This is a genomic window from Streptomyces sp. NBC_00440, assembly GCF_036014215.1.
In the GTDB taxonomy this organism is placed as follows: Bacteria; Actinomycetota; Actinomycetes; order Streptomycetales; family Streptomycetaceae; genus Streptomyces.
Genome location: NZ_CP107921.1, coordinates 7692155 through 7748134, shown reverse-complemented (window position 1 = coordinate 7748134; position 55980 = coordinate 7692155). Strand labels below are relative to the sequence as shown.

Genomic DNA, 55980 nt, shown 5'->3' with positions numbered 1-55980 from the left:
TAGCCGGGCCGCAACCGCACCAGCCAGGAACCGGCGTCGGGGCACGCGGGCACCGTCTGCCGGACCGGGACGGCCGTGGCCGGCGGGGTGTAGTCCGGGTCGGCGCCCACGGCCTCGTCGGCGGGAGCCGATGGGGTGTCGTTGGCGCAGTCGTGCACGTACGGCGCCTGGGCCGGGGGCAACTGGGTCTGTGACACGGCACTGGAGCAGTCGCCGACGGCGGACACGTCGCCGGACACCTTCATCGAGGCGCCGGCGCCGGTGGTGATGTCCGAGTGGGAGAACACGCTGCCCTGCACGCGCAGACCGTGCGTGGTCACGTTGATGCCGTCCTTCGCCGTCCGGCCCATGCTGCGCAGCGCGTCCTGCGGTTGGGTCGCGCGCGCGGTTGCGGGAGACGCGTTGAGGGGGTCGCAGTGGACGATCATCTGCCGGCCGTTGATCGGCGGGCCGGTGTAGTCGGCGCACGGGTTGCCCTGCGAGAAGTTCTTGATCGCGAGCTGCGTGGCACCGTCCGCGCTGTAGCTCCGCTTGCCCTGGTCGACGTACACGCTCGCGGCTTTCAGTCCCGTGCCGGCGAAGGACAGGACCGACACGGTGACCAGGCTGAAGACGACGACGAAGGCCAGCGCGAGGATCAGTGTCGCGCCCTGTTCGTCGTCGCGCGGGCGGCGCGGATTCAGGCGGCCGGTCATGACGAGCTCGCTCGTCGGACGGCGGTGAGGGCCGTCGCGGGCGCGGCGGGGTCGCTCTGCACGGTCAGCGTTACCTCCATGGGCGGGGTGCACGAGGTCTCGGCACCGCAGCTCAGAACCACCGGATGGGTCGATGCGGGGTTGTCGATCCGGCCCAGCAACGTGGTGACGACACCTCCGTCGGTGCACTTCACCCGGTCGAGGGCGCCGGTCGGCCGGCCGTAGGTGTAGACGACGTCGGTGCCGGGCCGGCTCAGGTGCACGATCACGTCGGTGACGCCGCACGCCGGGTCGGTCGTGACGGTGTCCGCGCTCTGCACGTCGCCGTAGAAGTAGCGGTTGAGGGTGCCCAGCGCGCTGGTGGCTGCCACCCGCTTCTCGGTGCCCGCGGTGAACCGCAGTCCGAGGATGATCGCCTTGGGCAGCAGTGTCCCGATGATGCCCAGGATGACGATCGTGACCAGCAATTCGGTCAGGGTGAACCCCGACTCCGAGCGCACAGTCGGCTGTTGTGTCGTCATGACAGCATCGACTCCCGCTTGACCACTTCGAGCGTCGCGTCCCGGACGGGGTGCGGGCCGGTCGAGTGCACGGTGAGCGATACCTTCTGCACTCCGGTATCGGCCGTCGGGCAGGGCCGGCCGAACGAACCCACCCCGTCCCAGTACTCGATCGTGACGGTCACGGTGTACCCGGACGGCGGCGCCGGAGTCTCGTAACTACGGGCGCAGGACATGTACGGGTCGCTGACGACCTTCTCTGCGGCGCTGCGGATGACGGAATCGGCACTGGTCACCTTGTGCTGCGTCACCGAGCTGATGATCGCGGTGCCCATGCCCCCGAGGATCGCCACGAAGGCAACACCCATTAGCACCACGGCGACGAGAACCTCGACCAGAGTCTCGCCCTCTTCGCCGCGGCGGCGTGAGTGGTGTGGGCGGCGTGGGCGGCGTGCCAGGCCGGTCACTGGACGTTGACCTGGTTGTAGACGCCGTAGATCGCCGAGATGAGGGCGACGGCCACGAACCCCACGACGACCCCGATCATGATCACGACGGTCGGTTCGAACAGGCTGGTCAGCCGCTTGAGTTTGTGCTGGAGTTCCTTCTCGTAGAATTCCGACACGTTCTCAAGCTGGTCGTCGAGGGTCCCGGTCTCTTCCCCCACGCGCATCATCTGGGTGACCGCCCCGGGGAACAGCTTGGTGCGGGCGATCGGCCGGGAGATGCCGCCGCCTTCGAGCATCTCCACCTGGGCCGTCCCGATGGACCGTTCGTACACCCGGTTGTTGGCGCCCGAGCCGGCCAGGCTGAGCGCCTCCGTGATGGGCACGCCCGCCTTGATCATCGAGGTCAGGATGCGGCAGAACCGTTCGATGACCATGAAGCGGACCACGTCGCCGACCACCGGCGTCGCCAGCAGGAAACGGTCACGCAGTACGCGCCCCCGCTCGGTCCGCAGACCGGCGAGCACTGCCGCGACGAGAGCGACGAGCACGCCGATGATGACCGGATACCAGGCCGTGACGAAGTCGGTGAAGCCCAGCAGGATCCGCGTCGGCAGCGGCAGTTCCGCGTGGAAGGACGCGAAGAACACCTTGAAGCGGGGCAGGACGAAGATGACGAGGATGAGGACGACCACGACGGCCAGACCCATGACCAGGATCGGATAGGTCAGGGCGGAGCGGATACTGCGCCGGCCCTCGACGTCGCGCTCGATGTAGCGGGCCAACTGGGCCATCACCACGTCGAGTTCACCGGTCGCCTCTGCCGAGCGGAGGACGGAGATGTAGAACGGGGGGAGCGCCGCGGTGTGGGCGGCCATCGCGGCGGCGAAGCTTTCGCCGAATCGCAGCGAGTCCATGACATCGATGAGCACCTTGCCCAGCTTCTTGTCCTTGGTCTCGGCGCGGATGATCTCCAGGGCGTCCAGGATGGGCACTCCGGCCTTGATGAAGGCGCCCATCTGGCGGGAGAAGTTGCTCAGCTCGACCAGGTTGATCTTCGCCGCGGTGAGTTCGAGCCGTAGCAGGTTACGGCTCGCGGCGGTGACCGACTGCACGTCGTAGCCCTGCCGGGTCAGGCTGTCGGTCACGCCGTCGACGCTGGAGCCCGTGAGCACGCCGGTGGCCCGCTTCCCGTCCGGGCCGACCGCGACGTACTTGAAGGTGGCCATGCCGGTGCCTCCTGGTTTCCAGTGTCAGAGCTTCGCGTCGTCAGTGTTCGGGTTCGGCATCCAGCCGACCGGACAGGACCTAGACCACGTACACGCTGGACATGATCTCGGCGATGGTCGTGGTCCCCTCCTCCACCAGACGGACGCCTCCGTCCAGGAGACTGTCCATGTGCTGCTCGCGGGCGGCCCTGCGCAAGCTGTCGACCGGCGCTTGCTCGACGAGCAGCCGCTTGACCGCGTCGCTCATCACGAGCAGTTCGAAGACGCCGATCCGCTCCTGGTAGCCGGTCCGGGAGCAGAAGTTGCAGCCCCGGCCCTGCCAGAACCCGGCGTCGGTCGACCCGCCGGCCTTTGCGAAGAAGGCCAGTTCGTCCACGCCCGGCTGGTAGGGCTCGCGGCACTGATCGCAGATCCGCCGCACCAGTCGCTGGCTGACCACGCCGGCCACCGTGGAGGTGATCAGGAACGGTTCGATACCCATGTCGGCGAACCGGTGCAGCGCGGAGCAGGCGTCGGCGGCGTGGATGGACGACAGGACGAAGTGACCGGTGAGAGCGGACTCGACCGCGATCCGCGCCGTCTCGGCGTCCCGGATCTCGCCGACCAGGATCACGTCGGGGTCCTGACGGAGGATCGAGCGCAGCCCGGTCGCGAACGAGACACCCGCCTGGTCGTTGATCTGGATCTGGTTGACCGACGGGACCACGTACTCCACCGGGTCTTCGATGGTGGTGATGTTGCGCTCGCTCTGGTTCAGCTCACCGAGCGTGGCGTACAGGGTGGTCGTCTTGCCGCTGCCGGTCGGTCCGCCGCAGGCGACCATGCCGTAGGGGGAGCGCAGCAGGGACGAGAACCGTTCGTAGGTCGCGGCGGGCATCCCGAGCTCGGCCAGCCGCAGCAGTGTGCGGTTGCTGTCGAGCAGTCGCAGTACCGCCTTCTCGCCCCAGATGGTGGGGGTGGTCGCGACCCGGATGTCGACCGACCTGCCGTCGATCTCGGTGGCGATCTGCCCGTCCTGCGGGCGCCGCCGGTCGACGATGTTCATGTTGGCCATGATCTTGATCCGGCTGACCAGGGACGGGCCCATGTTCTCCGGCAGGCTCAGCACGTCATGCAGCGCGCCGTCGATGCGGTACCGGACCCGGACCCGGTCTGCGTGCGGTTCGACGTGGATGTCCGAGGCCCGGTCGCGCAGGCCCTGGGTCAGCATGAGGTTGACCAGGTGCACGACCGGCGCGTCCTCGCTCACCACCCTGGCCCCGGAGTTGGCGTTGCGGCCGGTCTCGGTCGCCTCGAAGGCCTCGACCAGGCTGCTGACACCGGTCAGCGCCCGGTAGGTGCTGTCGATCGAGCGCCGGATGTCCGAGGGAGCCGCGATCGCCAACTGCACCCGATCCGGCGCGACGGCCCGGCTGACCTCGTCGAGCACGCGCGGGTCACCCGGGTCGCCCGCCGCGATCAGCAGCGTGCCATCGGCCCGCCGCACCGCGACGACGCCCAACGAGCGTGCCAGCGCCTCCGGCACCCGGGCGGCCGCCTCGGGATCAGGTTCGCTCTGATGCAAGTCGGCTACGGGTACGTCGAGTTGAACCGACAGCGCCTCGATCAATGACCGCTCGTCGACCATGCCGAGTTCGACCAGCAACGTGCCGAGCCGCTTGCCCGACGTCGACTGCTGCAGGAGCGCCTCGTCCACCTGCGCCGGGGTGAGCAGCCCGCGCTGCACCAGCAGTTCCCCAATGCGGGGCCGCTGCTGCCCTGCGGGCGACGACTGAGCCGTGCCGGACGCCGCGTCCTCGACCGGTTCGCCCGCCGGGACCGGAGACGGCGCCGAGCCGCGCGCCCCATCGGGCAGGGTGCCGTCCTCGCCCGCAGGGCTTGTCGTCTCCGCGCGGCGCCGGAGAAGCCGACGATTCGCCAAGGCACCCACCCCTTTCGTGCATCCGGAACAACGGCCGAGCATGCGCCGCGAGTGCGCCCCGCAGTACTGTCAGCCGCTGATTAGTCAGCCGGATGCTACAGCACACCACTGCGCTGTCATCCGCGTCGCCTCTGCGACTACCGCCGGATTCGCCCCTTGTAAGTCCACTGTCCGGTAAGTAGTCTGCCGCTGATTAATCAGGCTGTTACTATCGCCCGGCTTTGCTTGCACCGGTCGCCGTAGAGGGAGAAAGATGTACACATACCTGCAAGGCAGGTTGCGCCAGCGAATGCGTGCACTGAACGAGACCGCGGAAGCCGGCTTCACGCTGATCGAGCTTCTCGTGGTCATCGTGATCCTCGGCATCCTGGCCGCCGTCGTCGTCTTCTCCGTCCGTGGCATCAACGACAAGGGCCAGGGCGCGGCGTGCAAGACCGACCAGTCCACGGTCCAGACTGCTGAAGAGGCGTACTTCGCCAACAACAGTAAGTACGGCAGCATGGACGCTCTGGTGAGCGGTGGGTTCCTGTCCACGGCTTCCCAGTGGTACGAAGTCACGCTGAAAAACAATGAAACCGACCTTGCCGTCACGGCGATACCCGGCAAGCCCTGCGCCTCCTGATCAGGGGAGTCCTCGCCGACGCCGCCGACCGGAGGTCCTCAGCCGGCCGTGCTTCGCCGGGTGGCAGCGCAAGCGCCACTTGGTGAACCGCGGCCGGTGGCCGGCGGCTTCGCCGGAACTGCCCTATGCCTGAACCACCTTGCGGATGCAGGGGTCGGTCGCGGGGCGGGTCGCAGAGGCCTGGAATCCCGGTCCGGACCACCCGCTGGGTGCCGGTAGCGACCAGCACGCACGGTACGGCACCATTGCGCCCATGCCATACACATTTGTCATGATTATTGGCCTGCTGGGGCTCGCGGTGGGGTCGTTCCTCAACGTCGCCGTCTCCCGGGTGCCGGCCGGCCGCTCGGTCGTGCGGCCCCGCTCCGCCTGTCCGCGATGCGCCACGCCGATCGCGGCCCGGGACAACATCCCCGTCCTCTCCTGGCTCCTGCTGGGCCGGCGCTGCCGCGCCTGCCGGGTTCCGATCCCCGCGCGCTATCCGCTCATCGAAGCGCTTACCGCGATCCTGTTCATCGCCGAGGCGCTGCGCTTCGGCCGGTCGGAAGTCCTACCGGCCCAACTGGTCTTCACCGCAGGGCTGTTGGCCCTGGCCGCCTGTGACGCCGAACAGTTCCTGCTCCCTCGGCGGCTGATATACCCGACTCTCGGGCTCACCGCCGCCTGCCTGCTCGCGGCAGCGGCGGTCACCGGCCAGTGGCATCGGCTCGGCGTGACCGCGGCATGCGGAGTGGGCGCATTCGCTGTCTTCTTCGCCCTGCACTGGGTGCGGCCGGCCTGGCTCGGGTTCGGTGACGTGCGGCTGGCCGGCTTGCTCGGCACCGGGCTCGGCTGGCTCGGTCCGTGGTATCTCGTCTTCGCGCTGCTGGCCGGCAGCGTCGTCGGGTTGCTGGTGGGTATCGCGCTCATGGCGGCGGGCCGAGCGACCCGCCATACCCGCCTCCCCTTCGGTGTGTTCCTCACCGCCGGCGCCATCGCCGCGATTCTCGTCGGCGCCCCTGTCGTCCACTGGTACGAGAGGGTGAGCGACCTGTACGCGATGGGTGCGCCGCACCCCACGGTCCGCCACCGGCCATAACCACCCGGGCCGGACGTCAGCCGCGGGCCGGTTTGCCGGTTGCCGCTACCGGCGGACCCGCACGCCGCTTAGGGTGACTACAGCGCCCCGAGCTGCCTGGGTACCGCAGCGAACACCGTCGGCGACCGCATACCCTGGTGCCCATGGGACAACCTGATCTGCCACTCGCCGAGTGGATCGTGCTCGCACTCATGGCTGAACGGCCCAGCCACGGCTTCGCCATCGCAGCCCTCACCGCGGAGGGCGCGGAAATCGGTGAGTTCTGGTACATCTCAAGACCCATGGTCTACCGGTCGATCACGCGACTGGTCGAGCGCGGACTGATCACGCCGGTCGGCACCGAGGAAAGCGATCGCGGACCGCAGCGCATGATCTACGCCACCACCCGCTCGGCGAAGATGGCGGTCAGCCGGTGGCTCAGCGAACCCGTGGTCAAACTGTTCGACATCCGCGCCGAGCTCACGAGCAAGCTTCTGCTGCTCCAGCGTCGCGCCAGCAGCCCGGCTCGCCTGGTCGAGCGCCAACGGGACGTCATCGACGAGATCGAGGAGTCGCTGCGCGCCAAGGAGCACGCCGGCGACTACCTCGTCCGTGCGATCTATGCCTGGCGGCTGGAACACGTCCGCGCCGCGCGCCGGTTCCTCGACGCCGTCGACGTCGACTCGGCGCAGCCGACGGTCAAGACCGGCTGACGTCGCGCTCGTGGCATCCTCGCCCAGGTGTCCACGTCACCGCTGCGCGTGGACGGACCGGCGAGACGGCTCGGCGATCACCATCGCAATCGCCGAGCCAGCCTTCGCGCCGTGCGCGAGCAAGCGGATCTTCTGAACAGGGGATGAACCGGGGGTCGACGTCGCCGCGGGATGCGCACGTCGGCGATCCTGCCGCCGATCGGCAGGGGGACCGCCGACGGGGATCAGCGAGCCGGGAGCGTCGGCGGGCGATGTTCGCGCCTGGCCGACGGTCCGTTGCCCAGTGCTCCGGACTGCCTAGTAGCCGTAGGCGGCGAGGGTCGTCTGGATGTCGGTGTTGCTGTCCCACGTGGCGTTGAACAGGTTGTCCCAAGCGGCCGCTGCGCCCGCGTTGCCGCCGTTCAGGGCGACGCCGTACTGCTCGATGTTTCCGTAGACGGAGTACGCGCTCGGATCGACATCGGTCCACGTGTTGGGGTCATTACCCGTGGTGCCGTTCAGCGAACTCGACGTCCAGCTCACGTGCATGACGTTCGACTTCGCGACAAGACCCAGCTGGGTGTTTCCCCCGGCGTTGGCCGTCACCGCGCCACGTACCTGGCTGATCCCTGATTCCAGACGCACCTTGCACGCCGTACCCGCGCTGTCGCACGCGCTTCCGGTGAACACGTTCTGACCCGCCCCGCTGGTGACCCACGAGAACCCGTTCTGGATCAACGCCTGCTTGGACGCCGCACCGAACGGCGCGGAAGCCGGGTCGGCGACCGCGATCCGGTGCCCACTCGTCGCGAGCCAGCTCACCACCCCCGGTATCGTCGTGGGCGCGCCGCCGGAGACCGGCGATGCGTCACACCGGGGCGACTGGGCCTTGCCGTTACCGCTGCCATTGGCGTCCGCGCCGGACGCCAGCGGCGGAGTCCCGGCGTTGGACGGGTCATCACCGTGAGTCGAGCCCGCCCAGCTGCCGCTGCAGCTGTAGATCGCCAGGTGCCCGATGGCCACAGCATGCTTGCTTGAGATCGTGCCGTTGCACTCGACGCTCCCGCTCGCCGTGCACGTCCCACCATCCGCGGTCGGGATCACCGCGTCCGCGTTGGTTTCGTCCGCCGACAGGAACGCGTCAATGTGCAAAGGCCCATTGACGCAGTTGTTCGACGACGACGGATCGCACGTGGTGTAGGGGCCGGCGCTCTTCAGCTGCTGACGCAGGCTGCCCGACGTGATCCCCCGCATCGTCGACGTATCGATCGTCGGCTTGTTCCAGAACCCGCCGACCTGCGATGCACCATTCGCCGTGAACGCCGTGAACGACCCACCCGACTCGATCGCACTCTTCATGTCCGTCACTGCGGGGTACATGTTGTTCGCGATACCGACTTGCGAATCCGTCGAGGCGAACACGGTTGGTGCCGTGGCGCCGATGAGGGCTGTCGCGAGGGCACCCACAGCGAAAGCGTTCCGTACCCGCCGCATCGCGGTGAAGCCGGAGTTCGGGCCACTCCGAGTGTGTCTGGGTCTTAGTTGCATCTGCTACTCCTCGTTGATCCGGTTGGCGGCGACTGCCGCACGGGCACCCTCCTGGCAGGAGTGGGCAGATGTCCGAGAACTCCTGGGCATCTGCGTGGTTCCCCGACATGACGGTGCCTCACACGCCTAGATGGTGCTCACCTGACGACCCAGTAGTCAATGATTGACAACCAGGTCCGCTGTGTATGTAATGCACCTATCCAGCCTGCGGCGGGCCGGCGGCCGCGTGCCGTCGGCCCGCCGCAGGACGCATGGGAGGGGCTGGCGGCACGATGGGCAGAGGCGTCTAATGGCACTGTTGAGCAGACTTTCGCGCTCGCGCACGATCAGGTGGGGCGGGCTGGGTCTCGCGGTGGTTGCGGTAGCGCTCGTCGTTGTGGCGTTTGTGCGCGGTGGGTCGGACGGGACCGCCTCAGCCCAGAAACCCGACCCCGAGTGGTGCACGCCGGGCACCCAGCGCAGCGCGCTCTGCCCGCACAGCAAGGTGTTCGCCCCCAAGGAATACGCCATCCACGGCAACGCCTTCGCGTGCATCAGTTTCGCCAGTCAGGCGGATGCCCAGGCGGTGCTGCGGGCCAACCCGAGCGATCCGAATCACCTCGATGACGGAGGCGGCGTCGCGTGCCGTGGACTGCCCGAACCGCGCGACACCAAACCGGTTCCTCGCATCGCACAGCACTTCGCGTGCCGTCCTGGCGACACTCGCAGCGCGCTCTGCCCGCAGCGGAAGCGGCCCTTCGACGCCCGCTACTTCCTGCGCTACGGCGATGACGCCTACGACTGCTCGGACTTCGCCAGCCAAGCGGACGCGCAGGCCGTCCTGCGTTTCGCACCGGCCGACCCGAATCACCTTGACGGCGACGGCAAGGGCATCGCCTGCCGGGACCTGCCGGGACCCAAGGACGTCAAGCCCGTGCGACGGGGAACACCGTGACGCGGCAAGGGCTCGCGCGTGTGCTCGGGCTGGACGTGACCCATCGATTGAAGGAAGCCCCGACTGCCATGACATCGGACCATCGCCGGTTCTCATTGCGCGCCAGAAGCCAGGACGGCTTCACACTCATCGAGTTGCTCGTGGTCATCGTGATCCTCGGCGTTCTCGCCGCCATCGTGGTGTTCTCCGTCAGGGGCATCGGCGACAAGGGCCACAAGAGCGCGGTCTCCGCGGAGGCGACCACGCTGCGCACAGCGGAAGAGTCCTACTGCGCGAAGTACGGACACTACGGGACAGCCGATGATCTGAAAGATGACGGGCTGCTCTCCGGTGTTCCCGGCTACAACATGGTGGTGGTCGGTGAGGAGAACAAGTGCGGTCGAGGCGAAAAATCGTCGTTCGCGCTGAATGATGTCTCCGCACCGACGGAGGGCGGGGCGGACGCCATCAAGGCGGGCACGAATCCGACCGACCTCACCGTCGACGAGAAGGCCAATCGCGTGTACGTCGTGGCTCAAGGCAGCAACGACGTGACCGTGATCGACGGCAAGACCGACGCCGCGATCGGTGAACCGATTGATGTTTCCAAGGCTGTTTCGAGCCCAACCCGCATCGCGGTCGACTCCGGCACGGGCCGGGTCTACGTCGGGGGTACGGGCGGCGTCGCGATCATCGACACGAAGAACGCCAATCAAGTGACCCACGTCAACGGCTATACGACGACCGTCATTGGCCTGGCCGTCTCGCCCGAGAACGGCGATGTCTATGTCGGCGGCGGTGCCGCAAGCACCTCGGCGGTCGCCTACATCGCGTCCGGCAGCTCGTCGGCGACGGGGATCCCACTGCCCGCTGCGGGAGTCGTGGGCGCAAACAGCAGCATGGACTTTTCCTTTGACTCCGAGCGCCACGCGGTGTATCTCGCAAAGGCGGCTGTCGGCAGCGGCACGAGCCTCGCTGGCAGCATCGGCCTCTTCGCCATCTCGTCGCAGACCCACGATGCCAGGATGGCAGCGCAGTTCGAGACGACGACGCAATTCTGCGGCACCAACGCCGGGAACGTCCTTGTTACAAACTCCGTTCGTGGCATGACCGCTGTCGATCCCGGCCGCAACCGGGTCTACCTCCTTGCCAGGAGATGCGTTCCGAGTCCCTCGGGCGGGTTGAGTATCGTCGCGACAACGATCGCCATCAACCCCAGCGACGGCAGTTCAACAGCGATCGACGACCCGGTGGGGACGCCCTACACTCCCCAATCCGTGGTGTACAACCCCGCGGCAGGGTCGGCTTACGTCTACTTGAGCGGTGGCACGAACTGCGGCGGACTTGGGGGCCGCATCGACCGAATCGTCGGGACGAAGGTCACGGGGCAGGCACCAGTCTGCGGAGTGTCAGGTGCCTTCGGGAACCAAGGACACAAGCTCACCGTGCTGAGAGACTTCAACAGGATCTTCGTCGCACAGCAAAACAGTACAGCGCCGGGCGGCCTCGGGGTGGCCGACGGCGGCACGCTGCTGGGTCAGGCTCCGCTCGGCAAGGGCAGGAACTTCGGGGCGTTGGCCACGAACAACACCACGGGGAAGGTGTATGCGGTCGATCCGGCGAACGGAACAGTCGCGGTGTTTCGGACAGGATCGGCCTAGAACCATGGCAGACCAGCCACGCACCATCCACCAGGGCCCGGACCGCCGGCTACGACCGGGGCGTCGTACCTCCATCGTGGCGGTCAGCGTGATCGCGGCGATCACGCTGACCGCGTGCGGTGACAACGGACCCCCGAAGCATGCGTTCGACGTCGCTCCGTATGTGCACAAGGGGCACGTGGTCGACTGCGACGCGTTCAAGACCCAGGCCGACGCGCAAGCGGTGTTGCGAGCGGACGCACTCGACCCGAACGCGCTCGACCGGGACGGCGACGGCATCGCGTGCCCGAACCTGCCCGAGCCGACGGACAAGAAGCCGGTCCACCGCGACTTCATGACCGACAAGGACGGTGCGCCGATCATCGAGCCGCTCACGCCGCGGCCGACGTAGCAACAGGGGATGCTCACCGAACCGGAGCGGAGACCACAAGTGCGAACGAGTGCCCGGCGGGATCGGAGTACATGCGGACGTCGTGTCGGCCGCCGTTGTTCTTGGTGTCGAGGGGCCGCGCACCGAGGCCGATCGCCTCACGTTCGGCCTCGTCCATATCGCCCTGGGACACCAGGATGCGAAGGTGCGCCTGGGAGGCGTCATCGGGCCGCGGCCAGCTCGGCGGAGCGTAACCGTGGTCCTTGCGGACCGCCAGATGGACGCCGTCGTTCCCGATGACCTCCATGACGTCGGGGTCGGCCCCCATACGTGCTTCCGCTCCGAGCAACTGGGCGTAGAAATCGGCCAGTTCTGCCTGCTCCGAACAGTCGAGTACAAGCACAGTCGTTTTCGGAACTCCCATGGTCCTCCTGCTTTCGGTCTGTGGCGCATCCCTGTTCGCTGGAGAGCCGCCTACCCCGTCCGGCCGCGCACACGCCGGGTCCCGCCCGCTCCACCCGTTCGCCGGGCGCTACGGCGCGGCAACCTACGGGGAGCCGGGCGTCCCAGCCACGACGAAGCCGTACCGAGGCGAGGGGCGGGCCGCCCGCAGGCCAGAAACGGGATAAGAACATCCGTTCCTTACGTAGTGTACTTTTGTTCTTATGCCGGAGAAGGAAGTACCCGCAGAGCAACCACCAGCGGGCGGCGCGGGGCGACGCACACGCCGACACGATCCGCGACGCAGGGAGCGCGTGCTCGATGCCGCGCTGACGGTGCTCGTCGAGGACGGGGTCGCCGGGATCACCCACCGCAAGGTCGCCGCCGGTGCGGACGTGCCGCTGGGCTCCGTCACCTACCACTTCGCGAGCCTGACCGAACTGTGCACGCAGGCGTTCGGCAGGTACGTCGAGCAACAGACCGCCGGGTACGAGGCACTCTTCGCCGAGGTGACCTCGCGCGAGGACCTGATCGACGTCCTGGTGGAGCTGGTCCGGGGAGGGCCGTCCCGGCACCGCAGCTCGGTCCTCGGCTTCGAACTGCACCTGGCCGCGTTGCGCGATCCCGCACTGCGCGCGCTGACCCAGCAGTGGACCAGATCCAGCCGGGCGGTGCTGGCCCGCTTCACCGGGCCGGAGGGCGCCGCCCGTCTCGACGCCCTGCTGGAAGGAATGATCATGCACGCGCTGCTCTCCACGGACCGGGAACCGCACGAGGAGACCCGGGCAGCCATCGTGCAGGTGCTCGGCCCGGCCGCCGGATCGGATACGTGCCTCGCCAACACCGTACGCACCACTCCACAGGCCACGCGCGAGGAGGCGGCCGACGCCGCCCCTGCCACGCCCGCACCCTGAGCACAGAAACCAAGGAGAACGCCGTGCCGATTGCCGCCCCGGTCATCGAGGTCAGTGACGCCGACCTGGAGGACCTCCGCGCCCGGCTGCGCGCCACCCGGTGGCCCGAGCCCTGGCCGGTCGACAGCTGGGAGGCGGGTACCGACGCCGCCGAACTCCGCCGCCTCGTCACGCTCTGGGCCACCGACTACACCTGGCGAACCCACGAAGCCGCCGTCAACGCCCTGCCCTCCCACTTCGCCGACATCGACGGCACACCGGTGCACTACCTCCGTTACGACGCCGAGCACCCGGACGCCCTGCCGATCGTGCTCACCCACGGCTGGCCGAGCACCGTCCTGGAACTCACGACCCTCGCCGAACGGCTGGCCGCCCCCTCCCGCCACGGCGGCGACGCCCGGGACGCCTTCACCGTCATCGTCCCCTCACTGCCCGGCTTCGCCTTCTCCCCCCAGCGGCCCGCCCTCACCGGTGCCGAGCAGACCCACGAGCTCTGGCACCGGCTCATGCGTGGCCACCTCGGCTTCCACCGCTACGCGGCCCACGGCGGAGATCTCGGCGCCGGCATCACCTCACGGCTCGCCGAAGCGCACCCCGAGTCCGTCGTGGGCATCCACCTGCTCGCCGCCGCGGCCCCGGCCGACCACGACCCGGCCTCGTTGACACCCGAGGAGGAGAAGCACCTCGCCTCCACCGCGGCTTGGCAGGCGGAGGAGGGCGGCTACATGTACCAGCAGAACACCCGCCCCCTCACCCTCGCCCCGGCCCTGAGCGACTCCCCCGCCGGACTGCTCTCCTGGATCCTGGAGAAGTACCGGGCGTGGAGCGACTGCGGAGGCGACCTGTCCACACGATTCAGCGACGACTTCCTCCTCACCCAGGCGTCTCTCTACTGGTTCACCGGCACGATCTCCACATCCTTCCGGCCGTACTACGAATACGCGCACCACCTGACCCGACGGGTTCGGCGGGTGGAGATCCCGACCGCCCTCGCGCTGTTCCCCGCGGACCTCGCTCAACCGCCACGAAGCTGGGCCGAGCGCACCTACCACCTCACGCGTTACACGCACATGCCCCGCGGCGGACACTTCGCAGCCCACGAGGAACCCGCCCTGCTCGCCGACGACATCACTGCGTTCTTCCGCGAACTCCGCCCCCACCACCCGCGGGCCTCACGGCCGGGCTTGTAAGCCGACGGAACGGCCGGGGGGGGAACGGACCGTTGAGGAACGCGCCGCCATCGCCGGCGGAACCGGCCTGCCTCACCCAAGCCGGACGCTCGTGCCCGGGGCCAATCGGCGGTAGCGGGCCGGGACTCCGGGGCCGCGCTCGCCGAGGAAGCCCTCGACCATCGCGGTGCCGACGTCGTTGAGGGCGCCGTCATGCACGGCGTAAGCATCGCGGGGAGCGACCTCGCGCAGATAGTCGATCAGATCGCCGACAGTGGACCAGGGAGCGTGCACCGGCAGTAGTAGCGTGCCGACCGGAGTACCGGGGACGGTCAGGGCGTCGCCGGGGTGGAACAGGGCCTCGTCCACCAGGAATCCGATGTTGGGAATGCGCGGGACATCCGGGTGGATGACCGCGTGCCAGGCGCCGTGAACCCGGATGTCGAAGCCCGCGACGCTGAAGGCGTCCCCGTCCCCGGTGGCGGTGACCTGCGTGCCGATGCCGTCCAGCCGCTTCGCGACGGAGGAGTTGGTCCAGATACGCAGATCCGGACGGGCCGCGGCCGCCCGGCGCAGCACGTCCTCCGAGAAGTGGTCGAAGTGCTCGTGCGTCACGAGCACGGCGTCGGCGCCTTCCAGCGCCCCGGGGTCGGTCAGACCGCCCGGGTCGATGACCAGGCGGCGCCCGTCCTTCTCCAGCCGCACACACGCATGACCGAACTTGGTGAGTTCCATGATCGCTATGTCCTTCCACCTTCGCCGCAACCATTTACACAACCAAACTGTACAACCAGACTGTACAACTGAGTTCCGAAGCTTCGGCTAAGATGACCCCATGGACGAAGACGCGCTGGCCGAGGAGTTGCGGCGGTCACTCGGTGAGCTGGTCCGGGCGGTACGAGCCGTGGACACCATGCCTCCCGGCGAGGCCGCCATTCTCGGATTCCTCGACCGCGGCGGCCCCTTGACCACGGCCGACCTGGCCCGCCTGCGCGGCGTCACACACCAGTCGGCCGCCAAGTCGGTCAAAGAACTCTCCGCCGGCGGCTTGGTCCACGTCGAGCAGCACCCCGACGACGGCCGGAAGCTCCTGCTGCACCTCACCGACGCCGGCCGCTCCCGACTCCAGCGGGAACGCACTCTCCGCGCGGGTGCCCTGGGCGCCGCCATCCGCGAGACCTTCGACCCCGACGAAAAGCTGCGGCTCAGCGAGTCCGTCGCCCTGCTGTCCCGCCTGACGGCTCGCCTTACCGGACAGCACTGAGGTGCACCGACGAAAGTCGGTGATCAGCGACTATGCCGACGGGACAGTGCTGCGCGAGGAGCGCCAAGGTGAACCTCAGTCCGTTGGCCGGTAGTGACATGATCTCGCCGTGACATTGACAGAGGAGTTGGCACAACTGGCGGCGGTTGGGGCACTGGGAGTGCTACGGCCCGAGGCCCGACTGGCCGACATCGCCGCTGAATACGGGGAGCCGGAGGACCTCGGGCCGGTCAGCCAGAGGCGCCGGTGGCCACGCCGCTTCGGGGTGGGATCGGTTGAGTTGCTCGTCTGTGAGTGCCGCACACTTCGATCGTTGACTCTGTCTCTGGCGTCGGACGAGGTGACGTTGCCCGGCCCCGGGTATGGACAGTTGCGCCGATTCGGCTCGCACGTCACCGAGTCAGCACTGGTCTCCGCCATGCACAGCATGTGCTGCCACGGGAAGAGCAGGGAGTACGACTTCGGCCAGCTCGACCTCGAAACAGCCCCTGCCGAGCACGTTCGGGTGTGTTTCGCTTTCGTGGACCGGGAAACCTACGACGGTCCGCCGTTGGAGGAGTGGATCCTGGCGAAGGCCGGCTTTTGGACCTTGGGTCATGGAGAGTGTTCCGGACCGGGTGCGGGCGACGGCACCGGCCAGGGGTAGTTGAGCGTTCCGCGCTCGTGTCAGCGTTTCTCTCTGGATGCACTGCCGGTAGGTGCTGTTCCAGCGGAGAGTGCGAGGGGCGGACGTCGAGCACCGTGCCGTCGCCACACTCGGCAGGCCCATCATCTACGTCGAGCAGGAGACCGACTGCCCATTCGACAGCTTCGACAGCGGGCGTGCCGACGGACCGGAATGTGCCGGGGCCTCCGCTGATAAACTGGGGGCACGCTTCACAACCGTTGGGGCCCGTACCGAGGGGTGCGGGCCCCGGCGCGTTCCGGGCGCCAGACCGAGGAAGGTTCCCCCATGAACGCGAAGCCGCCGTCCCCGAAGGGCGACCTCACAACGCCGCAGACGGCTGCCCGTGGCCTACCGCCGGTCGAGTCCTTCGACGCACTCGGGCTGCCGCCGGAGCTGACGGCGGCGATGACCGGCCTCGGCGTGACAGAGCCCTTCCCGATCCAGGCGGCGACCCTGCCCAATGCGCTGGCCGGCCGTGATGTCCTCGGCCGCGCCCGGACCGGCTCCGGCAAGACGCTTGCCTTCGGGCTTGCGCTGCTGGCGCGGACGGCAGGTATGCGAGCGGAGTCGAAGCAGCCGCTCGCACTGGTCCTGGTGCCGACCCGGGAGCTCGCGCAGCAGGTGAGCGACGCGCTGAGGCCATATGCGCAGGCGCTGAACGTACGGCTGGCGACGGTGGTGGGCGGGCTGGCGATCAACCGGCAGGCGGCGCTGCTGCGGACCGGCGCCGAAGTGGTCGTCGCGACGCCGGGGCGGCTCGCCGACCTCGTATCGCGCCGGTCCTGTGATCTGCAGCAGGTGCGGATCACGGTGCTGGACGAGGCGGACCAGATGTGCGACCTGGGGTTCCTGCCGCAGGTCTCGGAAATCCTCGACCAGGTCCGCCCCGACGGACAGCGGCTGCTGTTCTCGGCCACGCTCGACCGCAATGTCGACCGGTTGGTGCAGGACTATCTGCATGAGCCGGTAGTAGCCTCGCTCGACCGTGTGGCGGGCTCGGTCACCACGATGGAACACCATGTGCTGAACGTCCATCCCGCCGACAAGTACGCGACCGCGACCGAAATCGCCGCGCGGGACGGCCAGGTCCTGATGTTCCTGGACACCAAGGCCGGCGTGGACCAGTTCACCCGGCACCTGCGGGCCAGCGGCGTACGGGCTGCCGCCCTGCACAGCGGGAAGTCGCAGCCCCAGCGCACACACACGCTCGCGCAGTTCAAGGACGGCGAGATCACCGTGCTGGTGGCCACCAATGTCGCGGCGCGAGGCATTCACATCGAGGCGCTCGACCTCGTCGTCAACGTCGACCCGCCCGCCGACGCGAAGGACTACCTGCACCGTGGTGGGCGTACGGCTCGCGCCGGGGAATCCGGGATCGTGGTCACGCTGGTCACCCCGAACCAACGGCGAGACGTGAACCAGATCATGACCGACGCCCGGATCCGGCCGACTGTCACCCAGGTGCGCTCCGGCGAGGAGAGGCTGACCGCCATCACCGGGGCGAAGCGCCCGCCGATCGAAGAGAAGAGCAGCGGCAACGCCCCCTTCCGTGGCATGGGTACTCGTCCGGGCCGCCCCAAGGAGTCCCGCAGAACGGCCGACGCCCGCAAGACGGCGGAAGCACGAGCAGCGGCCCGGGTACGCAAGAGCCGCTGACCCGGACGGACTTACCGGCCGCCGACCGAACACAGAAGGCCCGACGACCGCACGCCGGCCAGCTGGTTCCGCGACGGGGCTCGGTCGCGGACGGGCCCTCCGCTGCAGCTTCTACGCCGGCGTTGCTGCCACCTGCTCACGCAGTGCCAGCCATTCCTGAAGCTCAATCAGATTCCCTTCCGGATCCTCCAGGTACGCGACCCGCATCCGGTCCCCCATCGGTCCCGGGTCCCTGGTGAACTCCGCTCCCCGCGAGGTGAGTTCGGCGTGGGCGGCGTCCAAGTCCTCCACCCGGAGCACCACCAGCGCACGATATCCCTCCGGCTCCGCCCCCAACCGCCCCAGCACATCGGCCATCTGCGCCCGGTCCTGGAGCGCAATCGCGGAGTGTCCGGTGTCGGGACTGAGCTTCGCGTACGGGCCGCTCTCCGCCTCGAACTGCGGCTTGAGCCCGAGCACGTCCCGGTAGAAGCGGTAGACGGCGGGGAAGTCGGATACCAGCAGGCGTATCTGGGTGAGTTCCATACCGTCCTTTCTAGCCCAGTTCCGGATCCGGCTCGATCGCGATCTCTGAGCGAGCCCTCTTAAGCCCTTGAGCGGAAGGCCCTCGTGTCTCGCCGTGAGGCACTATTCCCGCTCGCCCTACAGGTCCAGAACCAGGCGTGGCGAGAGTGCGCGGGACACGCACGGGTACATCCGGCCCTCGGGTGCCCCGATGTCGTCGCGGTGTTCGGGCTCCCCTTCCAGGACCGTGAGTTCGCAGCTGCCGCACACACCTTCGCGGCAGCCTGACGGGACCGGCCGCCCGGCGTGGCTCAGGGCGTCCAGCAACGACTTCCCGGCATCGACCTGGATCGTCCGTCCACTTCGGGCGCACACCACATCGAACCCTGTGTCCGATGCGAACTTCCGCGCAGTGGGCCGGAACCTCTCGGCACGCAGCCGTCCGACGGGAAACGCCGCCTCGACCGCGGCGAGCATCGGCGCGGGCCCACAGCAGTAGACCAGTGCACGGGAGCCCGAACCGGCTGCCATTGCTGCGAAGTCAGGCCTGCCCTGTTCTTCGGTCGCGACGATGGCCACCCTGTCTCCGTATGCGGTGCGCAGCTCGTCGGCGAAAGGCATGGAGGCGCGCGATCGGCCCACGTACACCAGTTTCGCCTGAGCGCCCCCTTCGATCGCCGAACGCAGCATCGGCCGGATGGGCGTGATGCCGATCCCGCCGGCCACGAAGAGATACTCCGGCGCGGGTTCCAGCGGGAAGTGGTTGCGTGGCAAGGAGATTTCGAGTGTCCGACCAGGCTTCAGGAAGCGGTGCACGTACTCCGAGCCGCCCCGGCTGAGCCGTTCGAAGCGGACCGCGATGCGATACCACCCGCGCTCCGCGGGGTCACCGCACAACGAGTACTGCCGCGTCAGCCAGTTCGGCAGGGTGAGGTCGATATGCGCTCCCGGCCGCCACGGCGCCAGCGGCCCCCCGGCACCGCGCAGGGCCACCGAGACCACGTCTTCGGCGATCTCTTCGATCCGGTCGATAACCGTCTGCTGCATGGAAATCCCCCCCCGTCAGTACAGCTCGCGGTAGCCGGCTTCGAGCCCCGCTTCGAGCATCGCAGGATCGATGTCAACGCCGAACTGGGCAGCCGCGACCTCACCCACCGACGGAAGCTCGTCGGCCAGCGCCTGGCTTGAGGGATCCCACAGACGGGACCGGATCAGCGCCCGACCACAGTGGAAGTACGCCTCCGCCACCTCGACAACGATGGCCAGGACAGGTTCGCGCGCCTCGGTCTGCATCCGGGCGAGCACATCGGGCTCGTCGGTGGGATAGCCGCGCCCGTTGACCCGCAACGTTTCCCGGGCGCCGGGGATCAGGAAGAGCAGCCCGACCCCGTCGTGTTCGGCGAGGTTGGTGAAGGAATCGGCGATCTTGTTGCCGGGCCGGTCGGGAATCGCGAGCGTGTGCTCGTCGAGCACCTTCACGAAGCCCGGGTAGTCGCCCCGGGGTGAGCAGTCCAGGTGTCCGTCCGCGCTGGAGGTGGCCAGCGCCAGGAAGGGGGAATGCGCGATGAAGCGGCGGGAGAACTCGTCGATGTGGTTCTGCTTCTTCTCCTTCAGCATTGCCTCGGGCTCGCCCAGCCGGGCACGGACCTCGGCCGGTGCCACCCGGCGCGGCCGGACGCGGGTATGCGTCATAACAGACTCCTTTCGGTTTCGTCTTCCGGTTCCGTCTGGGTGAGGTGCGCGGGGACGCACAGTCAGCGCGGTGGGGAAACTCTGCTCAACAGCAGGTCATGGCACAATTATGAGCAATTATTCAGTTCATGCGCTACTCGCTTTGGCGGCGCTTCGAAGGGGGTTCCATGACGTCGGAGAAACGACGGCTTCAGCCACGTAAGGAGCCACGCCAGGCCCGCGCGGAGCTCACCCGGCAGCGCATCCTCACTGCGGCTGCTCACGTTTTCGCCGAGCAGGGCTACGCCGCGGGCACCACCAACCGGATCGCTGAACGGGCCCGGGTCTCGATCGGTTCGCTGTACCAGTACTACCCGAACAAGGACGCGATCCTGGCCGAACTGGTGACCCGGCACCTCGACGCCGGAGCCGCGGCCATGAGCCGCCGCCGCAGCGGCGCGCTGCCGGAGTCGTTGGAAGAGATCATCCGCTTGTTCGTGCGGACGTCGATCGAGAACCACCTCGGGGATCCGCACCTGCTGCGCGTCATGATGGAACAACCACCGCTGTCTGCCGGCCTGCTGGAGAAGGTCGCCCGGCACCATGAGGCGGACGTCGAGTACGTCCAGGAACTCTTCGAGCGCCATCCGGAAGTCAGGGTGGCCGACACGGCGGCGGCGGCACGGCTCGCCGTCGCGGCGATCGAATTCATCGTGCACCCGCTCGTCGCGGAGCCCGACCCGTTCGACACCACCAGGCTGGAGAACGAACTCGTGGCCATGGTGACCCGCTATTTGCGCGGCTGAAGGCCATCGCCTCCTCTCCCCGTACCCACCAGTCCACTGGGTTCAGTCCGTCCGGTTCGGCTGCGTCCCCTTCGCCGTCCGCTGTATCTGCGGAGGCGCACCGGCGGTGGTGGGGTGACCGGTGCCGGTACGCCATGCGGTGTCGTGGACGTACGTCGCGGCGAATTCGGCGAGGCGGTCCACGACGGCGGTGAGTGCCTCCACCCCGTAGTGCTGCGGACTCCAGCAGACGTGCAGTTGAAGGCTCAGGGTGGTCCGGTCGACGGTGTCGATCAGCAGGGGACAGCCGCCGAACCGGGGCAGGTCGGTGGTGACGCCGACGCCGAAATCGCTTGCCGCGAGCGCCTCGCACATCAGGGCGTTGCTGCTTTCCGTCACCTGGGCGTAGGTCAGGCCGGCCTTGGACACCGCCTGGTCGAGGACGGCTCGCGCCGGGTGCTCCCGGGTCAGCAGCAGCAGGTGTTCGGTGACCAGCTCGGCGATCGTGATGCTGCGCCGCCCCTGGGTGGCCCACCGGTGGGTGGGGGCGACGTAGGCGCGCAGGGGTACGTCCGTCAGTGGACGCCATGCCAGTGTCGGGTCGTCGGCCGGCCCCGCGGCGAGGCCGAGGTCGGCGTCTTTGCTCACCGTGGTGCAGATCCGGTCCGCGGTTACCTCGCGCACCGAGACGAAGGGATCGTCGGGGCCCAGCGTCGCGACGAACGGCGCGACCACCTCGTTGATCGTGGTCTGGGCCGCGGCCACCACCACACGGGACAGCCCACCGCCTGCCATGTACCGTGCCGCGGCTTCGATCCGGTCGGCTCGGGAGACCAGATCCTCGGCGGCCGTGACGAACTGCCGGCCCGCGCTGGTCAGCCGGAACCGCGGACCGGTTCGGTCGAACAGGACCAGTCCCAACTCGTTCTCCAGGTAGCGCAGTTGCCGGGAGAGCGCCGGCTGTGCGACGTGGAGCTGTTTCGCCGCCCCGGTGACGGTGCCGTCCTGGACGACCGCGAGGAAGTAGCGACAACGCTTGATCTCCATCCCCGCAGTATGCCGGTTCGGCATGGGAACCTCGCAACAATTGGTATTGGACAGCATGGTCCGGGTTCGCGACTCTGGGTCCCACCCCGCCCGCCTTGAACCAGGAGCCGCACCATGAACGCATCCCAGGAAGTCCCGGCCACGCTCGCGAACTGGCTTGAACCGCCGTCCAACCGCTGGGCGTTCAACCATGTCGAGCGCCTGCTGGACACCGCGGTGATCCCACGCGGCCGAACCCGGCCCCGCCGACTCGCCGCGGCCGGCACGAGGCTGGACGAGACGGTGATCGCCACCACCGGCGGCTCCTCCACGGTGGCCGAGTTCCTTGCTCGCACGGCGACCGACGCGATCGTTGTGCTGCGCGGCGACCAGGTGCTGTTCGAGCGCTACTACGGCGAGGCGGCGCCGGACCGCCGGCACGTGCTGATGTCGGTCTCCAAGTCGATCGCCGGCATGGCCGCGGGGTGCCTGGTGGACGACGGGATACTCGACGTGTCGGCCACGGTGGCGACCTACGTTCCGGAACTGGCGTCGTCGGCCTACGGGACGGCGACGGTGCGCGACGTGTTGGATATGACCGCGGCGCTGCGTTACAACCAGGACTACGACGATCCGCGGTCCGAGGTGCGGGTCGGGGACCGAGCGGTGGGCTGGCGGCCCCGGCACAGCGGGGATCCGGACGGCGTGCATGCATTTCTGACCGGACTTGAGCCCGACGGCCCGCACGGGCGCCGGTTCCAGTACTGCTCGGCGACCACCGACGTGCTCGCCTGGGTGCTGGAGCGCGCCGCGGGGCTCCCCTATCCCAGGTTGCTCGGCGAACGTATCTGGTCACGGATCGGAGCCGAGCACGATGCCGTGGTCTCCACGGATCCGGTGGGCACCCCCTACGCCTGTGCAGGAATCAGTGCCACCGCCCGCGATCTCGCCCGCTTCGGTCGATGTGTGCTCGACGGCGGCGTGGTCGACGGGGTTCAGGTCATTCCCGAGGAGTGGATCCATGCCACGCGCCGGGGTGGCCTCGCAGCGGTACTGCCCGACCGCGACCTCGGGTCGATCCACCCGAACGGGACCTACCGCAACCAGTGGTGGATCCCCGGCGACTCGGCAGGCACCTTGTTCGGGATCGGCATCTTCGGCCAGTACCTGTGGCTCGACCCGGAGCGAGACGTCGTCATCGTGAAGTTCTCCAGCCTCCCGCACCCCCGGGACGGCCGTTCCGAGCACGCCGTGGCGCTCGCGGCGATCGCCGAGGCCGTCGGGTCCGAACGCGGCACCTGGGAGGCATGATGAAGGGGCACCCGTCGTTCGCGCTGGAGCGGCGCACGATCGAACACATTCCAGCCACGGAACGCCACGGTCGGCCATGGCACCAGCTCGCCCTGTGGTTCTCCACCAATGTGCAGATCAACACTCTGATCACCGGCGCGGTGACCATCGGGATGGGACTCGACCTGACCTGGGCGGTCATCAGCATCGTGGTGGGGAATCTGGTCGGCGGGCTGTTCATGGCCTACCACTCCGCGCAGGGGCCCCAGCTCGGTCTTCCACAAATGGTGCAGAGCCGCGCCCAGTTCGGTCTCTACGGCGCGGTGCTGCCCTCCGCCATGGTCGTGTTGATGTACCTCGGCTTCGCCGTCGAGGGCAGCCTGGTCGCCGGGCAGGCGATCGCGGCATGGGCCCATGTGCCGAAGACGGTGGGCATCGTGGTGTTCAACCTGGTGCTGCTCATGATTCCCCTGGTGGGATACCGGCTGATCCATGCCGCAGGCCGGGTCGTCGCGGTGATCTCGGGTGTGGCGTTCCTCGCGTTGTTCGTACGGCTTCTCCCGCAGCTGTCCAGCCACCCGTCCGGCGCGACCACGCACTCCGTCGGCGCCGTCGTGTCGGCGATCTCGGTCTGCGTCGCCTGGCAGGTCACCTGGGCTCCCTATGTGTCCGACTACTCCCGCTACCTGCCCGCGGACACACCGACCAGGGTGACGTTCGCCTACACATATCTCGGTTCGGCCGTGGGCGGTGCGGGCACGATGATCGTCGGAGCGATGGCCGCGACCGTCAACAGTGCCGCGGTGAACTCCGACGCGATCGGGTTCCTGGCCGGCCGCTTTCCGTCGGTCAGTGGTCTGCTGGTCGTGGCGCTGCTGGTCGGCTTGGTCCCGGCCGGCGCGGAGGGCCCGTACGGTGCCTTCCTCACCGCGGTCAGCGCGCTGTCGGCGGAGGGCCGGGTGCGTTCGACCGCGGCAGCACGGGCGTTCTTCGTGATCTGCTTCGCGGTCGTCGCGAGCGCGCTCGCCATCGTGTCCAGCGGCAGTCTGCTGACGACCTTCCAGAACATCACGCTGTTCGTGCTGTACCTGCTGGTGCCGTGGACCGCGATCAACCTCACCGACTACTACGTCGTTCGCCGCGGTCACTACGACATTCCCGCGCTGCTGACGAAGAACGGCCGCTACGGTACTTTCACCTGGTGGGCGGTGCTCATCTACTTCGTGTCGATCGCCGTTGAACTGCCGTTCATCAACAGCAGTGTCTACGTGGGGCCGTTGGTGGCATCCCTGGGCGGCGCCGACGTGTCCTGGCTCGTCGGGCTCGTGGTGGGCGGAGGGGGATACTACGCCTGCGCCAAGCTGATCCGGGATCGTCGGATCGAGCCGGTTGTGCAACCGTCGTAGCCGTTCGTTCCCTCCGGCGCGGCTGACCCGGTTCCCGGCGACCAGTGTTGACCGTGCCCGCGTACGGGGCGCCGGCTTGTCCGGACCGGCGGGGAAGTCGTTTACGGAAGGCAGTGTTCTATGGGAGCCGACGACCTCGTATGGCAGGACGCGATCGGTCTCGCCCGTCTGATTCCCGAGGGCACGGTGAGCGCCGTCGAGGTGGTGGCCGCCCACCTCGACCGGATCGAGGCGGTCGGTGACCGGGTGAACGCCTTCGTGACCGTGCTCGGTGAGCAGGCTCTGCACGCCGCAGCGCGACCGGCAAGCGGCCCGCTCGGCGGGGTGCCCTTCACGGTCAAGGACTCCTTCGGCACGGCGGGGGTCCGTACCACCCGCGGATCGAGGCTCTTCGCCGACCGGGTGCCCGAAAGCGACGCCACTCCGGTGGCCCGTCTTCGGCAAGCCGGCGGCATCCTGCTGGCCAAGACGAACCTGCCGGAGATGTCCTACTGGACCGAGACGGACAACCACGTCGCAGGCAGGTCCCTGAACCCCTACGACCCGCAACGCACCCCCGGAGGCTCCAGCGGTGGTGAGTCAGCGGCCATCGCAAGCGGACTCTCGCCTCTCGGTATCGGGAGCGATGTCGCCATCTCCGTGCGCGGGCCCGCCGCCGACACCGGGATCGCCTCGATCAAGCCCACCCACGGCAGGGTGCCGATGACCGGCCACTTCCCCGCCGTACCGCGCCGTTGGTGGCACGCGGGCCCCATGGCCCGCAGCGTGCGCGACCTGCGCCTGGCCCTGTCCCTCATGGAAGGACCCGACGGCGCCGACCCCTACACCGTCGTACCGGCCGCCGAAGCGAGCGCGGAATCGGAGACCTCGGCACAGGGGTAGTCGCGGTCCGCGGTGCATCGACTCTGGTCACGTGCACGCTAGTTGTGCCCACATCGACCGACCGCAGCCGTGCGCGGTGTGCGCGCAGGGCCGCGGGCACTTCGTGAACATCGCTTCTGTCGGCGCATCCGGCGGTGTACCGGGTCTGATCCCGGAGGAGGGTTGCCTTCACATGCACTCCAACTCCTAGCCTTCACAGGCATGGAGACGATTGACGGGACGACGGCCGCCGGTACACACCTGCCTCGCACAAGGGCCCTCGGACGGAGCGGAATCGAGGTGAGCGCCCTCGGTTTTGGCTGCTGGGCCATCGGCGGGGAATGGCAGGACCCGGACGGGAGCCCGCTCGGCTGGGGCAAGGTCGATGACGAGGTGTCCGTTCGTGCCGTGCGCCGTGCGCTGGACCTCGGCGTGACCTTCTTCGACACCGCCGACGTCTACGGAACCGGGCACAGCGAGCGCGTACTCGGACGGGCCCTCGGCAGGCGCCGGGCGGACGTCGTCGTGGCCACCAAGTGGGGCAACCTCTTCGACGAGGAGAGCATGGTCCTGACGGGCGGCGACGACTCACCGGTGTACGTACGGCGTGCGCTGACGGCGTCGCTCGCCAGGCTGGGCACCGACTACGTGGACCTCTACCAGCTCCACCTGTCGGACGTGGATCCTGAACGGGCCGCTCCCCTGCGGGATGCCTGTGAAGATCTCGTACGAGAAGGGCTCATCCGCGCGTACGCATGGAGCACCGACGACCCGGCGCGCGCGGCGGTCTTCGCCGCGGGCCCGCACTGCGCGGCCGTGCAGCACCGCTGCAACGTCCTCCAGGACGCGCCCGAAATGCTCGCCTTGTGCGAGGAGACCGCTCTTGCGAGCATCAACCGCAGCCCGCTCGCGATGGGGCTGCTGACCGGGAAGCACATGCCGGGAAGCACACTCGGCGCCGGTGACATCCGCAATGCGCCGCCTGCCTGGCTGCCGGGTTTCGCGGCGGGTGGCGGCGCTGATCCGCGATGGCTCGCGCGCGTCGAGGCTGTACGGTCCATCCTCACGAGCCGCGGGCGCACTCTCGCCCAGGGCTCGCTGGCCTGGCTGTGGGCGCGCAGCCCGCGGACGGTGCCCATCCCCGGCTTTCGGACCGTGGCGCAGGCAGAGGAAAACGCCCGGACGCTGGAGTTCGGGCCGCTGGCAGAGGAGGAGGTCGCAGAGATCGGGCGTGTGCTGGGGACTTGACGCTCGGGGGCAATGCCGGTGGGGCAGGCAGGACCGGGACGTGAGGCGACAGTGCGGGATCTCAAAGTGTGAATCACGAGCTACTGCGCACGGCCTTGACTCCGTGACGGCTTCGCGTACCCCGCAAGGCCGTACCCCCCACCGTTCGTCCGCAGGCTCAGCTCACGAACTCTCTGTCGCCGTAGCGCACCTCGACCGTGTTCCAGTCGACGCCGAGGTTCTTCGTGAACTTCTCAGCCAGGGACAGGTCCGCGAGCGGGACGACGAGGATGAGCCCCCGGTCAAGGGTGACTGACCCGCCTCCGAGCTCGTCGCGGGCCTCGGGGTTCGCGAGCAACTCGTGGTGCAGACGAGGGGCGCTGACGCCGGGAGCCTGGATTTCGACTGCCTCGGTTTCCGGCGAGGAACGCGGCAGGCAGCGGAAGGTCAGCACCGACTCCTGGTGGTACCGCTTGGCGATGACGCTGGCGACGTGGTGCAGCCCGTCCTGGCCGACCTTGTTGACGTCGAACTCGCGGGAGCGCTCGTAGGTGGCCTGTTTGAGGGCGCCGGACCAGAAGATGCCGTCCAGCAGCTTCGAGGCGCCGGGCCCCGCGCCGTTGGTACGAATGATCCCGCGCACCTCGTGATCGAAACGCGTCAGGCTGGTCTTGAGCCGGGGGTCGGCCGGATCCGTGACGATCGCGGTGTTGTTCGTAGCGAAGATCTCCCCCGCTGGACACCCATGGCCTGCCGCGCTCGCCTGTGTGCTGCCCGCGCCGACGACCCCAAGTGTCAGGGAGGAGACCGAGACCAGAACGCGCAACTGCCGCCATGCAATGGATTTCCTCATACGGTGATCAACGATCTTCAGCAGGGTTTGTTGCGCCTGCCGCCCCACCCACTCGGCGACTTCAATAACGAGCTGCGGCCCCACAGACCTGCCGCCGCGGTGTCGGTGGGATCAGCCCGCTCGGAGCGGAAGCTTCGCACGTCGAGCACCGTCAGAATCGCGCGAGCGTCGCCCGCCGGCCTGGACATCGAAGACCGGCGACCACACGGACCCCGCGTGAACCCACACCGCACGGCGGGACATCATCCCCCTCTCCTACGACGGATCCCCTTGCCCGACACCCGCCTGGCCGTGCGCAGGGCGTGCGGGCGATCGCGCCCGGTCAGGCCGGACAGCGCTCCGTGAGTCCGGGATCACCCGGAACAGCGCGGGGACTGCCGCAAGACATGCCGCAGCGGCGAAGGCCACCCACAGCGCGGGGGCGTAGACGGTCAGCGAGCCGACGGCCCAGGCCATCAGGGCAGGCGTGAAGCCCGCGAAGACCATCGCTGCGATGTTGTAGCTCAGGGCCACGCCCGTGGAGCGCACTTCGACGGGGAAGAGCCGGGTCAGCGTGGAGGGTGCGACACCGGCGAACGCGGCGACACCGGCGCACAGCAGGCTGTGGACGAGCAGCAGGACGGGGAACGCCGGCTGTGCGTGCAGCCATGCCAGCAGGGGCAGCGGCAGCACGAGCAAGCCCAGCGCGCCGGCCATGAGCACTCTCCGCGCACCCGCCGTGTCGGCGGCGCGCCCCGCGACCAGGCACCCGGCTACGAGGACTGCGTTGCCCACCAGAGAGGCGAGGAACGACTGCTGTGCGGTGAAGCCGAGACCTGCCGCGTCGCTCTCGTAGTACGTAGGTGCGTAGATGACCAAGGTGTAGACGCACACGGTCCACAGAACGGAGAAGAGAAATCCGGTGATGACCCGTCCCCGGTACTCGGTCAGCAACTGGACGAGAGGGCCGCGCCCCGGGGTCGTCTCCTGCTCGTTCCGTTCCGGTTTGCTCTTCTCGAATTCCTCGGTCTCCGGCAGATGCCGGCGGATGTAGACGCCGACCGGAATGATGAGCAGGCCGAGCGCGAAGGGAATGCGCCAGGCCCAGGCGTTCATCGCTGATTCGGAGGCGAAGGTCGTGAGGGCGACGCCCACGGCGGCGGCCGCGAGATTGCAGATCCCCATGGATGCCTGGAGCCAGGCGGCGTACCGGGCCTTTCGGCCGGGTGGCGCGTGTTCCACCAGGAAGGCCGTGGCGCCGCCGATCTCGCCGCCTGCCGAGAATCCCTGCAGCAGCCTGCCGACGAGGAGCAGGGCCGGTGCACCGAGCCCGAGGACTGCCACCGGTGGCGCCACGACCAGCAGGAGTGTCCCGGCGCCCATGGTGCTGAGGGAGAGCATCATCGCGGCCTTGCGGCCCTTGCGGTCGCCGTACAGCCCGATGACGACGGCCCCGAGCGGGCGGGCCACGAACCCCGTACCGAAGATGACGAACGTGCTGATGAGAGCCGTACCCGGGTCGTCGTCCCGGAAGAAGTTGTGGGAAATGTAGCCGGCGAAGAAGGCGTAGACCGTGAAGTCGTACCACTCCATCCCGTTGCCGAAGGATGCCGCGACGACCGCGCGCCGGGAGACACGTGTCGTGGTCGCTGTCGTTGCATCTCTATTCACTGCGCACGACCGGACGTTGGTCCAGGGTGGCCAGCGTGCCGGCGAGCACGTGTGCGCCCTGCTCGATGTCGGCGGGCGCGGTGAACTCCTCGGGGCAGTGGCTGAGCCCGCCCTGCGAGGGAACGAAGATCATGCCCATGGGCCCGAGCCGGGCCAGGTGTGCGGCGTCGTGGCCCGCCCCGGACGGGACGGCCCGCCACGGCAGGCCGAGCCTGTCGGCCGACTGACCGATGACATCCTGCAGCAACTCGTCCGTGGGCACGGGGTCCTGATCGGTGAGGTACTCGACGTCGAACCGGACACCTCGCCTCGCCGCTTCCTCGGCGACCTCGTCGACGATCTGCCGGCGCGCCCCCTGGAGCCAGGTGCCGTCCACGCTGCGGATCTCCGCCCAGAGCCGGGCCCGGTCCGTGATGACGCCCATCGACTCGGGGCTCGACTCGATACAGCCGGGAGTGGCCACGCCGTGTACGGGCGCTCCGCATCCGGCACGTTCCACGGCGAGAACTGCCGCTGCGGCGGAGACCAGTGCGTCGTGGCGGTCGGCCATGTGTGTCGTCCCCGCGTGGCCCGCCCGGCCCGCGAAGCGCATCAGGATTCGGTCGATTCCGGCGATCGCGGTGACCACGCCGATGCTGGTGCCGGACGATTCCAGGAGTGGGCCCTGCTCGACGTGCAGTTCCACGTAGGCGTGTACGTCACCGGGGTTCCAGGCCTGCCTCAGCGCGGCGTGCGGGTCGAGCCCGAACCTCTCGATCGCGTCGCCGAGCCTGGTTCCCGTGCTGTCCACCCGGTCCAGGTGCTCCGGCCGCAGCACGCCGGCCACCGCGCGGGAACCCAGGCACGATATGCCGAAATCGTTGGCCTCCTCGCCGAGGAAGTCCACGACCACCAGGTCGTGTTCAAGCGTCGTGCCCGTCTCACGGAATCGCTGGGCCACCTCGATACCGGTCAGGACGCCGACGATGCCGTCGAATCTGCCGCCCTGGGCGACCGTGTCGGTGTGGGATCCGGTGACCAGCGCCGGGCCGCGCCCCCGGCGGCCGGGCAGCCGCCCGACGATGTTGCCCGCCGGGTCCACAACGGGGTCGAGTCCCGCGTCGGCCATCTGCCGGCGTACCCACTCGCGAGAGGCCCGGTAGGACTCCGAGAACACCTCTCGGCTCCAGCCGGGTCGCGTGGAGTCGTGGAATTCGGCGAGCGAGGCGAGGCGCTCGGCGAGTCGTTCGGGATGGGGGGTCAGGGCGTCCAGGTCGATGCTCATTACCTATCCTTCCGGTGAATACCGGACAGTTCTGGCCTGAATTCGGCCAGGTTGGACTGGGATCTCGTACGTACGTGCTGCCTCCGTCGGCGATGGCACGGCCCGCGGAACCGGCGCCGCGTCCGCGACCGTGCTCAGAGGTCCTCGCGCGTGCTCTCCTCATCGGGCGACAGCCACACCTGGGTCGCCGCCCGGGGCATGCTGGCCGTGATGTCCGCGACCGCTTCCCTCAGCAGGGCCAGCGGCCGGGTGACATCGGTGAGTTCCGCGTGCCGCCCCACCAGGGACACCGCGCACAAGCACGAGCCGGCGACAAGAACGGGCATCCCGACGGCGCTGACGCCGGGGGTGAGCCAGCCGTGCGTCACGTGGTAGCCGTCCCTGCGGGCTTCGGCGAGTTCGAGGCGCAGGGACGCGGCGTCCGGGGTCGCCGCCGTGAACCGTTGCAGCCGTCCTTGCAGGACCTGGCGGCGAACCGTCTCGGGCGCCGTCGCCAGCAGCGGCGTGGCGCTGGCCCCCGAGTACAGGGCCAGGACCTGACCGGGCCGCAGCGCCACCGTGCCTGATCCGCTGCCGCGGGTGTCCAGGCAGAGCGCGGCGGTGTGCGCCCGTACCGTGAGTGCCACGTCCAGACCGCTGCGACGCATCAGCCGGGTGAGCACGGGGCGCGCCAGGTCCACCAGGTGCCCGGTACGGTCGATGGAACGGTCGGCGAGGCGGTCGGTGGGCAGCAGGGCGCCGTCGACCTCGGCGAGGAACCCTGCCTCCTTGAGCAGCCGGACGTATCGGTAGGCCGACGACGACGGGATGCCCATGGCCGCGACGACTTCCGACACCTCGGCCTGGCCCCGGTCCTGGATGAACTCCAGGATCCGCAGGCCGCGCGTCAGGGAGGACAGTTCACCTGCGGACGGCCGTCCGATGGTCATGCTCATCTCCGATGCACCTGCTCGCCGCGGCCGGGCTTGCCCGTCAGTCCCTTGCCCGCGTCCCAGACGACGGTGCCACGGCTCAGCGTCAGAGTGACACGGGCACCGGGCGCGTACGCATCGTAGGGGGTCCAGCCGGCGCGGGAGTGCAGGGCCGAGCCGTCGATCCGCCAGGTGTCGTCCGGGGTGAGCACCATGATGTCCGCGTCGTGGCCCGGGGCCAGCCTGCCCTTGCGGTGCCCGATGCCGTACCGGTCGGCAGGGTTGCTGGTCAGTGCGGCCACCGCTCGCGCGAACTGCGGCCCGGCGCCGAAGCGCCGCAGGCAGGCGCCCAGGGTGGTCGCCACGAGGGTCTCGGTGCCCGGCACTCCCGAGTGGTTGTCCAGGATCCGTTCCTGGTCCTTGAACTCGGCGGGCCAAGGGGCGTGGTCGGAGGTGACTGCCGTGGCAAGGCCCGTGGTGACGGCCTGCCACATGGCGTCGCGGTTCGCCCCGTCGCGCAGCGGGGGGTTGATCTTCAGCCGGCCGCGCGAGCCGCGCATGTCGTCCTCGGTGAAGGTCAGGTAGTGCGGGCATGTCTCGAAGGTGATGTCCACGCCCTGGCCCTGGTACCAGCGCACGAGCTCGGCCGACCGCCCCAGGGACAGATGGCACAGGTGCAGCGCGTTGCCCTGATGGGCGGCGATCTCCATCGCGGTGAGCACGCCGAGCGTCTCCGAGACGGGTGGCCGGGTCGCGGAGTGCACAGCCGGATCGGTCGAGGAACGGTGCCGCTCGTCGGCGAGGAGCGCCTTGATGATCTCGTTGTTCTCCGCGTGTACGCACAGCGTCGACTCCACGGCGCCGACGGCCTTCATCACATCCAGCAACTCGGCATCGTCGATACGCGGGAACCGGAACGGGTCGGTGTCGAAGAGCGACACCTTGAACCCCACCACTCCCCCGTCGGCCAGGGCCTCGGCCTCCCGCCAGCCACCGCCGGGCGCGAGGGTGCCGAGCAGGGCGACATCGACGACGGCCTCCTCGGCCACCTTCTCCCGCTTCGCCTTGAGCCGCTCCACGTGGTTCACGGGGCCCTCCGCGTCGAAGGGCATCTCCACGATCGTGGTCACACCTCCGGTGGCCGCGGCGGAGGTTGCGGCCCGCAGCCCCTCACCCGCGTGCGAGTACGAGTGCACGTGGGCGTCGACCGCACCCGGCAGGACGAAAGCGTCCCTGACGTCGATTCGCCGCGCCGCGGGGGCTTTCGGCGCCGCCCCGGTTCCGACTCCGGTGATGACACCACCCGCGACAGCGACCCACCCACGCTCGAATTTCCCGTCCGCGACCGGCACGACCCCGGTGAGGACGATGTCGGCGCGCTCGTGACCTTGTGCCTTTTCCATGGCGTGAAAGGTAGACACGGTGCGGGCCCGGACAGAATACGATTCCCGCGGATCAGGAATCATGCTCGCGGCACCCCTTTCCGCTGCTCTGCACGGCTCCCCGGACCTGCCTTGCGTGGCCTCGGTGACTCATGCACTATTGCGTGCCACCGGCGAGGAGACATCACTCCCGTGTGCCTGCCGAATTACCATTTCCCGAGAATGCGAGCGCGGATGAACATGGGCGACCAATCAATGCGAGGATTCCTCGACGAGTTGGAACGTCGTGGTGAACTCGTCGATATCGACCGGCCGGTCGACCCGCGCTTCGAACTCGCCAGTGTGCTCGCGCTGTTCGACCGTGGCCCCGCCGTGCGGCTGAACCGCGTCACGGGTTCGGAACTGCCCCTGGTCGGAAACATCCTGTCGAGCCGCGCCCGCATCGCCGCCGCACTGCGCGTGCCGGTCACGGACGTCCTCGACACGCTGTCGGCCGCGGTCGCCTCCCGGTGCAAGCCCGAGGTGGTGGATACCGCCCACTGCCAGGAACGGCGGTTCGCCGCCGACGAGGTCTGGAAGCGCGTCCTCGCGCCGACCTACTTCACCGATGACTCCGGCGGCTATCTGACGGCGGGAATGATCGTCGCCCACGACCCGGTCACCGGTCACCGCAACGCCTCCTACGCCCGGATCAAGCCGCTGGGCCCGACGACCGGGTTCGTCGGGATCGCCCCGAACCACCATCTGACCGCGCTCGCCCGCTCCGCCGGGGCTGACGGCCTTCCCGTCGCCGTCACGCTGGGCACCCATCCCGCGATCCAGATGGCCGCCTGCTTCTATCTCGGCCTCGGGGACGACGAGTTGGAGCACGCAGCCCACCTGCTGGGAGCACCGGTCAAGGTGGTGCGGGCCACGACGAGCGACGTTCTTGTGCCCGCCGACGCCGAAGTCGTCATCGAGGGCCTGCTGCACGCCGACCGCCCTGTGCACGAGGGGCTGGTCAGCGAGTACCACGGCATGTACGAGGACTACGGCGACGGGATCACCCTGGAGGTCACGGCGCTGACCACGCGCGCCGACCCCTCGGTCCAGGTCATCCTGCCGGGGCTGGCCGCCGAGCACGCCTACCTCGCCGCGCTGCCGATCGCCGCCGGTCTGCGGCACGCGCTGCGCCTGGCCGGCTGCGGGGACACAGATGTCGCGGTGACGCTCTCCGGAGGCGGCCGCGTCGACGTGGTCGTCGCGCTCCCCGCGCACCAGGGCCGCCAGGCCAAGCGTGCGATCTTCGCTTGTTTCGCCTCCGTCAGCATGGTGAAACAAGTCACCGTCGTGGACTGCGACATCGACATCTGGGACGCCGAACACGTCCACTGGGCACGGACGAGCCGGATGCGCTGGGAGCGCGACCTCATCCTTGCACCCGACGTCCCGGCCGACCGGAACGTGCCGATGCAGCAGGGCGGCACCGTGACGAAGGTCGGCATGGACGCCACAGCCAAACCCGGCGACCGTACGCCGGGACACGCCCTCGCCGTGCCTCCGCGGGAGACCGTGGACCGAGTGCGCCGCCGGCTCGAAACCGACGGTCTGGGGACACGCTTCGCCCCGACTCCGGTGCTGTGGAGTCTGCTCGACACCGGGGATCGCCGCCCCGCGGGCGACCAGCACTGACCGCGCTTCGGCTCTCCGGCACCACCAGGCAGAGGACGGTTTCCTCGCCCGGTCCCGGTCAGCGTTTGATGCCTACACCCGCCAACAGACCAATCTGGGCGTCCGTGGGCTCCGTACCATCGGTGGGTCCGTCGGGCCGCCAGCGGTGGCAGCAGCAGATGCCGGGGTCGATGAGGTCGAGCCCGTCGAAGAAATGTCGGACGTCGCTGTGTGAACGGAACTGCACCGGGGTTCCGGAGCTGGTGTAGATCTCCGCGACCTTGTTCCAGGTGACCGGGTCGAAGTCGGGCGTGCAGTGGTTCATGGCGAGGGCGCTGCCGACCGGGAGGGAGTCGAGCAGTCGGCGGACGATGGCGTACGGGTCGTGCGGGTCGGTGATGAAGTGCATGAGGGCGTTGAGGTTGAGGGCGATGGGCTGGTCGAAGTCCAGAACCTCCGACTCGGCAACGGCGCTCATGAGTGCGTCGGGGTCGGTGACGTCGGCCTCGATGTAGGCCGTGCGTCCCTGCGTCGTGCTGCGCATCAGGCGTTCGGCGTACTTGAGTACGAGGGGGTCGTTGTCGGCGTACACGACGCGGGCATCGAGCGCGACGGACTGGGCGACCTGGTGCAGGTTGGGCTCGGTCGGTATGCCGGTGCCGATGTCGAGCCACTGGCGGATGCCGTACTCCTGCGCCAGGACACGAGTGGCCCGGTGCATGAACGCCCGGTTCTCGCGGGCAGTTACGAAGATGCCGGGGTGAGCGTCGGCGGCGACCAGAGCCGCCTCCTTGTCGATCTCGAAGTGATCCTTGCCACCGAGGAAGTAGTCGTACATCCGGGCCGAGTGCGGCCTGCTCGTGTCGAGATCCCGGCCGGCCTGCCTGGTGGTCATGTTCTCCCCTTCATCTTCATGCGTGTGTCTGTCGGCCCGCAGGCCAGGAACGGGACCGGTGTCGTCGTCCCTTCTGCCCGCCGCCGGTTCACCCGGCGGCCAAGTGATCGGCCAGGCCCTCTTTGACCCCGCGGAGGAACGCGGCGATCTCCTCCGGCGCATAGATCAGCGCAGGCCCGGCCGGGTCGGTCGACTGCCTTACGGCCACGCGGCCGTCGGCGAGCTTCTTCGTCTCGACGCACTGACCGCCGTTCGGCCCGCTCCAGGGACGCTCCCAGCCCTGTTCACCGAGATCGCGGGCCGACATCCCGTTGTAGACACCCTCGTCGGTGATCGTCACGAGTACTCCTTGCGCATGCGGTTCAAGAGCGCCCTGCTGTCCTCGGACGACGTCAGCAGCGCCATACGGGAATGCGCCTCAAGATGGGCGACGACGTCCGCGCGCTGATCCAGGTAGACGGAGGCAGACAGGAGCTCGCTGTAGACGATGTCGGGCAACTCGGGTTCCTCGAAGCGGAAATACGTGAACGGGGCACACGCCCCGACATGCGCACCCGCGGCGAAGGGCACGATGTCGAGACTGACATGGGCGAGCTCGGACACGTCCAGCAGCCGCTCGATCTGTTCCCGCATCACGTCGGCGCTGCCCACCGCCCGGTGCAGGACGGCTTCCTCCATCACCACCCACAACGTAGGGGCGTCCTCCCGCTCCAGCAGGCTCTGGCGGTGCAGCCGTAGCTCCACGCGGCGCGCGAGTTCCTCCTCGCTGCCGTTCGGCAGCCCGCCGAGCAGCACGGCGCGGGCGTAGTCGGGGGTCTGCAGAAGACCGGTGACGTACTGGGGTTCGTACGTACGCAGGGTCTTGGCGCCGGTCTCCAGGCTGACGTAGGCGGTGAACCAGCTGGGGACGGCGTCGCGGTAGGAGTGCCACCAGCCGGGCTCGTTGGCTCGCTCGGCCAGGTCGACGAACTCGGCGATCTCCTGACGGTCCGCGCCGAAGGTCTCCAGGAGCTTCTCCACGTAGAGAGGCTTCAGCGCGACCTCGGCCTTTTCCAGCCGACGGATCGTCAAGGTCTTCACGCGCAGTGCTTTTGCCGCGTCCTCCAGCGAGGCACCGGCGCCGAGTCGCATGTCCTGCAGCCGGCGGCCGAGGATCATACGCAGGACTGTCGGTGCGCTGGTACTGGAACGGGCTTCACTCACGCCCAACCTCCTGAGGGTTCATCAACAACGCCATTCTTACAGTGTCTTGCTGACGACGCCAGGGTGATACCCGCGCTGCTGAAATTATCAGGGAGTCGGTTGCAGCGTGGGTCGATCACGCGCATAGTTGACGTGTGAGCGGTCAAGTCGCAGCTCTGACGCAGCATCCGGCCCGGGCGGGACACGTGATGCTGATGCCGTCGTCGGCACCCCACCGCAGGGCGCCTGCCTCGGCACACGCCTCTCACACCGCGGGCTGCGGCCCGCAGCCCCACACCGCGCCTGCCCCCCGGAAGGCACTGGAAGGCGACATCCTTGACTCTGCCCACGACCTCAGCCCCGGCCTCGCCCCCCGCCTCAGCCGCGGCCGTGCCTCGTCGGGAGTACTGGCTCGGCCTGCCGGCCCTGCACACCAGCGCGAGATCCGCCCGCGACAACGTGCGCGACCGGCTCCGTGCCTGGAAGGTGCCAGGCGACACATGCAGCGACGCGGTGTTGCTGGTCTCCGAGCTGACCACGAACGCTGTACTCCACACCGACAGCGCTCATGTCCTGTGCGGCCTCACGCTGACCGGCGACGAGCGGCGCCTGCGCATCGAACTCCACGACGACGGCCGTACCCCGGTCCGCCCGCCCGAGCATCTGGCGGGCCCCCGCGAGGAGGGCGGGCGAGGTCTGTTCCTCGTCCAGCAACTCGCGGACCGCTGGGGCTCCGCCCGCTCGACGCGGGCCGAAGGCAACGTCGTCTGGGCGGAGTTGACGGCCCACCCCTGACGTCATCGGTACGGGCGGGCGCCGAATCCGGCGCCCGCCCCGGCAGCGACAGCCCGGTTGCAGCCTGGAAAAGCCCGGCCCGCTGCGCACCGGACCAGGTCACCCGTCCGTCGGCAGAGACCGCAGCCGGCACCGCACGGCCCCGCTACGTCCCCTTCACTCGGCGAGGAACCCCTTCTCCTCGATCCACCTACAGAAGGCACCCATGACCCCCTACGGTGAACCCGCTTCCCCCGTCGTGCTGTACGTATGTGCCGACCGAGCCCCGGGCGCGCCGGGGGCAGCCACACAGCGCGCACAGACGGAAGGCCGCGCCTTCGCCCAGGAGCGCGGACTGACGATCGCCGAGGTCATCACCGACACATACGGTGAGCCCGACCCGGCCCAGCGCAGAGGGTGGCGGCGGGTGAGACAGCTGGTACAGACAGGTCACGTCACGGATGTACTCGTCCGCTGGCCCAACGCCATCGCCCCGGAGTCCGCGCATGAACTCCGGCACCGCGAGACCGCCTGGCTCCACGACCGCGGCGTGCGCGTCCGCTACACATGGGCGCCCTTGTCGTCGAAGAGCGACGAGACCCGGCATCCCGCTGGGCGATGACCAGATCTCTGATTCGCCCGGCCGGTGACGGCAGCACCTTCCGGGCCCGTCAGGTGTCCGCGTAGCCCGGTGGGGCGCGGAACTCTCCCTCGGCGGCGGCCCGGCGAATCGTGGTCCGGAGAGCGGAGCACCCGGTGAAGACAGCACCTGTCCCGGCCGTGCGACGTTCGGAGCAGGCCGCCAGCGCTTCGGCGTTCCACTGCACGCTGGTCTGCTCCCAGCTGCTCTTGCGCGCCTCCACCCGCGCACCGCAGGTGCCGCACGCGACGGGGACCATGGGGGCGTCCAGGAGCCTGTTGTCGGGCCGGACCGCCATCAGGCGGACCCGTCCTGTGCTGCGACGTCCTGCCGGGCGATGTTCTGCTCGATCTCGGTCCGCCAGGCGGCGTTGGGCTTGGTGGTGTCGATCTCGAATTCGAACCGGTCGGTCATCTCCGGGCGCACCTCGGCAGCGTCGACGTAGAACTGCTCGTACCATCGGCGCAGTTGGTAGACCGGGCCGTCCTCCTCGCAGAGCAGCGGGTTGTCGATACGGGCCTTGTGCTTCCAGATCTCGACGTCCTGTTCGAAGCCGATTTTGATGAACTCGCCCATTTTCTCGGCTACTTCTTCGGCTGCGCCGCCCAGGTGCGGGGCCTTCTCCATCAGGATGCCGTACTGGAGCACGAACGAGTCCTCGGACACCGGGTAGTGACAGTTGATCAGTACCGACCTCACGTCACCGTCGTCGTAGTGGTAGGTCAGTTCGTCGATCATGAACGAGGGGCCGTGGTAGGAAGCGACGGAGGTCTGGCCCAGCACCTTGGGGGCTCCGCTCCCCTCGGCCTGCGGGCGACGCACGTCCTCGCGGGCGACGCCCTTCATGATCTGAGTCGCGGTGTGACCCTCGAAGATGTTCTCGAAGTAGGTGGGGAACGAGTAGTGCACATAGAAGAAGTGCGCCATGTCCACGACGTTGTCGACGATCTCACGGCAGTTCGCGCCATCGATACGGATCGAGTACCAGGACCAGTCCGTCCAGCGGTCGCTCGTCGCGCCCTCGATACGGGGGATCGTCACGGACTCGGGAGGCGGGTTCCCCTCCGGGTCGTTCCAGACGAACAGCAGGCCGTCCTGCTGCAGCGTCGGGTAGGCCGCGGTCCGGGCTCGCAACGGGACCCGGCGGGCGTAGGGGATGCCTCGGCAGCGTCCGTCACCGCCCCAGCGCCAGTTGTGGAACGGGCAGGCGACGTCATCGCCCTCCACCGTGCCCCTGGACAGGTCTCCGCCCATGTGACGGCAGTACGCGTCGAGCACGTTGAGCGTGCCGTCGGCCGAGGCCCAGACGACCAGCTTCTGCCCGAAGGCGTGCACCGTGTGCGGCTTGCCGTCCGTGAACTCCCGGGCGAGGCCCAGACAGTGCCAGCCACGGGCGAAACGGCCCGGGAGGGAGTCCGCCTCGATCGTGCGGACGTCGTGGGGCGCGGTGGCCATCTGTGCCTTCCTTTCCGCCGAGACTGCGCTCGGCGCGGTGTGGGGCGTGCGGGCCGGCCCGCCGGGGGACGGTGGCGCGGGCCCTGTGCACGGCCGGCCCGACGCGGTCACCTCGGCGGACGAGGCGGTGGCGTCCCGGTGAACGTAGGGTCGGGGGCGGACGGGCCGGTGCCGCGGTCCCACTGAGCGGTACGGCCGGAGTTCAGCCGGTCATGTCCTTGGCGGCCAGGGACCCGAACACCATCGCGGTGCCGATCGGGATTCCCGGGCCCGGGTAGAACGCCCCGGTGAACGATGCGCTCGTGTTGCCGGCCGCGTACAGCCCGGCGATCGGTGTGCGGTCCGCTCGCAGCACCCTCGCCGAGGTGTCGGTGACCAGGCCGCCCTTGGTTCCCAGGTCCGCGAGTACGAGCCTCGCCGCGTAGAAGGGCGCCTTGCGGACGGGCCGCAGCACAGGCTCGCCGAACCAGTGCCCGTACTCGTCCGACTCACGGCCGAACTCCTCGTCCTGCCCCTTGTCGGCGAAGCCGTTGAAGCGCTCGACGGCAGCGGCCAGCCTGTCGGCCGGGACTCCGATGAGCCGGGCAAGTTGCTCCGGGGAGTCGGCCTCGGTGAGGGTTCCTGAGGCGAGGTGGGCGGCCGGGTCGCCCCACGGCGGCAGCATGACCGCGGGGATCGCGCCCGCGGTGCGGTCGTCGAAGATGACATAGGAGGGCGTCCGGGACGGTTCCTGGGCCATCTCGCGCCCGAACCTGTCGTAGGGCAGGGATTCGTTGGCGTACCGGGAGCCGTGTGCGTCGACGACCAGGCCGCCGAAGAACCCGCAGACGAAAGCCGGTTGACCGTCGGGCATCATGAGGCCGGGGCACCACCAGCCCTCGTGCATCAGGTCGGTGTCCGCGCCGATCGCCGTCGCGGCCAGGACGGGTTCACCGGTGTTCGTGCTGGTCGGCGCCATGGAGCAGCCGGCGCTGCCCGGTACTCCGTGGATGCTTCGCAGACGTTCGTTGTGCTCGAATCCGCCGCCGGCCAGGAGCACGCCCCGGCGGGCCCCGATCCGTACACGGCGGCCGTGCCGGGTGGCGACGATGCCGGTCACCCGCTCGTGGGTGGTGACGAGCTGGTCCATCCGGGTCCGGGTGCGGACCGTGCCATGGCCGGTGCGGTCGTATGCCAGCAGCAGGCGGCCGATGAGCGCGCGTCCCGCCGTCAGCGGGGCCGACTCGTCGTGCTCCTGGCCCGTCCGGTCGCTGTCCACCGGGGGGCGGACCAGGGAGAGCAGTTCGCCCAGGTCACCCGGGTCGAGGTCGGCGGGGACGAACGAGCGCCCGCCCGGCACCCGGCCGGGCCGCTCGTAGTAGTCGGGGAACTCCCTGAACCGGAACGCGATGGCCGGGTCCTTCTCCAGCCGGGCCACCAGGCGGGGCGCCTCCGCGAGGAAGGCGTCCTGTTTCCCGGCGGTGCCGTCGCCCAGCAGGGCGCGCAGATAGGTACGGGCCGATTCGGTCGAATCGGGGACTCCATCGCGCTTCTGCACCGGTGAGCCGGGGAGCCACAGGGCCGCGCCGGAGTACGCGCTCATCCCGCCCAGCCGGGATGTCTTCTCCACCACGACGGTTTCGAGGCCCGCGACGGCGGTCAGGTACGCGCCGGTCAGTGCTCCGCCGCCGGACCCCACGACGACGACGTCGTACTCCTCGTCCCACTTCTCTGCCATGCTTCGACCTCCCGCGGTTGCCGGTGTTCGCCGTCAGGAAATCCCAGTCACCGCGCGGTGCGTCCGCGGCAGTCCCACTCAGCAGTACACGGGCACCCGCGAACGCGTCGTCGGCGCTCTCATGGGCCTGCGGCACCGGACGTGTTCCGGGGCCTCGGCTGCTTCCCGCTCTGCCGGGGCGGCCTCACCGTTAGCATGGTGCGCTGAAGGCGCCATCACGAGCCGGAAGAGGAAACCGTGCCCAGAGTCGCCGAGAACCGGCCAGCGGCGGAGCCGCAGTCACCCGGGCAGAAGGCACGGTACGCGCGCATCCTGAGTGTCACCGCCCGGCTGGGCGCTGAACGGGGTCTTGAGCATGTGCAGATGCACGACGTGGCCAAGGAGGCCGGCGTCGCCATTGCCACGCTCTACCGCTACTTCCCGTCCAAGACGCATTTGTTCACCGCGATCATGTCCGCCCAGGTCGACCACATGGGCGACGATTCACCGGAGATCCGTGCGGCAGCCGGCCCCGTCGACGCTGTCGCCGAGACGCTGCTCCGGTCCACGCGCCACATGCTGCGGACCCCGCTCCTGGCGAGCGCCATGATGCAGAGCAACTACGCCGCGCACGCCGCCACCGTCAGCGAGGCCGCCGGTATCGAGGCCAAGGTGCATCGCACGGTGCTGGGGCTGCTCGGGCTCGACCACCCCACCGACCGGGACAACCGTCTGATCCGGCTGCTGATGAAGAGCTGGCACGGCGTGCTGATCTCCGCGCTGTACGGTCACACGACGCACTCCGACGCGGAGACCGAGATCCGGCTCGCGTGCGAGGTGCTGCTCGGGGACCGCTCCAACGCCCCCGTCGACTGACGGCTTCGACGGCGGTACCGATCCCGGACCGCAGATCGCAGACATCGGGTTGCAGACATCGGGTTGGAGATTTCAGACGAGGTTGTCCTCGACGGTCAGTCCGAGCGCACCGCGGCCGTACATGGCCAGTGTCCGTTCGACGTCGTTGGCCACATGCACACTGCCGGCGTGTGCGTCGCGCCACGCTCGTTCGATCGGACTGCCGCGCCGCAGCGAGTGGCCGCCCGCCGTCTTGAACAGCAGGTCGATCGCCGTGACGGCACGTTCGGTGCCCCGCACCTGGTCGCGGCGGGTCCTGAGCCGCAGCTCCATCGGAATGTCGCGGCCCTGCGCCGCGTGGGCCGTCAGTTCCCTGATGTTGCGGTCCATCTGCAGGACGGTCGCGTCGATCTCGGAGGCTGCCCGCGCGATGGCCACCTGCGCGTAGGGGTCCTCGGCGAACCGGCCGCCGCCGAGGCTCAGCGAGCCACGCTCCTTCGTCGCGGCGACGTAGGAGTCGTAGCCGCCGGCGACCGCGCCGACGACCGGGGCGGTGACCGCGCTGGTGAAGACAGCGCCGAAGGGCAGCCGGTAGAGCGGTCCACGGTTGATCTTCTGGCCCGGGCCCTTCAGCTGCGCCTGCTCGTAGTTCCGGATCACATGGTGGCGGGGGACGAAGGCCTGCTCGACGAGGATGTCGTTGCTGGCCGTGCCCCGCAGCCCGACGACGTCCCACACGTCCTCGATGCGGTAGTCGGAACGGGGCACGAGCACGGACAGGAAGTCGACGGGCCTGCCCTGATCGCCGATGACCAGGGCCCCGAGCAGCGCCCATCGGGCGTAGTGGCAGCCGGAGGAGAAGCTCCAGCGGCCGGTGAGGCGGTACCCGTCGTCGACGGGGGTGAGCCGTCCCACCGGCGCGTAGGCGGACGACACGAGGGTGTCGGGGTCCGTGCCCCATACTTCCCGCTGCGCCTGTTCGGGGAAGAGTCCCAACTGCCAGGGATGCACGCCCAGTACGGAGGCGACCCAGCCGGTCGAGCAGCAGACGGCCGAGATGGCACGGATGACCTCGTAGAACTCCACCAGGTCTGCTTCCTGACCGCCGAACGGGCGGGGCTGGAGCATCCGGAAGACACCGGCTCCGGTCAGTTCGCGCACCGTCCGGTCCGGGATCCGTCCCTTCTCGTCGGTGGCCCGGGCCCGCTCCGCTATGGCCGGGAGCAGGGTGCGCACCCTCTCAAGAACCGTATTCCCCATGGGGCTGTCCTTCACGTCCGTTCCTGACTGGTCTCGTTGCCCGGCACCGCCGGCCGGTCCTCGGGGTCAATCCGAGGGCAGGAGCCGCCGGGAGGCTTCGCCGGCATCGAGGATCTGCTCTGCGCGGTGGCGGACCGCGCTGCGCTGCTCCGCCGTGGCCAGGTTTCCGCCTGCCACCCACACGGGTCCGTCCGCGAGATGCTCCAGACCTTCACGTGCCACGTCGTCGGACTCCGCGACGTTCAGCCCCGGCAGATCCATTCGCAGGCCGGCCCGTTCCATCGCCGGGGTGCGGGTCACCCCCAGGACGAGTTCGGTCACGTGGACTCCGTACGGCCTCAGTTCCAGCCAGAGGCCCTCGGTGAAGACCCTGCTGAACGCCTTCACTGCGGAGTAGACACTCAGCCGTGCCTGGCCCATATAACCCGCGAGCGAGCCGACCAGCATGATGCCGCCCCGGCGGCGCTCCTTCATCAGCGCGCCGAAGTGGTGGGTGAGGGCGAGCTGGGAGGTGACGTTGAGGTCGATCACACCTTGCGCACGGCCGAGGTCGCCGCCGACGAATTCATGACCGTAGGTGTTGGCTCCCGCGTTGAAGATCAGGAGTCCTACGTCGAGGCCGTCCGTCACGGCCCGGATCGAATTCAGTGCTCCGCTGTCGAGCAGGTCGAGGGCGAGGGTGCGCACCTCGACGCCCTTGGCGCGGGCCTCGTCCGCGGTCTGCTCAAGGGGGCCCGGTTTGCGGGCGATGAGGACCAGGTTGATGCCGGCTTCGGCGAGGCGGTGGGCGAAGCATGCCCCTACCCCCTCCGACCCGCCGGCGACGACCGCCCACGGGCCGTACATGTCTTTGTCGATCATCGGCTTCCTTCCTGGGGAGAGCGCGGGTGGTGGTCAGCGGGCTGCGGTCGCGTCCTGCGTCCCTGTGGTGTCGAGTGCGGCGACGCTGTAGGCCGCGAACATGCGGTGCGGGTCCCGGCCCGAGAAGTACGGCGTCAGGCGGGAGTCCAGCTCACCCGCGGTGAAGGCGCCGGTCGCCGCGGTGAATTTCTTCTCCACCGTGGGCGGCGCGAGCAGGGCGATCATGTCGCCGTAGACGACGAAGACCTGGCCGTTGATCTCGTCCGCGGCCGCGGAGGCGAGGTGGCCGACGAACGTCGCGACCCGTTCGGGGGCCATGATGTCCAGGCCGCCTTCGGGCGAGCTGCCCGCTCCGAACGCCTCGGCCGTCATGGCGGTGCGGGCGCGCGGGCAGATGGCGTTGGCGCGTACGCCGTAGCGGGCCAGGCCCTGTGCCGTGGCGAGGGTGAGCGCGGTGATGCCGGCTTTGGCCGCCGAGTAGTTCGGCTGGCCCGGGGCGCCGAAGAGGAAGGCCTCGGACGACGTGTTGACGACTCGTCCGTAGACCGGGCCGCCCGCGGCTTTGCTCGCCGCCCGCCAGTGCACCGCCGCGGCACGCGTGAGGGCGGCGTGTCCTTTGAGGTGGATCCGGATGACGTCGTCCCAGTCGGACTCGCTGAGGTTGAATACCATCTTGTCGCGCAGGACCCCGGCATTGTTGACGACGATGTCCAGGCTGCCGAAGGTCTCCAGCGCGGTGCTTACCAGCTGGTCGCCCATGGACCAGTCGCCGATGTCCCCGGTCACGGCAACGGCTTCGCGCCCCAGGGTCTTGATCTCCGCGACGACGTCATCGGCGGCCGGTCCCACGTCGTTGATGACGACATTGGCGCCGCGGGCCGCCAGCTCAAGCGCCTCGCTTCGGCCCAGGCCGGCGCCGGCCCCGGTGACGACGGCGGTCCGCCCGTGGAGGCTGGTCCTCGTGCTCATCTGCCCTCTTCCGCTCGTGTCCTGCGTTGCCGTCTTGTCCTGCATCGCTGTCTTGTCCTGCGTGGCCGTTTCGGCACCGGGTAAACTAGTATGAATTCTGTTTCAGCTTCCCTGTCCGTCCCGCTGAGTGGTCAGGGCCCGCAGGCCCGCCGCGCTCACGCGAAGCGGACCGACACCGGGCCGAGCCCGGCGAACTCCGCGCGGAAGTCGTCCCCCGGCCGCACGTCGACGGCCGCCGTGCACGAGCCGGGCAGCACCACATGCCCGGCCTCAAGACGGACCCCGAAGGCCGCCACCTTCCGGGCCAGCCACGCGACGGCGACGGTCGGATCGCCCAGCACCGCGCTGGTGTTGCCGCGCGCGATCTCCGTACCGCCCCGGTACAGCACGGCGCCGATACCCGCCGTATCCAGATCGCGGGGGCTGACCCGGGCCGCGCCCAGGACCAGGCCGGCCGAGGAGGCGTTGTCGGCGATGGTGTCCTCCAGCGCGATCCGCCAGTCGGTGATCCGGCTGTCGATGAGCTCGATGGAGGGGACGATGTACTCCGTCGCGGCGATGACATCCTTCTCCGTACAGTTCTCGCCGCTCAGGGCCTCGCCGAGCACGTACCCGATCTCGACCTCGATGCGTGGGCAGCAGTAGCGGGCGGTGTCCACCGGGGTCTGCTCGGACAGGACCATGTCCGAGAGCAGATGGCCGTAGTCGGGCTCGTCCACGCCCATCATCCGCTGCATGACCTCGGAGGACAGCCCGACCTTGTGGCCGCGGACGGAGGCGCCACCCGCAACTCGTCTGCGGATGTTGCGCAGTTGGATCTCGTAGGCGTCCACCACGTCCATCCCCGGGAACGTCTCGGTCAGCGGGGCCACGGGGGTGCGGTCGTGCTCCGCGTTCCACAGCAGGTCTGCGGCGGCACGCCGTGACGCGTCAATCATCGGGGATCTCCTTGTGCGGTCGGGGCCCGTCGGTCGTCAGGACCGGGCCGGCGGGGGACGTGGTCATCGGCCGGTTCCCAGGATCAGACCGCTGGTCGGCACGCCGGTGCCGGCGGTGACCAGCACCTGGCCGACGCCGTCGGGCTGGTTCACCGAGGTGCCGCGGACCAGCCGGACGCCCTCGGCGATGCCGTTCATGCCGTGCAGATAGGCCTCGCCGAGCTGCCCGCCGTGGGTGTTCAGCGGCAGCCGGCCACCGAGATCGAGGTGCCCGTCCGCGATGAAGTCCTTCGCCTCGCCCGTACCGCAGAACCCCAGCTCCTCCAGCTGCGGCAGAACCAGCGGGGTGAAGTGGTCGTACAGGACCGCGGCGTCGATGTCGCCGGGACCCAAGCCGCTCTGCCCGTACAGCTGCCGCCCGACCAGGCCCATCTCCGGAATGCCACTGATGCTCGGGCGGTAGTAGCTGGTCATCATGTGCTGGTCGTCCCCCAGTCCCTGCGCCGCCCCGCGGATCACGGCGGGGGGATGCGGCAGGTCACGGGCCCGTTCGGCGGACACGACCACCAGGGCCTGACCGCCGTCGGTCTCCTGGCAGCAGTCCAGCAGGCGCAGCGGTTCGGCTATCCAGGGCGAACTCTGGTGGTCGGCCAGGGTGATGGGGCGCCCGTGGAACCAGGCGGCGGGGTTGTTCGCGGCGTGCCTGCGGTCCACCACCGCGACCCTGCCGAAGTCCTCGCTGCCCGCGCCGTACTCGTGCATGTAGCGGCGGGCGAACATGGCCACCCACTGGGCGGGCGTGTTCAGCCCGAACGGGGTCATCCAGGCGTACGCGGCACGGTCGGCGCTGGTGTCCATCGGCCGGTCGGCCTGCCCCAGGCCGTACCGTTCGCCGGAGCGTTCGTTGAAGGCCCGGTAGCAGACGACGACTTCGGCGGCGCCGGTGGCGACAGCCATCGCCGCCTGCTGCACGGTGCCGCAGCCGGCCCCTCCGCCGTAGCCGATGCGCGAGAAGAACGTCACCTCGCCCATCCCCGTGTTGCGGGCCACGTGGATCTCGGAGTTGGTCTCCGCGGTGAAGGTGACCAGGCCGTCGACGTCGGCGGGGACCAGGCCCGCGTCGGCGACGGCGGCGAGGACGGCCTCGCAGGCCAGCTGGAGTTCACTGCGGCCGGAGTTCTTGGAGAACTCGGTGGCGCCGATACCGACGACGGCGGCGCTGCCCGGCAGCACGCTCGCGGCCCTCACGAAGCCGCCCCCTTCGGCAGGGACACCACGACGGTGCCGGTCACGTGCGCGCCCAGGCTGTTGGTGCCGCGCACCGCGACCTCGACGCGCCGGTCCTCGTCGGCCTTGGCGACCACGGTGCCGGTGAGCACCATGGTGTCGCCCGGGTGGTTGGGGGCGCCGAGGCGGATCCGGATCGCCCTGACGACCGCGGCCGGACCGGCCCAGCCGGTGAGGTACCGGTCGACCAGGCCGTTGCTGGTGAGGATGTTCATGAAGATGTCCTTCGAACCGCGCGCCCTGGCCAGTTCGGGGTCGTGGTGCACGTCCTGGTAGTCGCGGCTCGCGAGGGCCGTGGCGACGACAAGCGTCCGGGTCACGGGGATCTCAAGACGCGGGAGTACGTCACCGACCGTCACCTCGTCGTACGTCCGGGTCTTCGGCACCGTCATGAGGCCACCGTCCCGCGCGCCAGGACCTCGCCGAGCCTGGACAGGTCGGCGCTCGCCCCGCCCAGGGTGGTGGCGATCTGCCTGCCCCACAGGAAGTGGCGGTGCACCGAGTAGTCGGTGTCGACGCCGATGCCGCCGTGCACGTGCTGCACACGGTGGACGACGTCCAGTCCGCCCTCGTCGGCCCACCACTTGGCGACCAGCGCCGCCCGCTCGGTGCCCTCCCCGTCCTCCAGCGCGGTCACGGCCTGCCACAGCGTCACCCGCATCGCTTCGATGTCGATGAGGCAGTCGGCGAGCTGATGCCGTACGGCCTGGAAGGTGGCCAGGGGCCGGCCGAACTGTTCGCGCGCGCCGAGGTGTTCGGCCGCGTGGCGCAGCGCTCCTTGCGCCACGCCGAGTTGCAGGGCGGCCAGCGCCGCGCCCGCCCGCTCGGTGATCCACTCCACCGCCCCGGAGCCGGGTGCGCCGACCGCTTCCGCCGGAGCGCCGTCCAGAGTGAGGTGGGCGCTGAGGTCATGGCTGGTGGTCTCGGCGGACGTCCAGCTCACCCCGGGGGCGTCGGAGCGTACGAGGAAGAGGCCCGTGCCTGTGCCGGTGGCCGCGGTGACCAGCACCCGGCCGGCGCCGGCGGGGGCGGGTACGACGGCCTTGGTGCCGCTGATCCGCCATGCGGGTCCGTCGGGCGTGGCCCCGGTCCGCGGCTCGCGGGGGCCGGCGGGGCCGAACTCCTCCAGCGCCAGGGTGAACCGGTCCGTGCCGTCGGCCGCGGACGGCAGCAGCGCCGCACGCTGCGGTGCGGAGCCGTGCGCGGCGAGAGCCAGCGCGGCCAGGACGGCGGGCCAGACCGGGACGGGTGCCACGCTCCGGCCCTGCTGCTCAAGGATCACGCACAGCGCGGCCAGGCCGAGACCGGCGCCGCCGGTCTCCTCCGGGAGCGGTGCGGCGAGCAGTCCCGTCCCGGCCAGGTCGTTCCAGAGCTTGTCGTCGACGCGCGTCGCGGATGTCTCGACCTCCCGGAGCCGCTCCGGCGTGGCGTGGTCGGTGAAGATCTCATGGGCCAGATCCCGTAGCGCTTCGAGCTCTTCTCCCAGCGAGAAGTCCATCAGGAGGCCTCCGTTGCGGCGGGCCGGAACACCGGCAGGGACAGATCGGGGTCGGCGTCGAGCCAGTCGAGAACGACCGGCATGTCGATGTCGACGTCCTCGGGCGCGACGCCGGTCAGATTGGTGACGAGCCGGGTGCCTTCGGCGAGTTCGACGACGGCGACGACGAGCGGGTACGAGAACGCCGGGTGCCTCGGACGGTGGTTGACCGTGAAGGTGTACACCCGTCCCCGGCCCGACGCCGCAACGGTGTCCCATGCGAACGAGCCGCACCGCGGGCAGCACGGGCCCGGCGGGTGACGCAGCGTCCCGCAGGAGGCGCAGCGCTGGATCAGCAGCCGGTGGTCCTTCGCCGCCTCGAACCAGAAGGCGTTGTCCCGGTTGACGGCGGGCCGGGGGCGCAGTGCCGGGGGACGGCCGGCTGCCTCCGGTGCGGCCGGCCGGAACCGCAGGGTGCGCCAGCGCTGAACGGCGACGACCCGGCCGTCCTGGTCACGGTAGGTCTTCAGCGTGGTGACGAAGCGCCCGGCGCCCAGACCGGTCCGCTTCTCGGCGGAGACCGACTCCACGGCCTCCTGTACGGCGATGTGGTCACCGGGCACCAGTTCGCGCGTGAACTCCAGCTCCGAGTCGGTCGCCACCACGGAGGTGTAGCCGCCCTCGTCGAGCAGGTCGACCAGCTCGTCGAACCCGGAGCGGGCGGAGGGCGGGGCGACCGATGCGGCGTAGCCCCGCATCGTCCATGCCTGCATCATCGAGGCCGGGGCGACGACGCCTGCCCGCCCGGTGGCTCGGGCCGCCGACTCGTCGGTGTACACCGGGCTGGTGTCGCCCATCGCCTCGGTCCAGTGCCGGATCATCGGCTGGTTCACCGGGTCCTGACCGGGCGTGAGGGCGTGCAGGTCGCGTCCGGTGAAGGACTGCAGCCGCCTCTCGTACTCCTCACTCGCCGTATTCACCGGCCACGTCCCTTGCGGGGAAGGCCAAGACCCTGGGTGGCCACCATGTCGCGCAGCACTTCGTTGACGCCGCCGCCGAAGGTGTTCACGATGCCCTGGCGTGACAACTGCTCGACCTGCCCGGCCAGCGCCGCTCCTGGCGACTCGGGGCGGATCCGTCCGGCCGCGCCCAGGATCTGGGTCAGCGAGCGCTGGACGTCGATGTGGGTCTCGGTGCCGTACACCTTGGCGGCGCCGGCGTCCGCTCCGGTCAGCCTGGAGTGTGCGACGGCGTCGGTCATCTTCCAGTTCATCAGGCGCATGGCTTCGATACGGGCGTAGGTGCGGGCGAACTCATGGCGTACCCAGGGCAGTTCGACGGCGCCGTTGTCCTTGGCCCATTCCAGGACCCGCTCCCAGAGCTGGACGGTGCGGCCGCCGAGGGCCGCCAGGCCGATCCGCTCGTGGTTGAGCTGTGCTGTCATCAGCCGCCAGCCGCCGTTCACCTCACCCACCACAGCACTGCCAGGCACCCGGATCCCGCTGTAGTAGGTGGCGGTGACGACCATGCCCCCCACGGTCCGGATCGGGCTCCAGGAGAACCCGTCGGCGTCGGTCGGCACGGTGAGGATGGAGATTCCACGGTGTTTGGGGGCGTCGGGATCGGTGCGGGCGGCGAGCCAGATGTAGTCGGCGGTGTTCGCTCCGCTGGTGAAGATCTTGCTGCCGTCCACGACGAAGTGGCTGCCGTCCCGTACCGCCCGGGTGGTGAGCGATGCCAGGTCGGTGCCGGCGCCCGGTTCGGTGTAGCCGATGGCGAAGACCGTGTCGCCGGTGAGGATGCCCGGCAGGAACCGCTTCTTCTGGTCCTCGGTCCCGTACTCCATGAGCGTGGGTCCGACCGTGTTCACGGTGACGAACGGGAAGGGCAGTCCGGCCCGTTGGACCTCGTCGAAGAACACGTACTGCTCCTCGGCCGTCCGGCCCTGGCCGCCGTACTCCTCGGGCCAGCCGATGCCGAGCCACCCGTCGGCGCCGAGCCGTCCCACGATCTCCCGGAAGCGCGGTCCGCCCACTCCTTCCTCGCCGGCCCGGCGCCGTTCGTCCTCGGGCAGCAGGCCCGCGAAGTACGCTCTCAGTTCCTTGCGCAGTTCACGCTGCGCGGCGCTCTCGCGCAGTTGCATGTGGTTCTCCAGTCTCCTTGCGGCCTCGCCGGCGGTGTGGTCAGGGCAGGAAGCGTCCGCGTCCGTTGGTGAGGAACTCGTCGCGCAGTACTGCCTTGTCCTCGTCGGTCATGAGGACGTAGTCGGGCCGTCCGCGTCCCGTCCAGCGGTAGACCGGGTCGTCGGAGCGCCATCCGTCGGCCTGCATCTCCTTCTTGCGCAGCTTGTTGGAGCCGGTGGCCGGCAGGGCGTGCGAGACCCGGATGTAGCGGGGTGTGCTCTTGGTGCCCAGGTCTTCCTGGCCGGCGAGGAACTCCGGCAGGCTCAGCTTCTCGAAACGCGTGCCTTCGGGGATCTCGATGGCGGCCATGACCTGGTCGCCGCTGCGGGGGTCGGGGACGCCGAAGACTCCGGCGGCCACGACACCGGGGTGTCGCCGCAGGATGCGTTCGGTCAGCAGCGCGGAGGTGTTCTCGCCGTCGACCCGGATCCAGTCGCCGGAGCGGCCCGCGAAGTAGAAGTACCCGGCCGTGTCGACGTAACCGAGGTCGCCGGTCCAGTACCAGCCGTGATGGACACGTTCGGCGTTCGCCGCGTCGTTGTTGTAGTAGCCCTCGAACCGGGCGGCGCCCTCGGTGTCGACGATCTCACCGATGGCTGCTTCGGGGTTCTGTACTCTGCCGTGTCCGTCGAGGACGGCGGGCGGACAGGGCAGTCGGGTTTCCGGGTCGACGATCCGCACACTGTCGCGGGCGGGCACGCCGAGTGCGCCCACCGGCCCGTCCGGTGCCTGCCGGAGCATCCCGGCGCCCTCGCTTGAGCCGTAGCCCTCGACGAGCCGGCACCCGAAGCGGCGCAGGAAGGCGGTCCTGTCCTCGGGCGAGGCCTCGGTGCCGAAGGCATGGGTCAGCGGGTTGTCGGTGTCGGTGCTGTTCTCCGGCTGTGCCAGGACATAGGCGACTGCCTTGCCCACGTAGGTGAAGAACGTGGCGCCGAAGAACCGGACGTCGGGCAGGAAGCCGGAGGCCGAGAACTTCGGGGTCAGCGCGACGGTGGCGCCGGCCGCCAGGGCCGGTGCCCACAAGGCCATCAGCGCATTGCCGTGGAACAGCGGCATCGGGCAGTAGCACACGTCGTCACGGCCCACTTCGTACTTGGCCGCGTTGGCCCGGCCCAGTGCGGCGAGGCGGCCCTGCGAACAGATCGCCGCCTTGGACGCGCCCGTCGTGCCGGAGGTGAACAGCAGCAGGATCCGGGTGTCCGGAGCGACGGCCGGGTCGCGGGCGGGTTCGGCCGCGTGCGCGGCCAGTCGTCGGGTGTAGGCCGGCTCGTCCACGAGCAGATACCGCTCGGGCGGCACACCGGTGTCCAGCCCGTCGAGCAGCGCGCCGCCTGCCCGGTCGGTGACGATCAGTTGGCAGTCGGCATGGCGGACCTCCTGCTCCAAGTAGGTGCCGCGCCGGGTGGAGTTGATGCCGACGACGGTCGCCCCGCTCAGGGCTGCGCCGCCCAGCCAGAAGACGTAATCCGGCACGTTGTCGAGAAGCACCCCGATGTGGAACGGGCCGTCGGTCCACAGGGAACGGGCCAGCGCCGCGCGTGCGGTGCTCTCCCTGACGACCTCGTCCCAGGTCCATTCCCGCTCCCGGGTGAGCAGGCCCGGGCGGTTGTCGCCCGCCCGGGCGAGGAGGAGGTCGGCGATGGTGTCGTGTGGCAATGTCGTCCCTTTCACCCGGTGATCGGGGTATCCCCGCCGGCGCTCCGGCCGCCGGGTGCTTCGACGAGTACGCAGCGGACACCGCCGTGGAAGGTGACCATGCACTTGTTGCAGTGGATGCAGAGGGAGGGGGTGTCGGCCTCCGTCCGGATCCGGTTGATCAGATCGGGTTCGCGCAGCAGGGCGCGCCCCATGGCGACGAACTGGAATCCCTCACGCATCGCGAGGTCCATGGTCGGCCTGCTGGTGATCCCGCCCAGCAGGATGAGCGGCAGGTCTACGGCGGCGCGGACCTGCCGGGCCTGGTCGAGGAGGTAGGCGTCCTCGTACGGGTAGCTGTGCAGCACCCGGCTGCCGACGAGTTTGATGCCGGTCTTGACCGGTTGGGGCATGATCTGGGCGAACTCCCGCAGCGGGGCATCGCCCCGGAACAGGTACATCGGGTTGAGCAGGGAGCTTCCGACCGTCAGTTCCAGGGCGTCGAGCGAGCCGTCGCTCTCCAGTTGGCGGGCGACGGGGATGGCCTCGTCGAGCCAGAAGCCTCCCGGGACTCCGTCGTCCATGTTCAGTTTGGCGATGACCGCGATCCGCTTGCCGACCGCGGCGCGTACGGCGCGGGCTATCTCGCGGGGGAAGCGGGCGCGGTTGTCCAGGCTGCCGCCGTAGGCGTCCTTGCGGTGGTTGATGCGCGGGCTGAGGAAGGAGCTGGCGAGGTAGTTGTGGCCGAGGTGGATCTCGACCGCGTCGAAGCCGGCCTCGACGGCCATGGTGGCGGCGTCGGCGTGGTTGCGGACGATGCGCCGCAGGTCGGCGTGGGTCGCCTCGCGCGCGAAGCTGAGGGTGGTGCGGTGGAAGTGGCGGCTGGGCGAGAGCGCGGGCAGGCCGTTGGCCTTCGGGCTGGCCACCGGTCCGCCGTGACCGATCTGGGCGGAGACGGCCGCTCCTTCGGCGTGGACGGCGTCGGTCAGCTTGCGCAGTCCTGGCAGGGCCTCGGGCCGCCAGAGGATCTGGTGCGCACCGGTCCTGCCCTCCGGGGCCACCGCGCAGTAGGCGACGGTGGTCATACCGACCCCGCCTGCCGCGTGCCGTACGTGAAAGTCGATCAGGTCCTGGGTGACCAGGCCGTGCCGGCTCAGGCCCTCGTATGTCGCCGCTTTGACCGTGCGGTTGCGCAACGAGATGGGTCCGAGTGTCGCGGGGGCCAGTACGTCCGGTGTTCCGGGCGGCTGGTGCTGTATCTGGGTCAAGGGGGAACCTCCATCCGCACACCCGTCGTGGTGGCGGTCGCGACGTTATTCAGCGCAGGGCCGTCGGGCGGGCGCGGTCCCGCTGACCGGGAGAGCCGCCGGCGCCCGGTGCCCCGGTCAGTCGAAGTTGGCCTGGCCGCCGTCCAGGGGCACCGTCGCTCCGGTGAGGTAGCGGGCGTCCGGCCCGCACAGCATGACCACGGCACGGCCGATGTCCGCCTCGCAGTCGCCGACGCGGCCCAGCGGTATGGAGGCGCAGAAGTCCGCTGCCTCCTGGGGGTTGGTGTCCGCCCAGCGCACGTAGCCGGGCGAGGCAGCGTGGGGCGCGATCGCGTTGACCCGGATACCGTCCGGCCCCCACTCGTTGGCGGCAGTGCGGGTCAGGGAGCGGACGGCCGTCTTGGCCGCCGCGTAGGCGCCGTAGGTGCGCAGGTCCCAGCGGACCATGGCCCCCGTGACCAGGTTGATGACGACGCCGTCGCCATGGCGCTTCAGATGGGGGTGGCAGGCCTTCATGAACGCGAACGTCGCGAAGGGGCCGCTGCGGAATCCCTGCTGGAAGTCGGCGTCGGTCATCGACAGCAGCGGACCGTAGGCGCCGTCGTAGGCGTTGTTGACGAGGATGTCGATGCGTCCGAAGCTCCCGGCGATCCGCTCCACGAGCTCCGGGACCAGTTCGGTGGCCGACACGTCGCAGCTGAACGGTTCGGCCCGCGCTCCGCGGGCTCGCAGCAGTTCGCAGGTCGCCTCCAGTTTCGCCGGGGTCCGGCCGATGACGGCGATCGCCGCTCCCTCGGCGGCCAGGGCGAGGGCGATGCCCTGGCCCACCCCCTGGCCCCCGCCGGTGACGATCGCGGTCTTTCCCTCCAGATGTCCCACCGGTCTCCCTCTCTCGTGGACGGTTCTCATGGACGGTTCTCGTGGACGGTTCTCGTGGACGGTCCAGGGCCTTGGTCAGGCCGCCGGCCCCGGCTATGTTCGAGGCAGTACGGACGTGAGGGGGAGCCGTGTCCCACTGAGTGGCAGGGCGCCGGCGGGGCGCGTCCACACGGGTCCCGGTGACCGGGAAAAGCCCAACGCGGCCGCGGTCCGGCGGAGAACGATGAACGCGCACATCATCCACTCCGGTGAGAGGAAGGCGCATGAGCGCGACGGCGGCGGACCAGGGCCAGGACCACAAGGAATCGGTACCGGAGGTCATGCGGCGGCTGACCGGCCCCGGCGGTGCCTTCGAGCTGGTCCACGAGGACGTGCTGGGCTCGCGCATGCAGGTGTTCGCGCACCGCGGCACGTCGCTCGCCGACGTCGTGGCCGCCTCGGTGCGGCACGGTGACCGCGACTACCTGGTGACCGAGCACGAGCGGATCTCATTCGCCTGCCACGCGCGGAGGGTCGCTTCGCTGGCCCGGGTGCTGCGGGACGACTACGGGGTCGGCAAGGGCGACCGGGTGGCGATACTGGGGGCGAACACCCCGGGGTGGGTGGTGGCGTTCTGGGCGACGGTGTCGCTCGGCGCCGTCGCCGTCGGCTACAACGCGTGGTGGTCGGCGCCCGAGATCACGTACGCGATCGGCCACACCCGCCCCAGGGTTGTGCTGGCCGACGCCAAGCGGGCCGCCCTGGCCGCCGGTTCACCCGTACCACTGCTGACGTTCGAGGAGCACGTCGAGGAGTTCGTGCGGCGGTATCCCGATGCGCCCCTGCCTGCGCCGGAGATCGACGAGGACGATCCCGCCGTCATCGTCTACACCAGCGGCACGTCGGGCCGGCCCAAAGGCGCGGTGCACTCGCACCGGAACCTGCTGGCCGTGATCGACTATCACCGGCTCAACAACGCCCTGGCCACAGAACTCGGCAGTCCGGACGGCCCGGAGGACCGCCGGCACCTGCTCGCGCTGCCCCTCTTCCACATCGCGGCGCTGCACAATCTCGCGGTCCCCCGGCTCGTGGACGGGGGCGCCGTGGTGATGCACCAGGGCCGGTTCGACGTGGACCGTGTACTGCGCCTCATCGAACGCGAGCGGGTCACCAACTGGGGCGCCGTACCGACCATGGCGCACCGACTGGTCGAGCACGGCGGACTCGACCGCTACGACCTGTCGTCCCTCACGGCCTTCTCCCTCGCGTCGGCGCCGTCCACCCCGGCCTTCCACGCACGGCTGCGTGAGGTCCTGCCGGCGGCCGGCCGTGCGCTGGCCAACAGCTACGGACTGACGGAGTCCTGCACCGGCGCGGCCGTGGCCACCGCGGCCGACCTCGCTCAGTCTCCGGAGAGTCTGGGCCGTCCGGTCGTGACCGTGGAACTTGAGGTACGTGATGCCGAGGGCCGGCCGCTCCCCGGGGGTCAGGAGGGCGAGATC

At 69.4% G+C, this 55980-nt stretch carries 56 protein-coding genes (2 of these 56 only partly in view); 21 read left to right on the top strand and 35 right to left on the bottom strand.

Annotated elements, in window-relative coordinates; translation table 11 throughout:
• From OHB13_RS34490 to OHB13_RS34470, 5 genes are all read right to left on the bottom strand, one after another.
• Nucleotides 1-695: the 5' end (the start) of a hypothetical protein gene (locus OHB13_RS34490; protein WP_328379768.1), read on the bottom strand. Its footprint begins 3133 nt before the window's first position; the window shows 695 of its 3828 coding nt (coding positions 1-695); it begins with the start codon at nt 693-695; its stop codon lies beyond the left edge, outside the window.
• A complete protein-coding gene (locus tag OHB13_RS34485) occupies nt 692-1216 on the bottom strand; it encodes a prepilin-type N-terminal cleavage/methylation domain-containing protein (RefSeq protein ID WP_328379767.1) in 525 nt (174 codons plus the stop codon). The genes OHB13_RS34490 and OHB13_RS34485 overlap by 4 nt, the downstream gene beginning before the upstream one ends.
• Nucleotides 1213-1662: a prepilin-type N-terminal cleavage/methylation domain-containing protein gene (locus tag OHB13_RS34480; RefSeq protein WP_328379766.1), complete on the bottom strand. Its 450-nt coding sequence runs from the start codon at nt 1660-1662 to the stop codon at nt 1213-1215. Before OHB13_RS34480 ends, OHB13_RS34485 begins: the two co-directional genes overlap by 4 nt.
• Nucleotides 1659-2870: a type II secretion system F family protein gene (locus OHB13_RS34475; protein WP_328379765.1), complete on the bottom strand. Its 1212-nt coding sequence runs from the start codon at nt 2868-2870 to the stop codon at nt 1659-1661. Before OHB13_RS34475 ends, OHB13_RS34480 begins: the two co-directional genes overlap by 4 nt.
• Before the next feature lie 79 nt (nt 2871-2949).
• Nucleotides 2950-4791, bottom strand: coding sequence for a GspE/PulE family protein (locus OHB13_RS34470; protein WP_328379764.1), 1842 nt, complete (start codon nt 4789-4791; stop codon nt 2950-2952).
• Nucleotides 4792-5044: 253 nt separating this feature from the next.
• Here OHB13_RS34470 and OHB13_RS34465 point away from each other — a divergent pair, with 253 nt between their 5' ends.
• From OHB13_RS34465 to OHB13_RS34455, 3 genes are all read left to right on the top strand, one after another.
• Nucleotides 5045-5413, top strand: coding sequence for a type IV pilin protein (locus OHB13_RS34465; protein WP_328379763.1), 369 nt, complete (start codon nt 5045-5047; stop codon nt 5411-5413).
• Nucleotides 5414-5666: 253 nt separating this feature from the next.
• Nucleotides 5667-6491 (top strand): prepilin peptidase, encoded by an 825-nt coding sequence (locus OHB13_RS34460; protein ID WP_328379762.1) that lies wholly within the window; start codon nt 5667-5669, stop codon nt 6489-6491.
• A gap of 143 nt (nt 6492-6634) precedes the next feature.
• Nucleotides 6635-7183, top strand: coding sequence for a PadR family transcriptional regulator (locus OHB13_RS34455; RefSeq protein WP_328379761.1), 549 nt, complete (start codon nt 6635-6637; stop codon nt 7181-7183).
• Between the two features lie 297 nt (nt 7184-7480).
• Here OHB13_RS34455 and OHB13_RS34450 read toward each other — a convergent pair whose 3' ends face one another.
• Nucleotides 7481-8629, bottom strand: a complete 1149-nt coding sequence (locus tag OHB13_RS34450; protein ID WP_328379760.1) for a hypothetical protein — start codon at nt 8627-8629, stop codon at nt 7481-7483.
• Between the two features lie 370 nt (nt 8630-8999).
• Here OHB13_RS34450 and OHB13_RS34445 point away from each other — a divergent pair, with 370 nt between their 5' ends.
• The 3 genes from OHB13_RS34445 to OHB13_RS34435 are packed head-to-tail and all read left to right on the top strand — an operon-like array spanning nt 9000 to nt 11675.
• Nucleotides 9000-9644 (top strand): hypothetical protein, encoded by a 645-nt coding sequence (locus OHB13_RS34445; RefSeq protein ID WP_328379759.1) that lies wholly within the window; start codon nt 9000-9002, stop codon nt 9642-9644.
• Between the two features lie 20 nt (nt 9645-9664).
• A complete protein-coding gene (locus OHB13_RS34440) occupies nt 9665-11284 on the top strand; it encodes a prepilin-type N-terminal cleavage/methylation domain-containing protein (protein WP_328379758.1) in 1620 nt (539 codons plus the stop codon).
• A 4-nt stretch (nt 11285-11288) separates the two neighbouring features.
• The gene (locus OHB13_RS34435; RefSeq protein ID WP_328379757.1) at nt 11289-11675 is read left to right on the top strand and encodes an excalibur calcium-binding domain-containing protein; all 387 of its coding nucleotides are present in this window, start codon (nt 11289-11291) and stop codon (nt 11673-11675) included.
• Nucleotides 11676-11688: 13 nt separating this feature from the next.
• On the opposite strand, the gene OHB13_RS34430 is transcribed toward OHB13_RS34435, so the two are convergent.
• The gene (locus tag OHB13_RS34430) at nt 11689-12078 is read right to left on the bottom strand and encodes a VOC family protein (RefSeq protein WP_328379756.1); all 390 of its coding nucleotides are present in this window, start codon (nt 12076-12078) and stop codon (nt 11689-11691) included.
• A 331-nt stretch (nt 12079-12409) separates the two neighbouring features.
• Between OHB13_RS34430 and OHB13_RS34425 the strand changes: the two genes are divergently transcribed.
• Nucleotides 12410-13009: a TetR/AcrR family transcriptional regulator gene (locus OHB13_RS34425; RefSeq protein ID WP_328379755.1), complete on the top strand. Its 600-nt coding sequence runs from the start codon at nt 12410-12412 to the stop codon at nt 13007-13009.
• 23 nt (nt 13010-13032) lie between these two features.
• The gene (locus tag OHB13_RS34420; protein ID WP_328379754.1) at nt 13033-14199 is read left to right on the top strand and encodes an epoxide hydrolase family protein; all 1167 of its coding nucleotides are present in this window, start codon (nt 13033-13035) and stop codon (nt 14197-14199) included.
• A gap of 72 nt (nt 14200-14271) precedes the next feature.
• On the opposite strand, the gene OHB13_RS34415 is transcribed toward OHB13_RS34420, so the two are convergent.
• A complete protein-coding gene (locus OHB13_RS34415; protein ID WP_328379753.1) occupies nt 14272-14913 on the bottom strand; it encodes an MBL fold metallo-hydrolase in 642 nt (213 codons plus the stop codon).
• 100 nt (nt 14914-15013) lie between these two features.
• On the opposite strand from OHB13_RS34415, the gene OHB13_RS34410 reads away from it, so the two are divergent.
• The 3 genes from OHB13_RS34410 (at nt 15014) to OHB13_RS34400 (ending at nt 17765) form a co-directional block, all read left to right on the top strand.
• On the top strand, nt 15014-15442 hold the full coding sequence (locus tag OHB13_RS34410; protein ID WP_328379752.1) for a MarR family winged helix-turn-helix transcriptional regulator: 429 nt from the start codon (nt 15014-15016) through the stop codon (nt 15440-15442).
• Between the two features lie 109 nt (nt 15443-15551).
• Nucleotides 15552-16088 carry a hypothetical protein gene (locus OHB13_RS34405; protein ID WP_328379751.1) on the top strand — a complete coding sequence of 179 codons (537 nt, stop codon included), beginning with the start codon at nt 15552-15554 and terminating at the stop codon, nt 16086-16088.
• 306 nt (nt 16089-16394) lie between these two features.
• The gene (locus OHB13_RS34400; protein ID WP_328379750.1) at nt 16395-17765 is read left to right on the top strand and encodes a DEAD/DEAH box helicase; all 1371 of its coding nucleotides are present in this window, start codon (nt 16395-16397) and stop codon (nt 17763-17765) included.
• A gap of 111 nt (nt 17766-17876) precedes the next feature.
• Here the strand turns inward: OHB13_RS34400 and OHB13_RS34395 are convergent, their stop codons facing one another.
• From OHB13_RS34395 to OHB13_RS34385, 3 genes are all read right to left on the bottom strand, one after another.
• Complete coding sequence (locus OHB13_RS34395) at nt 17877-18290, bottom strand: VOC family protein (RefSeq protein ID WP_328379749.1); 414 nt, start codon at nt 18288-18290, stop codon at nt 17877-17879.
• Nucleotides 18291-18407: 117 nt separating this feature from the next.
• A complete protein-coding gene (locus OHB13_RS34390) occupies nt 18408-19316 on the bottom strand; it encodes a PDR/VanB family oxidoreductase (protein WP_328379748.1) in 909 nt (302 codons plus the stop codon).
• Nucleotides 19317-19331: 15 nt separating this feature from the next.
• Nucleotides 19332-19961: an MSMEG_1061 family FMN-dependent PPOX-type flavoprotein gene (locus OHB13_RS34385; RefSeq protein WP_266861994.1), complete on the bottom strand. Its 630-nt coding sequence runs from the start codon at nt 19959-19961 to the stop codon at nt 19332-19334.
• A gap of 167 nt (nt 19962-20128) precedes the next feature.
• On the opposite strand from OHB13_RS34385, the gene OHB13_RS34380 reads away from it, so the two are divergent.
• The gene (locus OHB13_RS34380; RefSeq protein WP_328379747.1) at nt 20129-20746 is read left to right on the top strand and encodes a TetR/AcrR family transcriptional regulator; all 618 of its coding nucleotides are present in this window, start codon (nt 20129-20131) and stop codon (nt 20744-20746) included.
• 42 nt (nt 20747-20788) lie between these two features.
• Here OHB13_RS34380 and OHB13_RS34375 read toward each other — a convergent pair whose 3' ends face one another.
• On the bottom strand, nt 20789-21772 hold the full coding sequence (locus OHB13_RS34375) for a LysR family transcriptional regulator (RefSeq protein ID WP_328379746.1): 984 nt from the start codon (nt 21770-21772) through the stop codon (nt 20789-20791).
• 114 nt (nt 21773-21886) lie between these two features.
• On the opposite strand from OHB13_RS34375, the gene OHB13_RS34370 reads away from it, so the two are divergent.
• The 4 genes from OHB13_RS34370 (at nt 21887) to OHB13_RS34355 (ending at nt 26556) form a co-directional block, all read left to right on the top strand.
• Complete coding sequence (locus tag OHB13_RS34370) at nt 21887-23062, top strand: serine hydrolase domain-containing protein (protein WP_328379745.1); 1176 nt, start codon at nt 21887-21889, stop codon at nt 23060-23062.
• On the top strand, nt 23059-24447 hold the full coding sequence (locus tag OHB13_RS34365; RefSeq protein WP_328379744.1) for a purine-cytosine permease family protein: 1389 nt from the start codon (nt 23059-23061) through the stop codon (nt 24445-24447). Before OHB13_RS34370 ends, OHB13_RS34365 begins: the two co-directional genes overlap by 4 nt.
• A 120-nt stretch (nt 24448-24567) precedes the next feature.
• Entirely contained in the window at nt 24568-25329 is a 762-nt protein-coding gene (locus OHB13_RS34360) for an amidase (protein WP_328379743.1), read from the top strand.
• A gap of 201 nt (nt 25330-25530) precedes the next feature.
• Nucleotides 25531-26556 (top strand): aldo/keto reductase, encoded by a 1026-nt coding sequence (locus OHB13_RS34355; protein WP_328379742.1) that lies wholly within the window; start codon nt 25531-25533, stop codon nt 26554-26556.
• A 157-nt stretch (nt 26557-26713) separates the two neighbouring features.
• Here the strand turns inward: OHB13_RS34355 and OHB13_RS34350 are convergent, their stop codons facing one another.
• The 5 genes from OHB13_RS34350 to OHB13_RS34330 all read right to left on the bottom strand — a co-directional run bounded on the left by OHB13_RS34350 (nt 26714) and on the right by OHB13_RS34330 (nt 32616).
• Nucleotides 26714-27388, bottom strand: coding sequence for a hypothetical protein (locus OHB13_RS34350; RefSeq protein ID WP_328379741.1), 675 nt, complete (start codon nt 27386-27388; stop codon nt 26714-26716).
• Nucleotides 27389-27643: 255 nt separating this feature from the next.
• The gene (locus OHB13_RS34345; RefSeq protein ID WP_328379740.1) at nt 27644-29038 is read right to left on the bottom strand and encodes an MFS transporter; all 1395 of its coding nucleotides are present in this window, start codon (nt 29036-29038) and stop codon (nt 27644-27646) included.
• Complete coding sequence (locus OHB13_RS34340) at nt 29031-30302, bottom strand: M20 family metallo-hydrolase (protein ID WP_328379739.1); 1272 nt, start codon at nt 30300-30302, stop codon at nt 29031-29033. Before OHB13_RS34340 ends, OHB13_RS34345 begins: the two co-directional genes overlap by 8 nt.
• A 134-nt stretch (nt 30303-30436) precedes the next feature.
• A complete protein-coding gene (locus OHB13_RS34335; RefSeq protein ID WP_328379738.1) occupies nt 30437-31237 on the bottom strand; it encodes an IclR family transcriptional regulator in 801 nt (266 codons plus the stop codon).
• A complete protein-coding gene (locus tag OHB13_RS34330; protein ID WP_328379737.1) occupies nt 31234-32616 on the bottom strand; it encodes a dihydroorotase in 1383 nt (460 codons plus the stop codon). The genes OHB13_RS34335 and OHB13_RS34330 overlap by 4 nt, the downstream gene beginning before the upstream one ends.
• Nucleotides 32617-32817: 201 nt before the next feature.
• Between OHB13_RS34330 and OHB13_RS34325 the strand changes: the two genes are divergently transcribed.
• Nucleotides 32818-34266, top strand: a complete 1449-nt coding sequence (locus tag OHB13_RS34325) for a UbiD family decarboxylase (protein ID WP_328379736.1) — start codon at nt 32818-32820, stop codon at nt 34264-34266.
• Nucleotides 34267-34324: 58 nt separating this feature from the next.
• Here OHB13_RS34325 and OHB13_RS34320 read toward each other — a convergent pair whose 3' ends face one another.
• The 3 genes from OHB13_RS34320 to OHB13_RS34310 form a co-directional block, all read right to left on the bottom strand.
• Nucleotides 34325-35140: an SAM-dependent methyltransferase gene (locus OHB13_RS34320; protein WP_328379735.1), complete on the bottom strand. Its 816-nt coding sequence runs from the start codon at nt 35138-35140 to the stop codon at nt 34325-34327.
• Between the two features lie 88 nt (nt 35141-35228).
• On the bottom strand, nt 35229-35447 hold the full coding sequence (locus OHB13_RS34315) for a DUF397 domain-containing protein (RefSeq protein WP_371777684.1): 219 nt from the start codon (nt 35445-35447) through the stop codon (nt 35229-35231).
• 29 nt (nt 35448-35476) lie between these two features.
• Nucleotides 35477-36343 (bottom strand): helix-turn-helix domain-containing protein, encoded by an 867-nt coding sequence (locus tag OHB13_RS34310; RefSeq protein WP_328379734.1) that lies wholly within the window; start codon nt 36341-36343, stop codon nt 35477-35479.
• A gap of 315 nt (nt 36344-36658) precedes the next feature.
• Here OHB13_RS34310 and OHB13_RS34305 point away from each other — a divergent pair, with 315 nt between their 5' ends.
• Complete coding sequence (locus OHB13_RS34305) at nt 36659-37117, top strand: ATP-binding protein (RefSeq protein ID WP_328379733.1); 459 nt, start codon at nt 36659-36661, stop codon at nt 37115-37117.
• A gap of 205 nt (nt 37118-37322) precedes the next feature.
• On the top strand, nt 37323-37718 hold the full coding sequence (locus OHB13_RS34300; protein WP_266862012.1) for a hypothetical protein: 396 nt from the start codon (nt 37323-37325) through the stop codon (nt 37716-37718).
• 49 nt (nt 37719-37767) lie between these two features.
• Here OHB13_RS34300 and OHB13_RS34295 read toward each other — a convergent pair whose 3' ends face one another.
• The 3 genes from OHB13_RS34295 to OHB13_RS34285 all read right to left on the bottom strand — a co-directional run bounded on the left by OHB13_RS34295 (nt 37768) and on the right by OHB13_RS34285 (nt 40908).
• The gene (locus OHB13_RS34295) at nt 37768-38034 is read right to left on the bottom strand and encodes a ferredoxin (protein ID WP_328379732.1); all 267 of its coding nucleotides are present in this window, start codon (nt 38032-38034) and stop codon (nt 37768-37770) included.
• The gene (locus OHB13_RS34290) at nt 38034-39191 is read right to left on the bottom strand and encodes a Rieske 2Fe-2S domain-containing protein (RefSeq protein WP_328379731.1); all 1158 of its coding nucleotides are present in this window, start codon (nt 39189-39191) and stop codon (nt 38034-38036) included. The genes OHB13_RS34295 and OHB13_RS34290 overlap by 1 nt, the downstream gene beginning before the upstream one ends.
• Nucleotides 39192-39393: 202 nt before the next feature.
• Nucleotides 39394-40908 (bottom strand): FAD-binding protein, encoded by a 1515-nt coding sequence (locus tag OHB13_RS34285; protein ID WP_328379730.1) that lies wholly within the window; start codon nt 40906-40908, stop codon nt 39394-39396.
• A gap of 237 nt (nt 40909-41145) precedes the next feature.
• Between OHB13_RS34285 and OHB13_RS34280 the strand changes: the two genes are divergently transcribed.
• A complete protein-coding gene (locus OHB13_RS34280) occupies nt 41146-41763 on the top strand; it encodes a TetR family transcriptional regulator (RefSeq protein ID WP_266862016.1) in 618 nt (205 codons plus the stop codon).
• A gap of 72 nt (nt 41764-41835) precedes the next feature.
• On the opposite strand, the gene hsaA is transcribed toward OHB13_RS34280, so the two are convergent.
• The 12 genes from hsaA to OHB13_RS34220 form a co-directional block, all read right to left on the bottom strand.
• Complete coding sequence (gene hsaA, locus OHB13_RS34275; RefSeq protein ID WP_328379729.1) at nt 41836-43002, bottom strand: 3-hydroxy-9,10-secoandrosta-1,3,5(10)-triene-9,17-dione monooxygenase oxygenase subunit; 1167 nt, start codon at nt 43000-43002, stop codon at nt 41836-41838.
• Between the two features lie 66 nt (nt 43003-43068).
• On the bottom strand, nt 43069-43863 hold the full coding sequence (locus OHB13_RS34270) for an SDR family NAD(P)-dependent oxidoreductase (protein WP_328379728.1): 795 nt from the start codon (nt 43861-43863) through the stop codon (nt 43069-43071).
• A gap of 33 nt (nt 43864-43896) precedes the next feature.
• Nucleotides 43897-44832, bottom strand: a complete 936-nt coding sequence (locus OHB13_RS34265; protein WP_328379727.1) for a 3-oxoacyl-ACP reductase — start codon at nt 44830-44832, stop codon at nt 43897-43899.
• Nucleotides 44833-44987: 155 nt separating this feature from the next.
• Nucleotides 44988-45770 carry a 2-keto-4-pentenoate hydratase gene (locus OHB13_RS34260; RefSeq protein WP_266862020.1) on the bottom strand — a complete coding sequence of 261 codons (783 nt, stop codon included), beginning with the start codon at nt 45768-45770 and terminating at the stop codon, nt 44988-44990.
• Nucleotides 45771-45833: 63 nt separating this feature from the next.
• Nucleotides 45834-47018, bottom strand: coding sequence for a lipid-transfer protein (locus tag OHB13_RS34255; RefSeq protein WP_266862021.1), 1185 nt, complete (start codon nt 47016-47018; stop codon nt 45834-45836).
• Nucleotides 47015-47449 carry a MaoC family dehydratase gene (locus OHB13_RS34250; protein ID WP_328379726.1) on the bottom strand — a complete coding sequence of 145 codons (435 nt, stop codon included), beginning with the start codon at nt 47447-47449 and terminating at the stop codon, nt 47015-47017. The genes OHB13_RS34255 and OHB13_RS34250 overlap by 4 nt, the downstream gene beginning before the upstream one ends.
• On the bottom strand, nt 47446-48555 hold the full coding sequence (locus OHB13_RS34245) for an acyl-CoA dehydrogenase family protein (protein WP_328379725.1): 1110 nt from the start codon (nt 48553-48555) through the stop codon (nt 47446-47448). The genes OHB13_RS34250 and OHB13_RS34245 overlap by 4 nt, the downstream gene beginning before the upstream one ends.
• Nucleotides 48555-49514, bottom strand: coding sequence for a bifunctional MaoC family dehydratase N-terminal/OB-fold nucleic acid binding domain-containing protein (locus tag OHB13_RS34240; protein WP_328379724.1), 960 nt, complete (start codon nt 49512-49514; stop codon nt 48555-48557). The genes OHB13_RS34245 and OHB13_RS34240 overlap by 1 nt, the downstream gene beginning before the upstream one ends.
• On the bottom strand, nt 49511-50677 hold the full coding sequence (locus OHB13_RS34235) for an acyl-CoA dehydrogenase family protein (RefSeq protein ID WP_328379723.1): 1167 nt from the start codon (nt 50675-50677) through the stop codon (nt 49511-49513). Before OHB13_RS34235 ends, OHB13_RS34240 begins: the two co-directional genes overlap by 4 nt.
• A 40-nt stretch (nt 50678-50717) precedes the next feature.
• The gene (locus tag OHB13_RS34230) at nt 50718-52373 is read right to left on the bottom strand and encodes an AMP-binding protein (protein ID WP_328379722.1); all 1656 of its coding nucleotides are present in this window, start codon (nt 52371-52373) and stop codon (nt 50718-50720) included.
• Between the two features lie 11 nt (nt 52374-52384).
• Nucleotides 52385-53620: an NADH:flavin oxidoreductase gene (locus OHB13_RS34225; RefSeq protein WP_328379721.1), complete on the bottom strand. Its 1236-nt coding sequence runs from the start codon at nt 53618-53620 to the stop codon at nt 52385-52387.
• Between the two features lie 117 nt (nt 53621-53737).
• The gene (locus OHB13_RS34220) at nt 53738-54499 is read right to left on the bottom strand and encodes an SDR family NAD(P)-dependent oxidoreductase (protein ID WP_328379720.1); all 762 of its coding nucleotides are present in this window, start codon (nt 54497-54499) and stop codon (nt 53738-53740) included.
• Nucleotides 54500-54762: 263 nt separating this feature from the next.
• Here OHB13_RS34220 and OHB13_RS34215 point away from each other — a divergent pair, with 263 nt between their 5' ends.
• Nucleotides 54763-55980, top strand: partial view of a class I adenylate-forming enzyme family protein gene (locus tag OHB13_RS34215; protein ID WP_328379719.1) — the 5' portion only. Its footprint extends 441 nt past the window's final position; 1218 of the gene's 1659 nt are visible here — the first part of the coding sequence; the start codon lies at nt 54763-54765; its stop codon lies beyond the right edge, outside the window.

Excerpts from the sequence above, each read along its gene's own strand:
- OHB13_RS34325 (WP_328379736.1), top strand. The coding sequence starts at position 32,818 with ATGCGAGCGCGGATGAACATGGGCGACCAATCAATGCGAGGATTCCTC.
- OHB13_RS34365 (WP_328379744.1), top strand. The coding sequence starts at position 23,059 with ATGATGAAGGGGCACCCGTCGTTCGCGCTGGAGCGGCGCACGATCGAA.
- OHB13_RS34400 (WP_328379750.1), top strand. The coding sequence starts at position 16,395 with ATGAACGCGAAGCCGCCGTCCCCGAAGGGCGACCTCACAACGCCGCAG.
- OHB13_RS34340 (WP_328379739.1), bottom strand. The coding sequence starts at position 30,302 with ATGAGCATCGACCTGGACGCCCTGACCCCCCATCCCGAACGACTCGCC.
- OHB13_RS34435 (WP_328379757.1), top strand. The coding sequence starts at position 11,289 with ATGGCAGACCAGCCACGCACCATCCACCAGGGCCCGGACCGCCGGCTA.
- OHB13_RS34270 (WP_328379728.1), bottom strand. The coding sequence starts at position 43,863 with ATGATCGACAAAGACATGTACGGCCCGTGGGCGGTCGTCGCCGGCGGG.
- OHB13_RS34455 (WP_328379761.1), top strand. The coding sequence starts at position 6,635 with ATGGGACAACCTGATCTGCCACTCGCCGAGTGGATCGTGCTCGCACTC.
- OHB13_RS34245 (WP_328379725.1), bottom strand. The coding sequence starts at position 48,555 with ATGGACTTCTCGCTGGGAGAAGAGCTCGAAGCGCTACGGGATCTGGCC.
- OHB13_RS34235 (WP_328379723.1), bottom strand. The coding sequence starts at position 50,677 with ATGCAACTGCGCGAGAGCGCCGCGCAGCGTGAACTGCGCAAGGAACTG.
- OHB13_RS34430 (WP_328379756.1), bottom strand. The coding sequence starts at position 12,078 with ATGGGAGTTCCGAAAACGACTGTGCTTGTACTCGACTGTTCGGAGCAG.
- OHB13_RS34375 (WP_328379746.1), bottom strand. The coding sequence starts at position 21,772 with ATGGAGATCAAGCGTTGTCGCTACTTCCTCGCGGTCGTCCAGGACGGC.
- OHB13_RS34475 (WP_328379765.1), bottom strand. The coding sequence starts at position 2,870 with ATGGCCACCTTCAAGTACGTCGCGGTCGGCCCGGACGGGAAGCGGGCC.
- OHB13_RS34395 (WP_328379749.1), bottom strand. The coding sequence starts at position 18,290 with ATGGAACTCACCCAGATACGCCTGCTGGTATCCGACTTCCCCGCCGTC.
- OHB13_RS34415 (WP_328379753.1), bottom strand. The coding sequence starts at position 14,913 with ATGGAACTCACCAAGTTCGGTCATGCGTGTGTGCGGCTGGAGAAGGAC.
- OHB13_RS34460 (WP_328379762.1), top strand. The coding sequence starts at position 5,667 with ATGCCATACACATTTGTCATGATTATTGGCCTGCTGGGGCTCGCGGTG.
- OHB13_RS34265 (WP_328379727.1), bottom strand. The coding sequence starts at position 44,832 with ATGAGCACGAGGACCAGCCTCCACGGGCGGACCGCCGTCGTCACCGGG.
- OHB13_RS34330 (WP_328379737.1), bottom strand. The coding sequence starts at position 32,616 with ATGGAAAAGGCACAAGGTCACGAGCGCGCCGACATCGTCCTCACCGGG.
- OHB13_RS34285 (WP_328379730.1), bottom strand. The coding sequence starts at position 40,908 with ATGGCAGAGAAGTGGGACGAGGAGTACGACGTCGTCGTCGTGGGGTCC.
- OHB13_RS34355 (WP_328379742.1), top strand. The coding sequence starts at position 25,531 with ATGGAGACGATTGACGGGACGACGGCCGCCGGTACACACCTGCCTCGC.
- OHB13_RS34360 (WP_328379743.1), top strand. The coding sequence starts at position 24,568 with ATGGGAGCCGACGACCTCGTATGGCAGGACGCGATCGGTCTCGCCCGT.
- OHB13_RS34380 (WP_328379747.1), top strand. The coding sequence starts at position 20,129 with ATGACGTCGGAGAAACGACGGCTTCAGCCACGTAAGGAGCCACGCCAG.
- OHB13_RS34260 (WP_266862020.1), bottom strand. The coding sequence starts at position 45,770 with ATGATTGACGCGTCACGGCGTGCCGCCGCAGACCTGCTGTGGAACGCG.
- OHB13_RS34295 (WP_328379732.1), bottom strand. The coding sequence starts at position 38,034 with ATGGCGGTCCGGCCCGACAACAGGCTCCTGGACGCCCCCATGGTCCCC.
- OHB13_RS34250 (WP_328379726.1), bottom strand. The coding sequence starts at position 47,449 with ATGACGGTGCCGAAGACCCGGACGTACGACGAGGTGACGGTCGGTGAC.
- OHB13_RS34445 (WP_328379759.1), top strand. The coding sequence starts at position 9,000 with ATGGCACTGTTGAGCAGACTTTCGCGCTCGCGCACGATCAGGTGGGGC.
- OHB13_RS34350 (WP_328379741.1), bottom strand. The coding sequence starts at position 27,388 with ATGAGGAAATCCATTGCATGGCGGCAGTTGCGCGTTCTGGTCTCGGTC.
- OHB13_RS34315 (WP_371777684.1), bottom strand. The coding sequence starts at position 35,447 with ATGTCGGCCCGCGATCTCGGTGAACAGGGCTGGGAGCGTCCCTGGAGC.
- OHB13_RS34300 (WP_266862012.1), top strand. The coding sequence starts at position 37,323 with ATGACCCCCTACGGTGAACCCGCTTCCCCCGTCGTGCTGTACGTATGT.
- OHB13_RS34320 (WP_328379735.1), bottom strand. The coding sequence starts at position 35,140 with ATGACCACCAGGCAGGCCGGCCGGGATCTCGACACGAGCAGGCCGCAC.
- OHB13_RS34385 (WP_266861994.1), bottom strand. The coding sequence starts at position 19,961 with ATGACGCATACCCGCGTCCGGCCGCGCCGGGTGGCACCGGCCGAGGTC.
- OHB13_RS34370 (WP_328379745.1), top strand. The coding sequence starts at position 21,887 with ATGAACGCATCCCAGGAAGTCCCGGCCACGCTCGCGAACTGGCTTGAA.
- OHB13_RS34485 (WP_328379767.1), bottom strand. The coding sequence starts at position 1,216 with ATGACGACACAACAGCCGACTGTGCGCTCGGAGTCGGGGTTCACCCTG.
- OHB13_RS34390 (WP_328379748.1), bottom strand. The coding sequence starts at position 19,316 with ATGCAGCAGACGGTTATCGACCGGATCGAAGAGATCGCCGAAGACGTG.
- OHB13_RS34465 (WP_328379763.1), top strand. The coding sequence starts at position 5,045 with ATGTACACATACCTGCAAGGCAGGTTGCGCCAGCGAATGCGTGCACTG.
- OHB13_RS34290 (WP_328379731.1), bottom strand. The coding sequence starts at position 39,191 with ATGGCCACCGCGCCCCACGACGTCCGCACGATCGAGGCGGACTCCCTC.
- hsaA (WP_328379729.1), bottom strand. The coding sequence starts at position 43,002 with ATGGGGAATACGGTTCTTGAGAGGGTGCGCACCCTGCTCCCGGCCATA.
- OHB13_RS34410 (WP_328379752.1), top strand. The coding sequence starts at position 15,014 with ATGGACGAAGACGCGCTGGCCGAGGAGTTGCGGCGGTCACTCGGTGAG.
- OHB13_RS34335 (WP_328379738.1), bottom strand. The coding sequence starts at position 31,237 with ATGAGCATGACCATCGGACGGCCGTCCGCAGGTGAACTGTCCTCCCTG.